Annotated in this window: 51 protein-coding genes (2 of these 51 cut by a window edge); 32 read left to right on the top strand and 19 right to left on the bottom strand. The window is 70.0% G+C overall.

The window, feature by feature from the left end; translation table 11 throughout:
• Nucleotides 1-523 carry the 5' portion of an HAD-IIB family hydrolase gene (locus CBM981_RS11380; protein ID WP_255376820.1) on the bottom strand. The gene continues 1,589 nt to the left of window position 1, outside the view, so only the first 523 of its 2,112 coding nucleotides appear in the window; it begins with the start codon at nucleotides 521-523; the stop codon falls past the left edge of the window.
• Between the two features lie 218 nt (nucleotides 524-741).
• On the opposite strand from CBM981_RS11380, the gene CBM981_RS11375 reads away from it, so the two are divergent.
• The 4 genes from CBM981_RS11375 (at nucleotide 742) to CBM981_RS11360 (ending at nucleotide 6,051) form a co-directional block, all read left to right on the top strand.
• Nucleotides 742-2,004: an MFS transporter gene (locus tag CBM981_RS11375; protein WP_087068500.1), complete on the top strand. Its 1,263-nt coding sequence runs from the start codon at nucleotides 742-744 to the stop codon at nucleotides 2,002-2,004.
• 30 nt (nucleotides 2,005-2,034) lie between these two features.
• A complete protein-coding gene (gene ppk1 / locus CBM981_RS11370; protein WP_087068499.1) occupies nucleotides 2,035-4,182 on the top strand; it encodes a polyphosphate kinase 1 in 2,148 nt (715 codons plus the stop codon).
• Nucleotides 4,183-4,376: 194 nt separating this feature from the next.
• The gene (locus CBM981_RS11365; protein WP_087068498.1) at nucleotides 4,377-5,333 is read left to right on the top strand and encodes a sigma-70 family RNA polymerase sigma factor; all 957 of its coding nucleotides are present in this window, start codon (nucleotides 4,377-4,379) and stop codon (nucleotides 5,331-5,333) included.
• A 46-nt stretch (nucleotides 5,334-5,379) separates the two neighbouring features.
• Complete coding sequence (locus tag CBM981_RS11360; RefSeq protein WP_087068497.1) at nucleotides 5,380-6,051, top strand: diacylglycerol/polyprenol kinase family protein; 672 nt, start codon at nucleotides 5,380-5,382, stop codon at nucleotides 6,049-6,051.
• A 60-nt stretch (nucleotides 6,052-6,111) separates the two neighbouring features.
• Here the strand turns inward: CBM981_RS11360 and CBM981_RS11355 are convergent, their stop codons facing one another.
• Nucleotides 6,112-6,435, bottom strand: a complete 324-nt coding sequence (locus tag CBM981_RS11355; protein WP_087068496.1) for a hypothetical protein — start codon at nucleotides 6,433-6,435, stop codon at nucleotides 6,112-6,114.
• 182 nt (nucleotides 6,436-6,617) lie between these two features.
• Nucleotides 6,618-7,700, bottom strand: coding sequence for a 3-deoxy-7-phosphoheptulonate synthase (locus CBM981_RS11350; protein ID WP_087068495.1), 1,083 nt, complete (start codon nucleotides 7,698-7,700; stop codon nucleotides 6,618-6,620).
• A gap of 125 nt (nucleotides 7,701-7,825) precedes the next feature.
• Here CBM981_RS11350 and acnB point away from each other — a divergent pair, with 125 nt between their 5' ends.
• From acnB to CBM981_RS11330, 4 genes are all read left to right on the top strand, one after another.
• Nucleotides 7,826-10,441: a bifunctional aconitate hydratase 2/2-methylisocitrate dehydratase gene (gene acnB / locus CBM981_RS11345; protein WP_087068494.1), complete on the top strand. Its 2,616-nt coding sequence runs from the start codon at nucleotides 7,826-7,828 to the stop codon at nucleotides 10,439-10,441.
• A gap of 13 nt (nucleotides 10,442-10,454) precedes the next feature.
• A complete protein-coding gene (locus CBM981_RS11340; RefSeq protein WP_087068493.1) occupies nucleotides 10,455-11,969 on the top strand; it encodes a ClC family H(+)/Cl(-) exchange transporter in 1,515 nt (504 codons plus the stop codon).
• A 144-nt stretch (nucleotides 11,970-12,113) separates the two neighbouring features.
• Entirely contained in the window at nucleotides 12,114-12,503 is a 390-nt protein-coding gene (locus tag CBM981_RS11335; protein WP_157665423.1) for a hypothetical protein, read from the top strand.
• A 113-nt stretch (nucleotides 12,504-12,616) separates the two neighbouring features.
• The gene (locus CBM981_RS11330; RefSeq protein ID WP_225867370.1) at nucleotides 12,617-14,254 is read left to right on the top strand and encodes a radical SAM protein; all 1,638 of its coding nucleotides are present in this window, start codon (nucleotides 12,617-12,619) and stop codon (nucleotides 14,252-14,254) included.
• Here the strand turns inward: CBM981_RS11330 and purU are convergent.
• Nucleotides 14,224-15,120, bottom strand: a complete 897-nt coding sequence (purU, locus tag CBM981_RS11325) for a formyltetrahydrofolate deformylase (protein ID WP_087068491.1) — start codon at nucleotides 15,118-15,120, stop codon at nucleotides 14,224-14,226. The two genes, CBM981_RS11330 and purU, sit on opposite strands and share 31 nt — an antisense overlap.
• Nucleotides 15,121-15,159: 39 nt before the next feature.
• Nucleotides 15,160-15,420 carry a sulfiredoxin gene (locus CBM981_RS11320; RefSeq protein WP_087068490.1) on the bottom strand — a complete coding sequence of 87 codons (261 nt, stop codon included), beginning with the start codon at nucleotides 15,418-15,420 and terminating at the stop codon, nucleotides 15,160-15,162.
• Nucleotides 15,421-15,587: 167 nt separating this feature from the next.
• On the opposite strand from CBM981_RS11320, the gene psbQ reads away from it, so the two are divergent.
• The 3 genes from psbQ to pstS all read left to right on the top strand — a co-directional run bounded on the left by psbQ (nucleotide 15,588) and on the right by pstS (nucleotide 18,386).
• Entirely contained in the window at nucleotides 15,588-16,109 is a 522-nt protein-coding gene (psbQ, locus tag CBM981_RS11315) for a photosystem II protein PsbQ (protein ID WP_225867369.1), read from the top strand.
• 28 nt (nucleotides 16,110-16,137) lie between these two features.
• Nucleotides 16,138-17,292: an FAD-binding oxidoreductase gene (locus CBM981_RS11310; RefSeq protein ID WP_087068489.1), complete on the top strand. Its 1,155-nt coding sequence runs from the start codon at nucleotides 16,138-16,140 to the stop codon at nucleotides 17,290-17,292.
• Between the two features lie 83 nt (nucleotides 17,293-17,375).
• Nucleotides 17,376-18,386, top strand: coding sequence for a phosphate ABC transporter substrate-binding protein PstS (gene pstS / locus CBM981_RS11305; protein WP_087068488.1), 1,011 nt, complete (start codon nucleotides 17,376-17,378; stop codon nucleotides 18,384-18,386).
• Between the two features lie 167 nt (nucleotides 18,387-18,553).
• Here the strand turns inward: pstS and dnaK are convergent, their stop codons facing one another.
• A complete protein-coding gene (gene dnaK / locus CBM981_RS11300) occupies nucleotides 18,554-20,467 on the bottom strand; it encodes a molecular chaperone DnaK (RefSeq protein ID WP_087068487.1) in 1,914 nt (637 codons plus the stop codon).
• A gap of 127 nt (nucleotides 20,468-20,594) precedes the next feature.
• Here dnaK and CBM981_RS11295 point away from each other — a divergent pair, with 127 nt between their 5' ends.
• The 4 genes from CBM981_RS11295 (at nucleotide 20,595) to CBM981_RS11280 (ending at nucleotide 22,954) form a co-directional block, all read left to right on the top strand.
• Nucleotides 20,595-21,482, top strand: coding sequence for a shikimate dehydrogenase (locus CBM981_RS11295; protein ID WP_087068486.1), 888 nt, complete (start codon nucleotides 20,595-20,597; stop codon nucleotides 21,480-21,482).
• A 28-nt stretch (nucleotides 21,483-21,510) separates the two neighbouring features.
• A complete protein-coding gene (locus CBM981_RS11290) occupies nucleotides 21,511-21,978 on the top strand; it encodes a Tic20 family protein (protein ID WP_087068485.1) in 468 nt (155 codons plus the stop codon).
• Nucleotides 21,979-22,118: 140 nt separating this feature from the next.
• Nucleotides 22,119-22,478, top strand: coding sequence for a 30S ribosomal protein S6 (rpsF, locus tag CBM981_RS11285; RefSeq protein WP_087068484.1), 360 nt, complete (start codon nucleotides 22,119-22,121; stop codon nucleotides 22,476-22,478).
• Nucleotides 22,479-22,567: 89 nt separating this feature from the next.
• On the top strand, nucleotides 22,568-22,954 hold the full coding sequence (locus CBM981_RS11280; RefSeq protein WP_087068483.1) for a hypothetical protein: 387 nt from the start codon (nucleotides 22,568-22,570) through the stop codon (nucleotides 22,952-22,954).
• Between the two features lie 27 nt (nucleotides 22,955-22,981).
• Here CBM981_RS11280 and CBM981_RS11275 read toward each other — a convergent pair whose 3' ends face one another.
• Both CBM981_RS11275 and CBM981_RS11270 read right to left on the bottom strand, forming a co-directional pair.
• Nucleotides 22,982-24,190, bottom strand: coding sequence for an argininosuccinate synthase (locus CBM981_RS11275; protein ID WP_087068482.1), 1,209 nt, complete (start codon nucleotides 24,188-24,190; stop codon nucleotides 22,982-22,984).
• A gap of 18 nt (nucleotides 24,191-24,208) precedes the next feature.
• Nucleotides 24,209-24,472 carry a hypothetical protein gene (locus CBM981_RS11270; protein ID WP_087068481.1) on the bottom strand — a complete coding sequence of 88 codons (264 nt, stop codon included), beginning with the start codon at nucleotides 24,470-24,472 and terminating at the stop codon, nucleotides 24,209-24,211.
• 226 nt (nucleotides 24,473-24,698) lie between these two features.
• On the opposite strand from CBM981_RS11270, the gene CBM981_RS11265 reads away from it, so the two are divergent.
• From CBM981_RS11265 to CBM981_RS11255, 3 genes are all read left to right on the top strand, one after another.
• Nucleotides 24,699-24,974: a DUF3134 family protein gene (locus CBM981_RS11265; protein WP_087068480.1), complete on the top strand. Its 276-nt coding sequence runs from the start codon at nucleotides 24,699-24,701 to the stop codon at nucleotides 24,972-24,974.
• Between the two features lie 82 nt (nucleotides 24,975-25,056).
• A complete protein-coding gene (gene mraY / locus CBM981_RS11260; protein WP_087068479.1) occupies nucleotides 25,057-26,169 on the top strand; it encodes a phospho-N-acetylmuramoyl-pentapeptide-transferase in 1,113 nt (370 codons plus the stop codon).
• A 41-nt stretch (nucleotides 26,170-26,210) separates the two neighbouring features.
• Nucleotides 26,211-26,486, top strand: a complete 276-nt coding sequence (locus tag CBM981_RS11255) for a hypothetical protein (protein WP_087068478.1) — start codon at nucleotides 26,211-26,213, stop codon at nucleotides 26,484-26,486.
• A 41-nt stretch (nucleotides 26,487-26,527) separates the two neighbouring features.
• On the opposite strand, the gene CBM981_RS11250 is transcribed toward CBM981_RS11255, so the two are convergent.
• Entirely contained in the window at nucleotides 26,528-26,689 is a 162-nt protein-coding gene (locus CBM981_RS11250) for a cytochrome B6 (protein WP_087068477.1), read from the bottom strand.
• Between the two features lie 115 nt (nucleotides 26,690-26,804).
• On the opposite strand from CBM981_RS11250, the gene purT reads away from it, so the two are divergent.
• Nucleotides 26,805-28,028 (top strand): formate-dependent phosphoribosylglycinamide formyltransferase, encoded by a 1,224-nt coding sequence (purT, locus tag CBM981_RS11245; RefSeq protein WP_225867368.1) that lies wholly within the window; start codon nucleotides 26,805-26,807, stop codon nucleotides 28,026-28,028.
• Between the two features lie 51 nt (nucleotides 28,029-28,079).
• A complete protein-coding gene (locus CBM981_RS11240) occupies nucleotides 28,080-29,177 on the top strand; it encodes an LCP family protein (RefSeq protein WP_087068476.1) in 1,098 nt (365 codons plus the stop codon).
• 3 nt (nucleotides 29,178-29,180) lie between these two features.
• Here CBM981_RS11240 and CBM981_RS11235 read toward each other — a convergent pair whose 3' ends face one another.
• The 3 genes from CBM981_RS11235 to uvrA form a co-directional block, all read right to left on the bottom strand.
• Nucleotides 29,181-30,707, bottom strand: coding sequence for an alpha/beta fold hydrolase (locus CBM981_RS11235; RefSeq protein ID WP_225867367.1), 1,527 nt, complete (start codon nucleotides 30,705-30,707; stop codon nucleotides 29,181-29,183).
• A 113-nt stretch (nucleotides 30,708-30,820) separates the two neighbouring features.
• Nucleotides 30,821-31,180, bottom strand: coding sequence for a hypothetical protein (locus CBM981_RS11230; RefSeq protein WP_087068475.1), 360 nt, complete (start codon nucleotides 31,178-31,180; stop codon nucleotides 30,821-30,823).
• 153 nt (nucleotides 31,181-31,333) lie between these two features.
• A complete protein-coding gene (gene uvrA, locus CBM981_RS11225; RefSeq protein WP_157665422.1) occupies nucleotides 31,334-34,312 on the bottom strand; it encodes an excinuclease ABC subunit UvrA in 2,979 nt (992 codons plus the stop codon).
• A gap of 134 nt (nucleotides 34,313-34,446) precedes the next feature.
• Here uvrA and CBM981_RS11220 point away from each other — a divergent pair, with 134 nt between their 5' ends.
• Nucleotides 34,447-34,950: a hemagglutinin gene (locus CBM981_RS11220; protein WP_087068474.1), complete on the top strand. Its 504-nt coding sequence runs from the start codon at nucleotides 34,447-34,449 to the stop codon at nucleotides 34,948-34,950.
• 61 nt (nucleotides 34,951-35,011) lie between these two features.
• Here the strand turns inward: CBM981_RS11220 and CBM981_RS11215 are convergent, their stop codons facing one another.
• The 4 genes from CBM981_RS11215 to recN form a co-directional block, all read right to left on the bottom strand.
• Nucleotides 35,012-35,524, bottom strand: coding sequence for a rhodanese-like domain-containing protein (locus CBM981_RS11215; protein ID WP_087068473.1), 513 nt, complete (start codon nucleotides 35,522-35,524; stop codon nucleotides 35,012-35,014).
• A gap of 49 nt (nucleotides 35,525-35,573) precedes the next feature.
• A complete protein-coding gene (locus CBM981_RS11210) occupies nucleotides 35,574-36,137 on the bottom strand; it encodes a glycine zipper family protein (protein WP_197686655.1) in 564 nt (187 codons plus the stop codon).
• Between the two features lie 24 nt (nucleotides 36,138-36,161).
• Nucleotides 36,162-37,139: an oxidoreductase gene (locus CBM981_RS11205; RefSeq protein ID WP_225867366.1), complete on the bottom strand. Its 978-nt coding sequence runs from the start codon at nucleotides 37,137-37,139 to the stop codon at nucleotides 36,162-36,164.
• 82 nt (nucleotides 37,140-37,221) lie between these two features.
• On the bottom strand, nucleotides 37,222-38,928 hold the full coding sequence (gene recN, locus CBM981_RS11200) for a DNA repair protein RecN (protein ID WP_087068471.1): 1,707 nt from the start codon (nucleotides 38,926-38,928) through the stop codon (nucleotides 37,222-37,224).
• A gap of 83 nt (nucleotides 38,929-39,011) precedes the next feature.
• Between recN and CBM981_RS11195 the strand changes: the two genes are divergently transcribed.
• The 7 genes from CBM981_RS11195 to purF all read left to right on the top strand — a co-directional run bounded on the left by CBM981_RS11195 (nucleotide 39,012) and on the right by purF (nucleotide 49,553).
• Nucleotides 39,012-41,174: an AarF/ABC1/UbiB kinase family protein gene (locus tag CBM981_RS11195; protein ID WP_225867365.1), complete on the top strand. Its 2,163-nt coding sequence runs from the start codon at nucleotides 39,012-39,014 to the stop codon at nucleotides 41,172-41,174.
• Between the two features lie 20 nt (nucleotides 41,175-41,194).
• Nucleotides 41,195-41,815, top strand: coding sequence for an alpha/beta hydrolase (locus CBM981_RS11190; RefSeq protein ID WP_087068470.1), 621 nt, complete (start codon nucleotides 41,195-41,197; stop codon nucleotides 41,813-41,815).
• Nucleotides 41,816-41,901: 86 nt separating this feature from the next.
• Nucleotides 41,902-42,960, top strand: a complete 1,059-nt coding sequence (gene thrC / locus CBM981_RS11185; protein ID WP_087069371.1) for a threonine synthase — start codon at nucleotides 41,902-41,904, stop codon at nucleotides 42,958-42,960.
• A 459-nt stretch (nucleotides 42,961-43,419) separates the two neighbouring features.
• A complete protein-coding gene (gene dnaN, locus CBM981_RS11180) occupies nucleotides 43,420-44,607 on the top strand; it encodes a DNA polymerase III subunit beta (RefSeq protein ID WP_087068469.1) in 1,188 nt (395 codons plus the stop codon).
• Between the two features lie 5 nt (nucleotides 44,608-44,612).
• A complete protein-coding gene (locus CBM981_RS11175) occupies nucleotides 44,613-45,518 on the top strand; it encodes an RNA methyltransferase (RefSeq protein ID WP_087068468.1) in 906 nt (301 codons plus the stop codon).
• Between the two features lie 62 nt (nucleotides 45,519-45,580).
• Nucleotides 45,581-47,992, top strand: a complete 2,412-nt coding sequence (purL, locus tag CBM981_RS11170) for a phosphoribosylformylglycinamidine synthase subunit PurL (protein ID WP_369801611.1) — start codon at nucleotides 45,581-45,583, stop codon at nucleotides 47,990-47,992.
• Nucleotides 47,993-48,041: 49 nt separating this feature from the next.
• A complete protein-coding gene (purF, locus tag CBM981_RS11165; RefSeq protein WP_087068467.1) occupies nucleotides 48,042-49,553 on the top strand; it encodes an amidophosphoribosyltransferase in 1,512 nt (503 codons plus the stop codon).
• A 24-nt stretch (nucleotides 49,554-49,577) separates the two neighbouring features.
• On the opposite strand, the gene CBM981_RS11160 is transcribed toward purF, so the two are convergent.
• From CBM981_RS11160 to queG, 3 genes are all read right to left on the bottom strand, one after another.
• Nucleotides 49,578-52,082, bottom strand: coding sequence for a DNA topoisomerase (ATP-hydrolyzing) subunit A (locus CBM981_RS11160; RefSeq protein WP_087068466.1), 2,505 nt, complete (start codon nucleotides 52,080-52,082; stop codon nucleotides 49,578-49,580).
• Between the two features lie 91 nt (nucleotides 52,083-52,173).
• Nucleotides 52,174-53,061, bottom strand: a complete 888-nt coding sequence (locus tag CBM981_RS11155; protein WP_087068465.1) for a tetratricopeptide repeat protein — start codon at nucleotides 53,059-53,061, stop codon at nucleotides 52,174-52,176.
• Nucleotides 53,062-53,086: 25 nt separating this feature from the next.
• Nucleotides 53,087-54,082, bottom strand: a complete 996-nt coding sequence (queG, locus tag CBM981_RS11150) for a tRNA epoxyqueuosine(34) reductase QueG (RefSeq protein ID WP_087068464.1) — start codon at nucleotides 54,080-54,082, stop codon at nucleotides 53,087-53,089.
• A gap of 44 nt (nucleotides 54,083-54,126) precedes the next feature.
• Between queG and CBM981_RS11145 the strand changes: the two genes are divergently transcribed.
• The 4 genes from CBM981_RS11145 to ftsY all read left to right on the top strand — a co-directional run.
• Complete coding sequence (locus tag CBM981_RS11145; protein WP_087068463.1) at nucleotides 54,127-54,795, top strand: HpsJ family protein; 669 nt, start codon at nucleotides 54,127-54,129, stop codon at nucleotides 54,793-54,795.
• Between the two features lie 70 nt (nucleotides 54,796-54,865).
• On the top strand, nucleotides 54,866-55,591 hold the full coding sequence (locus CBM981_RS11140) for a DUF502 domain-containing protein (RefSeq protein ID WP_087068462.1): 726 nt from the start codon (nucleotides 54,866-54,868) through the stop codon (nucleotides 55,589-55,591).
• Nucleotides 55,591-56,226: a transcription antitermination factor NusB gene (gene nusB, locus CBM981_RS11135; RefSeq protein ID WP_087068461.1), complete on the top strand. Its 636-nt coding sequence runs from the start codon at nucleotides 55,591-55,593 to the stop codon at nucleotides 56,224-56,226. Before CBM981_RS11140 ends, nusB begins: the two co-directional genes overlap by 1 nt.
• Nucleotides 56,226-56,780 carry the beginning of a signal recognition particle-docking protein FtsY gene (gene ftsY, locus CBM981_RS11130; RefSeq protein WP_087068460.1) on the top strand. Its footprint extends 999 nt past the window's final position, so the window shows 555 of its 1,554 coding nt (coding positions 1-555); the start codon lies at nucleotides 56,226-56,228; its stop codon lies beyond the right edge, outside the window. Before nusB ends, ftsY begins: the two co-directional genes overlap by 1 nt.

Below are 56,780 nucleotides of genomic sequence, written 5' to 3'. Positions count from 1 at the left end.
CGGCCTGGATGCGCCGGCTGATCCTGTAGCGGGTCTCGATGTCTTCGAGGGAGAGCCCCATGGAGAGGAGCCGGCGGTATTTGTCCCGTCCGAGGGAATGGCCGGTGTGCACCAGCGGCAGACCGGTGCGGTGGGAGAGCCGCACCCCCACGTAGCCGGCATCGGCGTAGTGGGTGTGGAGCAGGTGGGGGCGGCTGGGCTGGGCCTGGATCCAGCCGAAGAGGTTGTCGGCGAAGCTGTCGAGGTGGTCCCAGAGGTCTTCCTTGTGCAGATACTCCGGCGGACCGGCATCGATCCGCACGATCCGGGCCCCGGGGCCCAGCGGTTCCACGGGCCGGGCATAGGCGTCGCTCACGGCGGGATCGCAGACCCGCCGGGTCACCAGATCCACCTGGGCCACCTGGGGTTGACGGGCCAGGGCCTTGGCGAGCTCCACCACGTACTTGGTCTGGCCACCGGTGTCGGCATCCCGGCCGAGCTCCAGGTCGTGGCCGCGGATCAGACCATGAACGCTGATCAGCAACAGGTGAAGACCCTGCTGAGCGGGTGAAGCTGCAGGTGCAGGTGCAGGTGCGGGTGCGCGTGAGGGTGCGGCCGGAGTGGGCAAGGCGATGGCAGCAGGGCGCGAGGCTGGATCAAGCCTGCTGGAATCAGGCTGTGGCGGCAAGCCGGTGGCTCAGCGGTCGCAGCGACCGCTGAGCGGCGCCCATGGGAGGGTGAGATCCCCCCCTGCCCGCTTCTGTGGCCAGCTCGCAGCGCTCACGCTCCTCGACGCTCTTCTGCGCGTTTCTCACCCTGCTGAACGATCGCCTCAGTGAGTCGCTCATCTTCCCGCTGCTGCCCTTCCTGCTCGCCAGCTTCAGCAATGACGGCCGCATCATCGGCCTGCTCGCCGGCAGCTATGCCCTGGCGCAGTTCGGTTTCACACCGCTGATCGGAGCCCTCAGCGACCACTACGGACGCAAGCCGGTGATCGCCGGCTGCGTGGCCGGATCGGTGCTGGGCCTGGGGCTGTTCGCCCTCACCCTCTCGATCGACTGGGCGTCCGTGGCCTGGGTCAGCGGCAGCAGCCTGCCCCTGGGCCTGCTCTTCCTCGGCCGGCTGATCGATGGCGTGAGCGGCGGCACCGCCGCCACCGCCAGTGCGGTGCTGGCGGACATCACGCCGCCGGAACGCCGCGCCAAGGCGTTCGGCCTGATCGGCGTGGCCTTCGGGCTGGGGTTCATCCTCGGGCCCGCCATGGGGGGGCTGCTGGGGCGGATCAACGTGATGCTGCCGCTGCTGATCGCCGTGGCGATCGCCGTGCTCAACCTGCTGCTGGTGGTGGGGGTGCTGCCGGAAACCCACCCACCGCAGGCACGGTTGCCGCTGCCGCGCAAACGGGATCTGCAGCCCTTCAGTCCCCTGGCCCGGGTGTTGCGCGACCCGCGGGTGCGGCGCCTGTGCAGCGCCTTCTTTCTGTTCTTTCTGGGCTTCAGCGGCTTCACAGCCGTGCTGGTGCTCTACTTCAAGCAGGCCTTCGACTGGGGGCCCGGTCTGGCCGGCGCCGCCTTCCTGGTGGTGGGGGTGGTGGCCACGGTGGTGCAGGGGGGACTGATCGGTCCGTTGGTGAAACGCCTGGGCGAATGGAGGCTCAGCCTGGCGGGCCTGGGGTTCGTGATCGCCGGCTGCCTGCTGATCGCCGTGGCGGCACCGGCCACGGCGAAGGTGCTGGTGTTCAGCGGTGTGGCCCTGCTCGCCCTGGGCACCGGCCTGGTCACCCCCTGCCTGCGGGCCCTGGTGTCGCGGCGGCTGAACGACGCCGGCCAGGGCGCGGCCCTGGGCAGCCTGCAGGGGCTCCAGAGCCTGGCGGGATTCATCGGTCCACCCCTGGCGGGCCTGGTCTACGAAACGATCAGCTGGAAGAGCCCGTTCTGGCTGGGCATCACCCTGATGGCCGGGGTGGTGCTGCTGGTGGCCGGGGGGCTGCCTGGCCAGGCCGGGCCCCGGGCCGAGGTGACCTGAGACACCGACCGCGATTGCTACGTTGCTGGGATGGTTTCTGCCCAACCCGCGCCCACGGTTCCTCCCGAGCTCTACATCAACCGGGAGCTGAGCTGGATCGATTTCAACTACCGGGTGCTGGCCCAGGCCCTCGATGAGCGCACCCCCCTGCTGGAGCAGGCGAAGTTCAGTGCGATCTTCAGCAACAACCTCGATGAATTCTTCATGGTGAGGGTGGCCTCCCTGAAGTCCCAGGTGGAGGCGGGCGTGAGCAGCCTCAGCGACGACGGACTCACCCCCCAGCAGCAGCTGCAGGCCATCCAGACCAAGCTGCGGCCCCTGCTGGAACTCCAGCAGCAGCACTACCGCCACTCGCTGAAAAGCCACCTGGCCGAATACGGCCTGCTGCTGCTCGACTACGCCAACCTCAACGACGCCCAGCGGCACTGGGTGGATGAGTATTTCCGCAGCGCCATCTTTCCGGTGCTCACCCCCCTGGCGGTGGACCCGTCCCACCCCTTCCCCTTCATCAGCAACCTGAGCCTCAATGTGGCCGCGCTGGTGCGCGACCCCGACACGGGTCAGCAGGAGTTCGCCCGGGTCAAGGTGCCCCAGAAGAACCTGCCCCGGTTCGTGCAGATCCCCACGGAGCTGAGTGCGCGCCATCCCGCGCCCGTGTTCACCGCGGTGCCCCTCGAGCAGGTGGTGGCCTTCAACCTGTCCCTGCTGTTTCCCGGCATGAGTGTGGAGGGGCACTACTTCTTCCGGGTCACCCGCGATGCCGACCTCGAATTGCGGGATCTGGAGGCCGACGATCTGATGGAGGCCCTGGAGGAGGGCCTGCGCAAGCGGCGGCGCGGCGGCGAGGTGGTGCGGCTGGAGGTGGCCGACGAAATGCCGGACTCGGTGGTGGAGCTGCTGATGGAAGGCACCACGGTGGAACCGCAGGACGTGTACCGGATCAACGGGCCACTCGGCCTCGATGACCTGATGAGCCTGATGGCCGTGCCCCTGCCCCAGCTCAAGGCTCCCCCCTTCAAGGGACGCACCGCCCCCGTGCTGGCCAGGGCCCAGAAGAGCCTGCTGGAGGATGGCTCGATCAAGGCCGAGGAATTCGAGAGCATCTTTTCGGTGATCCGCCGCGGCGATGTGCTGCTGCAGCACCCCTACGACCTGTTCTCCACCTCCGTGGAGGAATTCCTCAGCCAGGCCGCCGACGACCCCTCGGTGCTGGCCATCAAGATGACCCTCTACCGCACCTCCAAGGACTCGGCGGTGGTGTCGGCACTGATCCGGGCCGCCGAGAACGGCAAGCAGGTGATGGCCCTGGTGGAACTGAAGGCCCGCTTCGACGAAGACAACAACATTCAGTGGGCCAGACGGCTGGAAGGATCGGGCGTGCACGTGGTGTATGGGGTGATCGGGTTGAAAACCCACACCAAGATCCTGCTGGTGGTGCGGAAGGAAAAAGAGCGTCTCAACAGCTACGTGCACATCGGCACTGGCAACTACAACGCCAAGACCTCAAGCCTTTACACCGACTTCGGGCTGCTCACGGCCCGACCTGACTTCGGTGCCGATCTGGTGGAGCTGTTCAACTACCTCACGGGCTTCTCCAAGCAGCAGAGCTTCCGCAAACTTCTGGTGGCCCCGGTAAGCCTGCGCAGCCGCATGGAATCCCTGATCCGGCGGGAGATCGAGCACGCCCGCGCCGGCCGGGAAGGACACATTCAGGCGAAGATGAATTCGCTCGTGGACCCGGCCATCATCGCCCTGCTCTACGAGGCTTCCCAGGCTGGAGTGACCATTGATCTGGTGGTGCGGGGCATGTGCAGCCTGCGGCCCGGGCTGCCCGGCATCAGTGAGCACATCCACGTGGTGAGTGTGATCGGCCATCTGCTGGAACACTCGCGCCTGTTCTGGTTCGGCAATGCCGGCGAACCGGAGCTCTATCTGGGCAGCGCCGACTGGATGACACGCAACCTGGACCGGCGCGTCGAGGCCGTGGCACCGGTGGAGGATCCCACCCTGCGCCAGCACCTGGAGGGTGTGCTGGCGCTCTACCTGAACGACGCAGGGGCATGGCACATGCGGGGCGATGGAAGCTTCGAACAGCAGCAGCACAGCGACGACGAAGGCCAGAGGGCCCAAGCGACCCTCATGCGCCAGTGGCGGGGCGGCCTGACGACGGTGCGCTGAACCACACGATGCAAACGGAGTGAAACACACAAAACGCAGCGATTGACACCAAAATCGCCTCGAATGTGGCTATCCAGAAAGTCTTCCAATTCATACCGTTGCTTCCTGGCCAGCAGTGCTACATTCCGCGCACATTCAAATTCGGAGGCACGGGTGTGGGGACGCCTATGCAGTCCGCCTCTGGCGTTACTCTCATGAACGTCAGGAAGGCCGCTTCATCGACAACAGCTTCCGGTTCCCGCAGCACGGGACCGCGTCACACAGGTCGCCTGAGCGCCGACTCCATTGGCTGGTATCTCAGCAACATTGGCCGTGTGCCACTTCTCACACCGGCCGAAGAAATCGAGCTAGCGCATCACGTGCAGGCTGGCAAGCGCCTGCAGGAGATGCCACTTGAGGAACTGACCCCGAAGCACAAGCGCCAGATCAGGATGGCCCAGCGGGCCCGCGACCGCATGATGGCGGCGAACCTCCGGCTGGTGGTGAGCGTGGCGAAGAAATACCAGAACCAGGGCCTGGAGCTGCTGGATCTCGTTCAGGAAGGAGCCATCGGCCTGGAGCGGGCGGTCGACAAATTCGACCCTGCCATGGGGTACAAATTCTCCACCTACGCCTACTGGTGGATCCGTCAGGGGATGACCCGGGCCATCGACAACAGCGCCCGCACCATTCGCCTGCCGATTCACATCAGTGAGAAGCTCTCCAAGATGCGGCGCATCACCCGGGAGCTCTCCCACCGCCTGGGCCGCCAGCCCAACCGGCTGGAGCTCTCCCATGCCATGGACATGCGCCCCGAGGAACTCGAGGAACTGATGGCCCAGAGCGCCCCCTGCGCCTCCCTCGATGCCCACGCCCGCGGCGATGAAGACCGCAGCACCCTCGGCGAGCTGATTGCCGATCCGGCCAGCAATGAGCACTTCGACTCCATGGACCGCCACATCCAGAAGGAGCATCTGGGTGCCTGGCTCTCCCAGCTGAACGAGCGGGAGCAGAAGATCATCAAGCTGCGCTTCGGCCTGGAGGGCTCAGAACCGCTCACCCTCGCCGAGATCGGCCGTCTGATCAACGTGTCCCGCGAACGGGTGCGTCAGCTGGAAGCCAAGGCGATCATGAAGCTGCGGCTGATGAGCAACTACCAGCAGGTCGCCTGATCCCGGTGCCTTGTCCGCTTGATCGCCTGACCATGCGGGGTTGAGGGTGCAGGGTTGGCAGCAGCAGCTGGCCGGTGTGCTGGCGGTGTCCGGTTGGCTCGCGGTTCTCTCCATCGCGGCCATCCAGCTGCGCCGCTGCTGGGATGCCGAGGCAAGCCCGAAGCGGCGGGAATGGAGCCGCAAGCTGGTGCACATCGGCACCGGCCTCGTGGTGCCCATGGCCTGGGCCATGGGCATTGCGCGCGACATCGCGATCCCGGCCGCCACTCTGGTGACCCTGCTGGCAGCGCTGAACCACCGCTTCAGGGTGCTGCCGGCCGTGGAGGATGTGGGCCGCCCCAGCTACGGCACCGTCGCCTATGGGGCCTCCATCACCCTGCTGCTCTGGATCTGGTGGCCCGAGCGGCCGGCCACCGTCGCGGCGGGCGTGCTGGTCATGGCCGTGGGCGACGGCCTGGCGGGACTCCTGGGCCCCGTGTGGATCTCACCGAGCTGGACCGTCTTCGGCCAGCGGCGCTCCCTGCTGGGCACGGCCGTGATGGCCAGCGCCAGCACGGTGGTGCTGGTGCTGCTGGCCTCGCTGGCCGCCGGCCCGGCATGGCCGGGGCTGGTGGGCATCGCCATCGCCGCCACCCTGCTGGAGCAGGTGGGTGTGGCCGGGGTGGACAACCTCACCGTTCCGCTGGGCGTGGCCTGGCTGTGGCAGGCCCTGGCCTGACGCCAGCAGCCCGCAGCGAGCGGAGGGAGACCCGGGCAGCAACCATGCGACGGATGCGACTCAGGCCGTGAGCAGGTCTTCGCAGCGGCGCTCCCAGTCAGCGGCTGTTCCGAGGCCGGCCACCATCAGGCGATCGCTGGGCTCCTCCCGCAGTCGCAGCTGCCACTGCCTGATCAGATCGGCCCGCTCCATCCAGGCCTGAAGCACGGTGTTGTGAAGGGCACCGCCGTCCCATGCGCGCTGCTGACCGATCGTCTGGGCCCAGCTCAGCAACTCATCGAGCTGAAGGGGCCGGAAGCCGGCAAACGCTGGCCCCCGTGACTGCTCCAGATAGAACACCTGCAGAGGATCACTCAGACCGCAGAACTGGAGGAGGTAGGTCACGGCTGACCTTCAGAGACGTCGCCAACAACCCTATGGAGACCGTCAAAGGAATCCGTTCAGCAGGAACAGTTCGTTGCAGGCGTAACACTTAGCACTCGAAGTTTCCGAGTGCCAGTTATCTTCAACGGGCCAGTCCGTTCGGCTGGCCACGGCGTGCTCCGGAGCCTTGCTCCGGGGTGGCGTCAGGCAAGCACCATCGGCACTGGCCCGCTCGCGGTGGCCCGAACCGCCGCCGCCAGTTGGGCAAGCACGGCTTCGGTGGTGTCGAGATCGATGCAGGCATCGGTGATGCTCTGGCCGTAGGTGAGCTGGGCCAGATCCGAGGGGATCGGCTGCTGGCCCGCCACCAGATGGCTTTCCAGCATCACCCCCATCACGTGCCGGCTGCCGCCAGCCACCTGGTCGGCCACCCGGGCCGCCACCTCGGTCTGGCGGCGGTAGTCCTTGTTGGAGTTGCCGTGGCTGCAATCCACCATCAGCCGTGACGGCAGGCCGGCGGCCTCGAGGGCCAGGGCGGCCGTCTCGATCGCCTCGGGGTGGTAGTTGGTGCCGCCCTTGCCGCCTCGCAGCACCAGATGACCATCGGGATTGCCCGTGGTGGTGATGATCGAGGCGTAGCCGTCCTGGTTGATGCCCAGGAAATGGTGGGAACGGGCGGCTGCTTCCACGGCGTTGATGGCGGTGGCGATCGTGCCGTCCGTGCCGTTCTTGAAGCCGATCGGCATCGACAGACCCGAGGCCATCTCGCGATGGGTCTGGCTTTCGGTGGTACGGGCGCCGATGGCCGTCCAGCTGATCAGATCGGCGATGTACTGGGGCACGATCGGATCGAGCAGCTCGGTGGCCGCCGGCAGTCCGAGTTCGGCCACGTGCAGGAGCAGCTCACGGGCCAGCCGCAGGCCGGTGTTGATGTCGTAGCTGCCGTCGAGGTGGGGGTCGTTGATCAGGCCTTTCCAACCCACGGTGGTGCGTGGCTTCTCGAAGTACACCCGCATCACCACTTCCAGCTCGGAGCGATGGCGCTGCTGCAGCGCAGCAATCCGGCCGGCGTACTCCTTCGCCGCCGACACGTCGTGCACCGAGCACGGACCGACGATCACCAGAAGCCGGTGGTCGCGCCCATGCAGGATCGCCTTGACCCGCTCCCGGGCCTGCTGAACGGTGGTGGCGGAACGCTCACCGATGGGCAGTTCCCGGTGCAGCAGGGCGGGCGCCACCAGGGGGCGGGTTTCCACCACATGGAGATCGCTGGTGGAGGCATGCATGGGAGGACGCTGCGCAGGAAGGACAAAGTGACCCTCCACCCTAGACAGGGGCCATTTGCAACAGCGCACACCAACAACCGGCAGCGCCGACCAGAACAATGGAAGGCAGATCGACCTTGTAGGGCATGGCCGCAGACACCTTTCTCTCCAGCTACCGCGTCGCCGCCGCCGAGCGGGAAGCCCAGGGAATCCCGGCCCTGCCCCTCACGGCCGAGCAGACCCAGGCCCTCACCGAGCTGCTGGAGGCGCCGCCGGCAGGCGAGGAAACCTTCCTGCTGCACCTGCTCAGCGAGCGGATTCCGCCGGGGGTGGATGAGGCGGCCTACGTGAAGGCCGGCTGGCTGAGCGGCGTGGCCAGGGGCACCGCCACCAGTCCCCTGCTGAGCCCGGTGGAGGCGGTGCGGCTGCTGGCCACCATGATCGGCGGCTACAACGTGGGCGCCCTGATCGAGCTGCTCTCCAGCGGCGACGCCACCATCGCCGCGGCCGCCGCCGAGGGTCTGAGCCGCACGCTGCTGGTCTACGACGCCTTCCACGACGTGCTGGAGCTGGCCGAGACCAACCCCTGGGCGAAGCAGGTGGTGGACAGCTGGGCCGCCGCGGAGTGGTTCACCGCCAAGCCGGAGCTGCCCGCCGAGATCACCGTGACGGTGTTCAAGGTGGAGGGAGAGACGAACACCGACGACCTCTCGCCGGCCACCCACGCCACCACCCGGCCGGACATCCCCCTGCACGCCACGGCGATGCTGGAGACCCGCATGCCCGGCGGCCTGGCGCTGATCGCCGAGCTCAAGGGCAAGGGCCACCCCGTGGCCTACGTGGGCGACGTGGTGGGCACCGGCAGCTCCCGCAAATCGGCGATCAACTCGGTGCTCTGGCACACCGGCACCGACATCCCCCACGTGCCCAACAAGCGCAGCGGCGGCGTGGTGCTGGGGGGCAAGATCGCGCCGATCTTCTTCAACACCGCCGAAGACTCCGGCGCCCTGCCGATCGAGTGCGACGTGAGCGCCCTCAACTCCGGCGACGTGATCACGATCCGCCCCTACGCCGGCACGATCGAGCGGGCCGCCGGCGAGCCGAAGGCCGGCGAGATCGTGGCCCGCTTCGAACTCAAGCCCAGCACCATCACCGATGAGGTGCGCGCCGGCGGCCGCATCCCGCTGATGATCGGCCGCGCCCTCACCGACAAGGTGCGCGTGCAGCTGGGCCTGCCCCCTTCCGATCTGTTCATCCGCCCGGTGGCCCCGGCCGACACCGGCAAGGGCTTCACCCTGGCCCAGAAGATGGTGGGCAGGGCCTGCGGCCTGGCGGGCGTGCGCCCCGGCACCAGCTGCGAGCCGCTGATGACCACCGTGGGCTCCCAGGACACCACCGGGCCCATGACCCGCGACGAGATGAAGGAGCTGGCCTGCCTGGGCTTCAGCGCCGATCTGGTGATGCAGAGCTTCTGCCACACCGCCGCCTACCCCAAGCCGGTGGACCTGAAGACCCACGCCGAACTGCCCGACTTCATCAGCTCCCGCGGCGGCGTGGCCCTGCGCCCCGGCGACGGCATCATCCACAGCTGGCTCAACCGCATGCTGCTGCCCGACACGGTGGGCACCGGCGGTGACAGCCACACCCGTTTCCCCCTGGGCATCTCCTTCCCGGCCGGCTCGGGCCTGGTGGCCTTCGCCGCCGCCATCGGTGCCATGCCGCTGGACATGCCGGAATCGGTGCTGGTGAAGTTCTCCGGCGCGCTGCAGCCGGGGGTGACCCTGCGGGATGTGGTGAACGCCATTCCCTACGTGGCGATCCAGCAGGGGCTGCTCACGGTGGCCAAGGAGGGCAAGAAGAACGTGTTCAACGGCCGGATCATGGAGATCGAGGGCCTGCCCGATCTGAAGCTGGAGCAGGCCTTTGAACTGACAGACGCGACCGCCGAGCGCTCCTGTGCCGGCAGCACCATCAAGCTCTCGGTGGACACGGTGAGCGAGTACCTGCGCAGCAACGTGGCCCTGCTCAGGAACATGATCGCCCGCGGCTACGGCGATGCCCGCACCCTGGCCCGCCGCATCAAGGCGATGGAGGCCTGGCTGGCCGATCCGCAACTGATGGAGGCCGACCCGGACGCGGAGTACGCCGCTGTGATCGAGATCGATCTCGATGCGATCACCGAGCCGATCCTGGCCTGCCCCAACGACCCCGACAACGTCAAGACGCTGAGCGAGGTGGCGGGTGCGCCGATCGATGAGGTGTTCATCGGCTCCTGCATGACCAACATCGGCCACTACCGCGCCGCCGCCAACGTGCTGCAGGGCCAGGGCGAGAACGCCGCCCGCCTGTGGGTGTGTCCCCCCACCCGCATGGACGAGGAGAAGCTCAAGGAAGAGGGCTACTACGCCATCTTCGAGGCGGCGGGGTCGCGCATGGAGATGCCCGGCTGCTCCCTGTGCATGGGCAACCAGGCCCGCGTGGAGGACAACACCACCGTGTTCTCCACCAGCACCCGCAACTTCAACAACCGCCTCGGCAACGGCGCCCAGGTGTACCTGGGCAGCGCCGAACTGGCGGCCGTGTGTGCCCAGCTGGGCCGCATCCCCAGCAAGGAGGAGTACCTGGCGATCGCGGCCGAGAAGATCGATCCCTACGGCGCGGAGCTCTACCGCTACCTCAACTTCGATCAGATCGAGGGCTTCGAGGATGCCGGCCGGGTGGTGAGCGCCGAGGAGGAGGCGAAGGTGCTGGCGGAGGTGTGAAGGGGGCGGCCCGATGCAGGGTCCGCTGCGACTGAAACCCCGGCCACCGGGCACCACCGCGCTGCGCCAGCCGCGGCTGGAGCCCGTACGCAGCACCTCGATCCGCCAGCTGCTGGAGCACCGCTGGCTGGTGGTGGTGCTGGCGCTGATCATCACCGGGCTGGGCGCCACCACCGCCGCCCTGCTGTTCCGCAGCGGCCTCGATGGGCTGGGCCGCTGGCGGATTCACATGCTGGAGCTGGGCCCCCGCTGGCTGGTGCTGCCGGCCATCGGCGGCGGCGGCGGCCTGGTGGCGGGGGCGCTGGTGCAGATCCTGGCCCCTGCGGCCCAGGGCTCAGGCATTCCCCAGGTGATGCAGTTCCTGCGCCGCCAGCCGATCCCGATGGGGTTCCAGGTGGCCACCGTCAAGCTGGTGGCCGGGATCGTGGCGATCGGCAGCGGGTTTCCCCTCGGCCCCTCCGGTCCGTCGGTGCAGATGGGCAGCTCGGTGGGCTGGGAGATGGCGCGGCTGCTGCGCGCGCCCAACGCCTTCCGCCGGCTGATCGTGGCCGCAGGCGGCGGGGCCGGCATCGCGGCGGTGTTCCGGGCACCGATCGGCGGCTTTCTCTACACGTTGGAGGAACTCCTGCAGGGGGCCAGGCCGGTGGTGATGCTGCTGGTGCTGGTCACCACCTTCTGGGCGGACACCTGGGCCGACCTGCTCGGGCTGGCCCGGCTGGTGAATCTCGAACCGGAGTCGAGCCTCGGCGGTTCCGCCAGCACCTTCCAGCTGCAGCGGCAGGTGATGACGTTCGTGGTGGTGCGGCCGATCGACCTGCTGTGGCTGTTCCTCCTGGGCGTGATCGTGGCCCTCGCCGCCGAGCTCTACTGCCGCTACGTGGTGACGCTGCAGCAGCTGCGCCTGCGCTGGCGCGTTCCCCTGGCCGGGGCGATGACCGCCACCGGCACCCTGCTGGGCCTGGTGGATGCCTGGCTGCCACCGGACTTCATCAACCGCGCCGGCATCCGCCAGGCGATCGCCGAGGGCAACGTGGATCTCGCCAAGGCGCTGGCGATCTTCCTGGTGGTGTTTCTCACCACCGGCATGGCGGCGGCGGCGGGCACGCCAGGCGGGCTGTTCGCTCCCATGCTCACCCTGGGCGGAGCTCTGGGTCTGGCCGCAGCCGCCGGGGTGGAGCAGCTGGGTCCCTCCGCCCCCAGCACCGCCGTGTTCGCCGGCATGGGGGCCTTCATGGCCGCCTGCGCCAGGGCGCCGATCAGCGCCACCTTCCTCACCTTCGCCGTCACCAAGGATCTGCTGATCCTCAGACCGGTGCTGGTGGCCTGTCTCGGCAGCCTGGTGATGGCCCGGCTGCTGCACCGCCAGTCGCTGTTCAAACGGCTGATGCTGCCGGCACCGGCCGGCACCGCCGGCTCGGCCTCCGGCACCGCCAGCCTGCGGCTCAGCTCCGTGCCGCTGCGCCCGCGCCCCGAGGAGAAACCGGGCGCAGAGACCGTGCACGGATCAACACATGCAACGGACACCTGATCGAGCTGGACACGCCGTTCTGCGCTCAATAGGTTCGGGGGAACACTGGAGCAGCCCATGCGCCATGCAGACCCCGGGTCCAGCACCTGCCAGCCGGCACCCAGGCGGCCAGGGCCAGGCTCCTCCGTACTGGCCGCCGCCATGGTGGTCAGCCTGGCCGGTGGGCTCGCCCTCGGCGGCTGCCAGAAGGCCAGCCAGACCATGCAGGACACGGTGAAGGAAGCCGCCAGCAGCGCCGGCCAGGCCGCCCTGGCGCCGGCGGTGAACCCGGTGCTCGACCTGCTGCGGCAGGGCGATGCCCAGCTCAACGGAGGCAATCTTCGGGCCGCGCTGGGCACGCTGGGCGGATTCCCGGCGTTGTGGCAGAAGGCGGCGCCCATGATTCAGCCGCTGGCGGGCGAGAAGTGGCCGGCCATCGACAGCGCTGCCCAGATGCTGATCCAGACGGTCGGCGGCAGCGCGCCGACCCAGGCGGAAGCGTCTTCAGCGGTCTCGGGCCTGATCGCGCCCCTCAAGGCCCTGGTGGGGCAATGAGGCCGCTGCCCACCGGGTGAGACGCTGGAGGGAGCCGATCGCCCCCTGCAGCCCTGCACCAGGAAACCCTGCTGTTCGAACCCGCCCAGCCCGCGGCTGGCGCCCTGCGGGCGGTGCTGGCTTTCCCCAGCACCTACAGCGTGGGGATCACCAGCCTGGGCTATCAGGTAGTGTGGGCCACATTGGCGCGGCGCGCCGACGTGGACGTGCGGCGCCTCTTCACCGACCAGGGCGATCCGCCCCATCGCCGCTGCGACCTCTTCGGGCTCTCCCTGAGCTGGGAGCTGGACGGCCCGGTGCTGCTGGATCTGCTGGAACAGCAGCGGATTCCGATCTGGGCCAGCCAGCGGGGTGACGAGGATCCGATCGTGTTCGGCGGCGGGCCGGTGCTCACCGCCAACCCGGAACCCCTGGCCCCGTTTCTCGATGCGGTGCTGCTGGGCGACGGCGAACTGCTGCTGCCCGCCTTCATCGACGCGCTGCAGAGCTGCCGGCAGGCCTGCCGGGATGAGCGGCTCGCCGCCCTGGCGCAGGTGCCGGGGGTCTACGTGCCGGCGCTCTACCGGCCCGACTACGGCAGCGACGGCAACCTGCTGGCGGTGACCCCGGTGAGCGGCGACCTGCCCACCAGCCTTGCCAAGCAGACCTGGCAGGGCAACACCCTCAGCCACTCCACCGTCGTCACCCCGGAAAGCGCCTGGCCGTCAATCCACATGGTGGAGGTGGTGCGCAGCTGTCCGGAGCTGTGCCGCTTCTGCCTGGCCAGCTACCTCACCCTTCCCTTCCGCACCCCCTCGCTCGACGACGGTCTGATCCCCGCCGTGGAGGCCGGCCTGGCGGTGACCCGGCGCCTCGGGCTGCTGGGGGCCTCGGTGACCCAGCACCCCCAGTTCGCCGACCTGCTCCAGTGGCTGGACCAGGACCGCTTCGCAGACACCCGCGTGAGCGTGAGTTCGGTGCGGGCGGCCACGGTGACCCCGGAGCTGGGCCGGATCCTGGCCCGGCGGGGCAGCCGATCGCTCACGATCGCGATCGAGAGCGGCAGTGCCCGCATGCGCGAGGTGGTGAACAAGAAACTCGCCACCGAGGAGATCTTCGCCGCCGCCCGCTACGCCAAGGAGGGTGGACTCACCGGCCTCAAGCTCTACGGCATGGCGGGGCTGCCCACGGAGGAGGAGGCCGACATCGAAGCCACCGCCTCCCTGCTGCTGGAGCTCAAGAAGGCCACCCCGGGCCTGCGGCTCAGCCTGGGGGTGAGCACCTTCGTGCCCAAGGCCCACACGCCGTTCCAGTGGCAGGGGGTGCGGCCGGAGGCCGAGAAGCGCCTGAAGCTGCTGGCCAAACGGCTCAGGCCCAAGGGGGTGGAGCTGCGCCCCGAGAGTTACGGCTGGAGCGTGATCCAGGCCCTGCTCTCCCGCAGTGACCGGCGGCTGGCCCCGGTGATCGCCGCCGCCCGGGGCCAGAACGAGAGTCTGGGGGGATGGAAACGGGCCTACCGGGCCGTGCTGGCCGGCGAGGTGGAACGGCCGGCCGGAATGCCGCCGCCACCCCCCTGGGAGGAGGTGATCCACGCCACCTGGAGTGCGGAGCGGGTGCTGCCCTGGGACCACCTGAAGGGACCGCTGAGCAAGGCGGTGCTGGCCGATCACGCCAGGCGCAGTCTGGTGGAGCCGGTCCCATCCGCCACGGGGGAGGATCGGGCGCCCGGAGGATCGGGCGCTCAGTCGAAGACCGCCGTGCGCCCGCGGTAGACCATCACCTGACGGCGCAGATGCAGGCGCACGGCCCTGGCGAGTGCCAGCCGTTCGGTGTCCCGGCCCTTGCGGATCAGGTCCTCCACCTCGTCGCGGTGGCTCACATGCACGGTGGCCTGCTCGATGATCGGGCCGGCATCCAGCTCCTCGGTCACGTAGTGGGCGGTGGCGCCGATCAGCTTGACCCCCCGCTCCCAGGCCCGGTGGTAGGGCTGGGCCCCCTGGAACGCCGGCAGGAAGGAGTGGTGGATGTTGATCACCCGGGGGCTGCTGCCCGTCCCACCGCCGGCAGGGAAAGGCTCCCGCTGGAACGCTTCGAGAAAACCGGCGCTCAGCACCTGCATGTACTTGGCCAGCACCACCAGTTCGATGCCGTGCTGCCGCAGCAGCTCCAGCTGGGCCTGTTCCGCCTCCCCCTTGGTGGCCGCCGACACGGGCACGTGGGCGTAGCGGGCACCGAAACCTTCGGCGAGCGGCTGGAGATCCGGGTGGTTGGACACCACCAGCGGCACCTGCATCGGCAGCTCGCCGGCGCGCACCCGCCAGAGCAGATCCACCAGGCAGTGGTCCTGGCGGCTCACGAAGATGGCGGCCCGGGGGATGGCGTCGGAGAAGTGCAGCTCCCCCTCGCCGCCCAGGCGCCGGGCCAGGGCCGAGACGGCCGGGGCGATGGCCTCGCGCGGCAGGCCGAAACCCTCCAGGGCCCATTCGATGCGGCTGAGGAACAGGCCGGCCCCGAGGTCGGTGTGGTGATCGGCGTGACGGATGTTGCCGCCGTTGGCCGCCACCCAGCCGGAGAGTTCACTGACCAGGGCGGGGCGATCCGGACAGATCAGCTGCAGGATGGCCGTGGGGGAAGACATCGGGCGCAGGCGGGGGGGCGCAGGTGAGCCGTGAAGGCATCAGAGCAGATGCATCCGTAGCACCTGCGGGGTGGCCCGCCGGATCCGGGCCCGGATCGTGGGCAGGCCCAGACGTTCATGGGCGGCCACCCGGTGGCAGCCGTTGAAGCCCCAGAAGCGGCCCTCCACCTCGAGCACGTCGATCGGCTCCCGCAGCCCCTCACGGGCGATCGAGGCCATGAGCGCGCTCACCTTGTCCTCGTCCAGGCGCCGCTGCAGGGGGCGGTGGATGGCAGCCAGCGGCAGAGTGTCCACACGCATGGTCCAGGCAGAGCCCCTGCTTGCAGCAGCCGTTCTAGGGGAGGGGCCCCAAGGGCCACCAGGCCCCGGTCAGCCCGAGCCCACCGCCCGTTGCGAGCCGCGACAGCGGCGGGTCAGGGTCCTGCATGGTGGATACAGTCGGGGTCTGCACTGACATGCTTTCCGCGATGGCCTCTGGTTCGCCAGTCCGATTCCGCTTCGCCGCCCTGCGTCGGGCCTGTGGCGGGACCCTGCGCCGGCTGGCCTCCCTCGGGCTGGCCCTGTTGCTCTGCGTGGGGCTCACGGCCTGCAGCGGCAGCCAGGCCAAGCCCCCCAGCCTCAGTGCCGAGGACATCGCGGCGATCGAACGGCAGGCCGAGGGCTTCCTCGCCGCCCGCGACCGGCTGCCCGAACTGGCCGCCCTGGTGAGGGACCGCGACTGGACCTTCACCCGCAATCTCCTGCGGGGCCCCATGCAGGAAGTGGGACGCCAGATGTCCTACATCAACCAGCGGCTGCTGCCCGCCGACCGGCCCGAAGCCGAACAGCTGGCCAGCCAGCTCAAGACCGCCATGGCGCAGCTCGATGAGGCGGCCCGCCTCCAGGACGGCGAGAAGCTGCGCAAGGCCTACATCCAGGTGGCCAGCGGCTTCGGTAAGTACGCTCAGATCCTCCCCGAGCAGGTGCAGGCCGATCTGAAGCAGGCCTGAGTCCCGGCCGGCTGACCGCCGGGAAGCCGTGAACGAGGCTGCAGCCTGCCTGGCCCCGGCCTCGTCCCGCCAGCCGGTGGCGGTCGTGGGAGCCGGCATCGTGGGTCTGTGCTGCGCCTGGCTGCTGCAGCGGCGGGGCCACCCGGTGCTGCTGGTGGATCCCGCCCTCGAGCCCTCCGGCTCCGCTGCACGGTCGCCTGATCCGGAGCGGCGCAGCGGCAGCACGGCCGCCCTCGGCGTGCTCATGGCCCAGGTGTTTCACCGCGGCCGCGGCCGTGCCTGGCGGCTGCGCCAGCGCAGCCTCGAGCTGTGGCACAGCTGGATCCCCCTGCTCGAGGCGCAGGGGCACCGCCTGGCCTACCGCCATGGCCTGCTGTGGCTGGCCGCGGACGCCGAGGAGCTGCTGCGCCAGCAGCGGCTGGTGGAGGAGCGCCAGGCCATGGGGCTGCCGCTGGAGCAGTGGGACAGGGAACGGCTCAGCGCGTTGGAGCCCTCCGTTCCCCCCGCTGCCTCCGGGGCCCTGTTCTCTCCCCGGGATGGACAACTGGATCCCGGCGACGCCATGGCCGCCCTGCTCGCCGACGCCCGCGCCGCCGGACTGCGGAGCCAGGCGCGCCGGGTCACGGCGATCCGCCGGCAGGGGGGCGCCGACGGCTGGCGCCTGGAGGGGGAAGGGGGCGAGGCGCTGGCCGTCACGCCCTGGCTGGTGCTCACGGCAGGAGTGGCGTGCACGGACTTGCTGCGGAACCTGGGGCATCAGCTGCCGATCACCCCCGTGCTCGGCCAGGCCCTGGAGCTCAGCCTGGTGGCGCCCCCGGCCTGGAGCTGGCCGGGGGTGGTGGTGTGGCGTGGAGTCAACCTGGTTCCCCGGCCCGACCGGCCTGGTGGACGGCACTTCTGGCTGGGAGCCAGCCTCGAGCCCGGGCACGTGGCGGATCCCGCCCGGCTGGCGGCACTGCGGCACTGGGGGGATGCCCAGCTCGACTGGCTGGCGTCGGCCAGGGTGGAGCAGCGGTGGCACGGCCATCGCGCCCGGCCGGTGGATCGGCCGGCCCCGGTGCTGGAGCAGCTGGAACCTGGGCTGCTCATCGCCAGTGGGCACTACCGCAATGGGGTGCTGCTGGCCCCGGCCAGTGCCGAATGGGTGGTGACACAGGTGGAGGGGGCACCCCAGCCTCGTTAAGAACGCGTTATGGCGGGAGGGCACCCCCGCTGCGTACGTTCGAGCCGGTGACGTCGTTACCTCCCTTCCCCGCCACCACAGACATGACGCTGCTTTCCGGCCTGCCCCGCCGCACCGCCGCTGCCCTCGCCCTGTCGGGCCTCTCCCTCTCCCTGGCCGCCTGCGGCGGCGGTGGCGGGAGCGGATCCGGGCTCACCGGCACCCTCAACGGAGCCGGAGCCTCCTTCCCGGCTGCCATCTACCAGCGCTGGTTCAAGGACATGAGCGGGGAGGGCATCAATGTGAATTACCAGTCGGTGGGCTCCGGAGCCGGTGTGCGCCAGTTCATCGCCGGCACCGTGGACTTCGGCGCCTCCGACGCGCCGATGAAGGCCGACGACATCGCCAAGGTGCCCCGGGGCGTGCTGCAGATCCCGATGACGGCCGGCGCGATCGCCGTGGCCTACAACAACCCCGGCTGCGAGCTCAAGCTCACCCAGAAGCAGCTGGCGGACATCTTCCTCGGCAAGATCACCAACTACAAGGAGCTCGGCTGCGACGACAAGACGATCACCATCGTGCACCGCTCCGACGGCTCCGGCACCACCTACAACTTCACCAAGCACCTGGCGGCGATCAGCCAGGACTGGAGCGCAGGCCCTGGGGCCGACAAGGCGGTGAACTGGCCCACCGGCGTCGGTGCCAAGGGTAACGAGGGCGTGGCGGCCCAGCTCAACCAGCTCGAGGGCGGCCTGGGCTACGTGGAGGTGGCCTACGTCCAGGGCAAACTCCAGGCTGCCGCCCTGCAGAACGGATCCGGTGACATCGTCAAACCCACCAACGCCACCGAGAGCGAGGCCCTCGCCGCCATCGACCTGGGCCCCGATCTGATCGGCGGCGATCCCAATCCCGCCAAGGGCTACCCGATCGTCACCTTCACCTGGATCCTGGCTTACGAGAGCGGCAACGGCGACAAGACCGATCTGCTCAAGAAGGTGTTCAACACGATGCTGTCGGAGCCGAATCAGGCCCTGGCTCCGGAGCTGGGCTACGTGACCATGCCTGCCGCCGTGGTGGAGAAGTCGATGGCCGCCGTGGCCCGGATCAGCCCCTGAACCCGGGTCCGATTGACCGGCGGAGACCCCGCGCCCCCCGCTGGGGGGCTTTTTTCATGGCCGGCCGCTACGGGTGAGGCAACTGCCCGGTGACGTGACAGCAAAAAAGCCCCCGGGATGGGGGCTGGGGCTCGAGGCTGGAGATCAGCCGCGAAGACGCCTGGACCTCACTTGCTCTCGGTGAATTCGGCGTCGATGACGTCGTCGCTGGAGGAGCCGCTGCCGGCCTCGGCACTGGCGCCGTTGCCACCCGCCGCGCCCGCGGCGGCCTCGGCACCGGCGGCCTGCTGGTACACAGCGGCACCGGCGGCGTAGAGGGCCTTCTGCAGGGCTTCAAGCTCGGTCTTCACCGTGGCGAAGTCCTCCTTCTCGACGGCCTCCTTGAGCGCCTTGCTGGAGCTCTCCACCTTCTCCCTGTCCTCGGCGCTCACCTTGTCGCCGAGTTCGCCCAGCTGCTTCTCGGCCTGGTAGATGGCGGTTTCGGCCTGGTTCTTGAGGTCGATGCGCTCGCGCTTCTCCTTGTCGGCCGCGGCATTGGCCTCGGCGTCCTTCACCATCTTGTCCACCTCGTTGTCGCTGAGGGTGGAGGCGCCGGTGATCGAGATGCTCTGCTCCTTGCCGCTGCCCTTGTCCTTGGCGGTCACGCTCAGGATGCCGTTGGCGTCGATGTCGAAGGTCACCTCGATCTGGGGCACGCCACGGGGAGCCGGGGGGATGCCGTCGAGGCGGAAGGTGCCGAGCGACTTGTTGTCGCTGGCCATCTCGCGCTCGCCCTGGAGCACGTGGATCTCCACGTTGGTCTGGCCATCCACCGCGGTGGAGTACACCTCCGACTTCTTGGTGGGGATGGTGGTGTTGCGGGGGATCATCTTGGTCATCACGCCGCCGAGGGTCTCCACACCCAGCGAGAGGGGGGTGACGTCCAGCAGCAGGATGTCCTTCACCTCACCGGCCAGCACACCGCCCTGGATGGCGGCACCCACGGCCACCACCTCATCGGGGTTCACGGTCTGGTTGGGGTCCTTGCCGGTGATGCGCTTCACCAGCTCCAGCACCGCCGGGATGCGGGTGGAACCGCCCACCATCACCACCTCATCGAGCTCCGAGGAGGAGAGCTTGGCGTCCTTGAGGGCCTGCTCCACCGGCACGCGGCAGCGGTCGATCAGCTTGCTGGCCAGCTCCTCGAACTTGGCCCGGGTGAGGGTGAGGTCGAGGTGCTTGGGCCCCTCCGGCGTGGCCGTGATGAAGGGCAGGTTGATCTCGCTCTGGGTGGCGCTGGAGAGCTCGATCTTGGCCTTCTCGGCCGCCTCGGTGAGGCGCTGCAGGGCCTGCTTGTCCTGACGCAGATCGATGCCTTCGTTGGCCTTGAAGCTGTCGGCCAGGTGATCCACGATCACCTTGTCGAAGTCGTCGCCGCCCAAGTGGGTGTCACCGGAGGTGGAGAGCACCTCGAACACGCCGTCGCCCACCTCCAGCACCGACACGTCGAAGGTGCCGCCGCCCAGGTCGAACACCAGGATGCGCTCGTTGCTCTTCTTGTCGAGGCCGTAGGCCAGGGCGGCCGCGGTGGGCTCGTTGATGATGCGCAGCACCTCGAGGCCGGCGATCTTGCCGGCGTCCTTGGTGGCCTGGCGCTGGGAGTCGTTGAAGTAGGCGGGCACGGTGATCACCGCCTGGGTCACCGTTTCACCGAGATACTTGCCGGCGTCCTCGGCCAGCTTGCGCAGCACCTGGGCACTCACCTCCTCCGGGGCGAACTGCTTGTTCAGCACCGGGCACTTCACCTTCACGTTGGAGCCGGCCTTCTCCACGCCGTAGCTCACTTCCTTCGATTCCTCGTTCACCTCGTCCACCCGGCGGCCGATGAAGCGTTTCACCGAATAGAAGGTGTTCTCGGGGTTCATCACCGCCTGGCGCTTGGCGATCTGGCCCACCAGCTGGTCCTGGTTCTTGGTGTAGGCCACCACCGAGGGGGTGGTGCGGAACCCTTCCGCGTTGGCGATCACCGTGGGCTTGCCGCCCTCCATCACGGCGACACAGCTGTTCGTGGTGCCGAGGTCAATACCGACGACCTTTCCCATGGGTTCCCACCTCCTCAGTGGTTCGAGTTGCGTCTCTGCATCTTCATCAGCGGGGACGGGGCCAGGCGAGGGGTGGTTCCCGAACAGGCGGTTACGGTTCCGGGGCTGTCCCGCCGCCCCGCCCGCGATGGCCCTGCCGATCTCCGCGTCCACGGCCCTGCTGGGAGTGCTGGGGGATCCGGTGCGGCACTCGCTGTCGCCGGCCATGCACAACGCCGCCCTGGCTGCCCTCGGGCTCGACTGGATCTACCTGGCCCTGCCCACCCCTGCCGCTGAGCTGGCCGCCGTGGTGCGGGCCCTGGAGGCCCTCGACTGCCGCGGCCTCAATGTGACCCTGCCGCACAAGCAGGCGGTGGCGACGCTCTGCGCTGACCTCTCTCCCCTCGCCGCCCGGGTGGGGGCCGTGAACACGCTGGTGCGGCGGCAGGCCGGGGGATGGCTCGGCACCAACACCGACGTGGAGGGCTTCCTGGCGCCCCTGCGGCAGGACGGCCATGCCTGGCAGGGCAGCCGGGCGGTGGTGCTGGGTTGCGGAGGCAGCGCCAGGGCCGTGGTGGCGGGCCTGGTGGACCTGGGCTGCGGGGCGATCGCGGTGGTGGGCCGGCAGCCCGCCAGCCTGGAGCGCTTCGTGGGCGGCTGCCGGGCCTGGGCCCCCCAGCTCTGCACCCATCCCTGGGAGCGGCTGGGCGAGCTGCTGCCCGCGTGCCAGCTGCTGGTGAACACCACGCCCGTGGGGATGGCCTCCCCCGCCGACCCCGGTGCGGCCCGCGCCTGCCCGCTGGACGCCCCCGACCTCGCCGCTCTGCCGCAGGAGTGCTGGGTGTACGACCTCATCTACACCCCGCGGCCCAGCCGGCTGCTGCGGGCGGCGGAGCCCCGGGGCTGCCGCACGATCGACGGGCTCGAGATGCTGGTGCAGCAGGGCGCCGCCGCCCTGCGGCTCTGGAGCGGAATCACAGACGTGCCCGTGGAGGCGATGCGGGCGGCGGCCGAGCGGCAGCTGGCGGCTGCCTAGCCTGCAGGGCCAAGACGTCACCCCTGCCATGCAAGGCGCCCCGCTCTGGCATCGACTGCTGGCAGCCCTGGCCTACCTCCTGCCCTGGGCCGATGCGGTGGGCTTCGGCCGGGGGTTGTTCGGCCTCTTCCCGGTGCTGCAGTGGCTCACCCTGCCGGCCCTGCCGGTGGCCCTGCTGCAGCAGGCCGTGCCGTTCGGGGGGTTCCTGCTCTTCCTGGTGCTGTTCCTGGCGGTGGTGCGCAACCCCCGGGTGCCCTACCTGATCCGCTTCAGCGTGCTGCAGGCGATCCTGATCGACATCCTGCTGGTGCTGGTGTCCCTGGTGTTCACCGTGCTGCTGGCCCCGATGGGAGGGGGCTTCGCTCTGCGCACCCTCAGCAACACCGTGTTCCTGGGGGCGATGGTGCTGGTGGTGTTCGGCATGGTGCAGAGCCTGCGGGGCGAGGAGGCCGACCTGCCGGCCGTGTCCGACGCCGTGCGGATGCAGCTCTACTGAGTGCCCGGAGGAGCGCCGGGCTGAGCGGCTGCGTCGCTGCGATAGGTTGGGCGATCCGTCGCTGATGGGCCAGGCAGAGGCCCGGACCATCGGCAACCGCCCTTTCCACGCCCCTGCGGGCCTCTTCGACAGGCGACTCCATGACGCAGCCTTACTACGAAACGATGTACATCCTTCGTCCGGACATTCCGGAGGAGGAGGTTGAGAGCCACATCACCAAGTACCGCGATCTGGTGACCGAATCCGGTGGCGAGGTGCTCGACTGCCAGATGCGCGGCAAGCGGCGGCTGGCCTACTCGATCGACAAGCATCGGGAGGGGATCTACGTGCAGCTCAACCACAACGGCGACGGCCAGCAGGTGGCACCTCTGGAGCGCGCCATGCGTCTCTCCGAGGACGTGATCCGCTACCTCACGGTCAAGCAGGACGGCCCGATGCCGGCCCCCCGCGCCGCTGTCGGCAGCACGAGCGACGCCGCTCCCCAGCCCGCCACGGTCTGAGCCTGCCGTCCCGGCGCCCCCAGGGGTTCCTCGCTGGAGCCCCGGGGGCGCACCTTGTCAACCGGGGCCAGGCAGCGTAGGTTCGCCCGATGTTCCAGCGTCCTGGCACCGACCCGCTCAGCGGCCACCACCCGGTGCAGCCGGGGCCGGTGGATCGCGATCCGCCTGCAGCACGACGGCTCGCGGTGCTGCAGGAGCTCAGGGCCGCCCACCGGGAGCTGGAGGATCTGCGCAGCCTGCTGGACACGCTGCCCGAGATCTTCGAGCGGAAGTTCGAGGAGCGGATGGCCCCCATCCTCACCCAACGCCAACGGTTGCTTGAGCAGAACGGCAAGCTCCGCCAGCAGGTGCTTCAACTGCAGGGCAGTGCGCCTGAAGCGCTCGAGCCCCACCGCCTGCCCGGCCGTGCCGGGCGCCCCTCCCTGGGCCAGGCCCTGCGCCACGCCTTCGGCCTCGAGGGTCGCCGACCGGCCTGAGCCCCGCCGGGCCCATGGGCACGCCGATCAGCCGCTCCGGTGGCTCGCTGCCCAGAGACGCGTGGGCAGGCCCCACACGTAGATGAAACCCTCGGCGGCCCGGTGATCGAACCGATCATCCGAACCGTAGGTGGCCATGTCCGGCACGTAGAGGCTGTTGGCGGCACTCTGGCGCCCCACCACCGTGGCGTTTCCCTTGTGCAGCCGCAGCCGCACCGAGCCGTTCACCGTGCGCTGGGTACGGTCGAAGAAGCCGTCCAGGGCGTCCTTCAGGGGGCCGAACCACAGCCCCTGGTAGACCAGATCGGCCCACTGCTGCTCGAGCTGGCGCTTGGTGCGCACCACGTCGGCGGCCAGGGTGAGGCTCTCCAGTTCCTGGTGGGCGCGGATCAGCAGCAGCAGCCCGGGGGTCTCATAGATCTCCCGGCTCTTGATCCCCACCACCCGGTTCTCGATCATGTCCAGCCGGCCGAAGCCATGCAGCCCCGCCAGCGCATTGGCCCGGCGGATCAGACTCACGGGATCGAGCGACTCGCCATCGATGGCCACGGGGTTGCCCTGCTCGAAGTCGATGGTGATGGTCTGCGGCTCCTCCGGGGCGTCCTGCACCGAGCGGGTCATGGCGTAGACCTCCTCGGGCGGCTCCACCGACGGATCTTCCAGGGGGCCGGCCTCGATCGAGCGGCCCAGCAGGTTGAGATCGATCGAATAGGGCGAGCCCTTGCTCACCGGGGAAGGAATGCCGCAGCGCTCGCCGTAGGCGATCGTCTCCTCGCGGCTCATGCCCCACTCCCGGGCGGGGGTGAGCACCTTGAGGTCGGGCGCGAGGGCGCCGATGGCCACATCGAAGCGCACCTGGTCGTTCCCCTTGCCCGTGCAGCCATGGGCCACGGCATCCGCCCCCACCTCGCGGGCGATCTCCACCAGGCGCCGGGCGATCAGAGGGCGCGCCAGGGCCGTGGAGAGGGGGTAACGCCCCTCGTAGAGCGCGTTGGCGCGGATGGCGGGGAAGGCGAACTCCGTGATGAAGGGCTCGATCAGATCCCCCACCAGCGACTGGGAAGCACCGGCATCCAGGGCCTTGCGGCGGATGGGCTCGAGCTCGTCACCCTGGCCGAGGTCGGCGGCGAAGGTGATCACCTCCTCCACGCCCCACTCGTTCATCAGATAGGGAATGCAGACGCTCGTGTCCACCCCACCGGAGTACGCCAGCACAGCCTTCTTGGCCCGGCCCATCGCCTGGTCTCCATGCGCTCAGTCGCTCGATTCTCCCCTGTGGCCCGCCGGACCTCCCGGCGGGGCCGCTCGCGGCTGCGGCAGAGGCCAGCGCAGCAGCACGAGCAGGGCCATCAGCACGGGCACTCCCAGCACCAGGGCCACCACCGCGCCCGGGTCGGGCCTCAGGGGCTGGGGCCAGCGATCACCGGCGGCCACAAGGGCGGCACTGAGGGCCAGGGCCAGGGCCCAGAGCCGCAACACCGAGCGGGCTTCGGCGGAAAAGGCGGCAGGACCGGCCATGGGAAGGTGGCTCACGCGCAGGGGACGCTAAGATCCCAGATTGGACTGTCGTTTGATCACGGTCTCCGCGCCTCCGCCCCACAGCTCAGCACGGCTGAGCGCGGTGCCGGGCGCCGCAGCTCCGGGCCGCACTTCCCGGAATCGCCGTTCCCGCGGGGCCTGGAGCCGGACCCCTGACAGCAGACCTGCCTCCATCGCCAGCCCAGCCCCCCGGACGTCGGATCGTATGAGCACACTCTCCCCCACTGGCATCAGCCGACTCGACAGCATCAACCCCTCCCTCACCCGCTACGGGCGCCAGGAGCCGGCACCGGTGCTCCCCCTGCGGGATGAGCCCGACCTGCTCAGCTGGCTGGAATCCAGCGGGCGCCTGGTGGCCGACGAGGAAACCGCCTCCACCGAGGTGAGCACGGTGGAAGAGGAGGAGCTCTCGGCGCTCATGGGCGAGAAGGAGGACTACAACCAGGCCGATGAGCAGCAGGACGAGGCCTGGGAAGACTGAGCCGCGGCCACGGCGCCGCGCCCTGGTGGCGCGGCGTGGCTGAGGCGTCAGGGAAACTGGGCCACGGTGCCGCCCTGCCCCGTTGACTCCCACCTCTCCCACAGCCTCCCCCCGACGCCTCTGGCCCAGCAACAGCCGCCTGGCGGCGCTGTTGCTGGGCGCTGTGCTGGTGGCGGCCTGCGCGGCCAGTGACCGCTTCGTGGCCAACTCCATGCTCACCCTGCCGCTGGTGGCATCAGCCCTGATCGCGGCCCTGGTGACGGGATGGGGAGTGCCCCGGCTGCGGCAGCTGAAGCTGGGCCAGGTGATCCGGGAGGACGGACCCCAGACACACCTGAGCAAGGGCGGCACACCGACGATGGGGGGGCTGCTGGTGGTGCCGGTGGGGGTGATCCTGGGGGGACTGATCAGCCCTTCGGATCCGCGGCTGCTGGCGGTGGCGGCCATCACCCTCGCCTACATGGCGATCGGCGCCATCGATGACTGGCGCAGCCTCACGCGCCGCACCAACACCGGCCTCACACCCCGGGGCAAGTTGCTGCTGCAGGCGCTCGCGGCCGTGCTGTTCCTGGCCTGGGCCCACCAGGGCCAGTGGCTGGGCAGCGGCGAGGCCGGCAGCGTGGCCCTGCCGCTCGGCTGGATGCTGCCGCTCGGGCTGGCGATCTGGCCCCTGGGACTGTTCGTCTTCCTGGCGGAGAGCAATGCCACCAACCTCACCGATGGCCTCGATGGGCTGGCCGCCGGCTGCGGTGCCGTGGTGTTCACAGGCCTGGGGCTGCAGCTGATGCTGCGCGGCCATGGGGGCGATCCGGCCCTGGCCGGCTTCTGCGTGGCCATGGCCGGCTGCTGGCTGGGGTTCCTGGCCCACAACCGCCACCCGGCACGGCTGTTCATGGGGGATACCGGCTCCCTGGCCATGGGGGCCGCCCTCACCGCCGTGGCCCTGCTCTCGAACAGCCTCTGGCCCCTGCTGCTGATGGGGGGGGTGTTTGTGGCGGAATCGCTCTCGGTGATCGCGCAGGTGTGGGTGTTCAAGGCCACGAAGGGAGAGGACGGCCAGGGCCGCCGCCTGTTCCGGATGGCCCCGCTGCACCATCACTTCGAGCTGGGCGGCCTCGGCGAGGAGCAGGTGGTGATCCGTTTCTGGGGCGCGAGCCTGCTACTGGTGGTGGCGGGGCTGCTGCTGCTGCCCTGATCACCCACCCGGCCCCGCTCCCGCATCGGTGCTTTCTCCCCATGGCCTACTTCACCTGGAAGGAAACCGGCCTCACCGCCGACTGCTCCAGCCTGGCGGCGATGGCGGCGCGGTTCGAGGAAGCCGCGGCCCTGATGCGCCAGATGGACCAGGAAGGGTTCCGGCTCGAACTGCGGGCCGCAGGCCAGAGAATCACCCACCCCGATCCCGCCGTGTTCGAGGCCTACGGGTTCATCAGCGAGGAGACGCCCGTGCGGCAGCTCACCCTCTGGAGCGGGGAGGACCCGCCTGCCGCCACGAACCCCATGGCGCCGTGACCCAGGAGTGAGCGGGCCCAGCCTGCATCACCCGGGGGCGTTCAGCGGCTGCGCAGGTAGCCCACCACCCACACCACCACAAAGGCCAGGGACGACACCCCCAGGTACACCAGCACCCCGTTCTGCAGGGTGGTGATGTCCCACCCGAACAGCAGACCATCGGCCGCATCACCGGCGGTGCGGAATCCGATCAGCCTGGCCATGGCCGGGTGCCCACGCAAACCGCTTCTCTAGCAGGCGCGGGGTTGGCTCGGGTGCGGCAGCCCTGGCGGCCGGACGTACGGGAGGATGACGGAGCCCCACCCTTCCGGCAGGCCGATGCCCGGCTCGATGCAGCGTTCCTTTCCCCGCACCGTGATGTTGCTGGGCAGCGGCGAGCTCGGCAAGGAAGTGGCGATGGCCGCCCAGCGCCTGGGTTGCCGGGTGGTGGCCGTGGATCGCTACGCCGGTGCGCCGGCCATGCAGGTGGCCGACGCGGCCGAGGTGGTGCCGATGACGGACTCGGAGGCCCTCAAGGCCGTGGTGCGCGCCCACCGGCCCGATCTGGTGATCCCCGAGATCGAGGCCCTGGCGGTGGACGCGCTGGCGGAGCTTGAGCGCGAGGGCATCACCGTGATTCCCACGGCCCGGGCCACGGCCGTGACGATGAACCGGGACCGGATCCGCGACCTGGCCGCCACCGAGCTGGGGCTGCGCACGGCCCGCTTCGCCTATGCGGAGAGTGCCGAGGAGCTGGCCGCCGCCGCTGCGGCGCTGGGCTGGCCGGTGGTGGTGAAACCGGTGATGAGCTCCTCCGGCAAGGGGCAGAGCGTGGTGCAGGGCCCGGAGCAGATCGGGGCGGCCTGGGCCGCGGCCCAGGCCGGTGCCAGGGGCTCCGGCAGCCGGGTCATCGTGGAGGAGTTCCTCCACTTCGAGCTGGAGATCACCCTGCTCACGGTGAAGCAGTGGAACGGCCCCACCCTCTTCTGTCCTCCCATCGGCCACATCCAGGAGCGGGGCGACTACCAGTGCAGCTGGCAACCGGCCGACCTGGGGGCGACCGAACTGGCCGAGGCCCAGGCCATCGCCCGCGCCGTCACCGACAACCTGGGGGGAGCCGGCCTGTTCGGCGTCGAGTTCTTTCTGTGCCGCCGCGGCAACGGAAGCGGCAGCGGCTCCGCCGACGGCTCGAGCCTGGAGGTGGTGTTCTCTGAACTCTCCCCCCGCCCCCACGACACGGGTCTGGTGACGCTGGTGGGTCAGAACCTCAGCGAGTTCGAACTGCATCTGCGCGCGGTGCTGGACCTGCCGATCCCAGGGATCCACAGCGTGGGCCCCGCCGCCAGCCGCGTGATCCTGGCCGAGGAGGCGCTCGAATCCGTGCGCTTCGAAGGGGTGGCGGAGGCCCTGCGTGAACCCGACACCCAGGTGCTGCTGTTCGGCAAGCCGGATGCGCGGCCCCATCGCCGCATGGGGGTGGCGCTGGCTCGGGGAGCCGATCTCGCCGCCGCCCGGAGCCGGGCCGACCATGCCGCTGCCCAGGTGCGGGTAGTGGCCGGCTGACCCTGGTGCGCAGGGGTTCTGGCCCTTATGGTGCGCCCGTCAGGAGCCCCCATGACCCAGGCCCAACCGGTTCCGCCACCTCAGGACGCACGCGATTCGGGCGGCTGGTCATCCCTGCGCCGCTCCCGGGCGGGCAGCGGCCGGAGCCGGGCGGGCTCCCGGGGGGTGACCGTGATCGGCCAGACCTCCGGGACTCTCGGCCGCAGGGACACGGCCCCGCCGCAGGCCGGGGACCAGAAGAAGCCTCCCAACCAGCGCCAGAGCCGGGGTCTCAGGCTGCCCGTGGTGCCCTTCAGCCTGGGCATCGCCTGCGGTTTCGCCCTGGCCGGGCCGGTTCCCCATCTGCTGGGCACCAGCCTGGCCGGCCTGGTCCAGGCTCCCAAGGAGAAGCTGGCCGACATGGTGAACCCGTTCGCCAGTGGCCAGCGCCAGGTGCTTGTGCTGGGCACCGACCGGGTGGCGGACAACACCGATGTGATGTTCACGGTGCAGGTGAAGAACGGGGCCACCCATCTCACCCAGGTGCCGCGCGACACCTTTGTGGAATCCGAACGGCTGGGGGTGGTGAAGGCCAACGCCCTGTTCGCCTTCGGCGGCGTGGACGCGGTGAAAGAGGAGATGGGCCGGCTGCTGGATGCACCGGTGGAGCGCTACGTGCGCATCAACCTGCGGGCCGTGGAACGGCTGGCCGATGCCCTCGGCGGCATCGAGGTGGATGTGCCCAAACGGATGTACTACGTGGACAACGCCCAGGGGCTCTACATCGATCTCTATCCCGGCCCCCAGCTGCTGAAGGGGGAAACCCTGGAGGGCTTCCTCCGCTTCCGTCACGATGAGATGGGCGACCTGGGCCGGATGGAGCGCCAGAAGCTGGTGCTCTCCCAGGTGTTCCGCAAACTGGTGAGCCCCATGATGCTCGCCGAGCTGCCCCGGTTGCTGAAGATCGCCGGGGAAGACATCCAGACCGATCTCTCCCCCATCGAGATGGGGCAGCTCCTCTCGGCGATGACCAACACCCAGCTCAGTTCCGCCCAGGTGCCGGGCCGGCTCTTCTGGTACAACGATCTGAGCTACTGGATGCCGGACAGCAACCGGCATTACCCGGCCACCAGCCTCGAAACCGGGCTCGACAGCACCGCCCAGCCCTGAGCCTCAGGATCGGGAGCCCGGACCAGCGGCGGCGGGGACCGGCACCGCAACCAGAGGAATCTCCGTGTTTCCCCAGCCCGCCGGCGCCAGCAGGGGCGGTGCGTTGAGCGAGGGCCGGGCGGCCTCACCGGCAGCGAAGACAGCCTGGGTCCAGGCCAACACCAGGCCCCGCAGCGGCCCGCCCTGGCCCTCGGCGGAAGCCCGCAGGTTGAAGTGGTCGCCACCATCGGCCACCACTATCTGATGGCCATAGCTGAAGGCGGTCTGGGGAATGTCCAGAGCCTCTGGATCCGGCGGCACCACCCAGTCGCGGCTGCCGGTGACCACCAGGGCGCGCGCCTGCATCGACTGAGCGGCGCCGTAGTCGAACAGCAGACGCATCGGCGGACTGACGGCCAGCACGCCCACCACGCGGGAATCCACCAGGCCAGCTCGGTCGGCCGAGGTGAGGAAACTGCACTGCAGCACCCAGCTGAGGTTGCGCTGCGGATCCTGCAGGTCGGCGCAGCGCTCCAGCAGCCGCGCGCTGCTCGGCTGGGTGCCCGCCAGCTGCAGGGCGGTGGTGGCCCCCCAGGAGTGACCCACCACCACCACCCTGTCGGCCTTGAGGTCGTCGATCACCGCGGAGACATCCAGGGGCCGGAGCCGCAGCTCCTCGGCTCCGGGAGGGGGCGTCTGACCCGACAGCATGGCCCGCTGCTGGTCGGCGTCGCTGCCCGGATGGTTGGGCAGCGCCACGCGGTAGCCGTGGCTGGCGAGATGGTTGGCCCAGCCCTCGAAACTCTCCGGACTGTCCCAGAGGCCATGGGAGATCACCACCACCTGGCCGTTGGCATCGCGCTCCGGCTCCACGAGCACCACCGCCAGCGGCTGGGGGCGGTGGGGCGTCGCCAGACGCACCACACTCCGCCGCACCGGCCTGCCGCCGGGGGCGCTGAGGGCAGGGTCGATGGAGACAGGCGGCTGGCCCTGGATCACAGCCCTGGCCTGCTTCTGCTGCAGGGCCATGCGTTGCAGGGCGGCGAGGGCACGGGGCAGATCCACGGTGACCGACTCGCCGGGAATGGCCCGCAGGAAGGTGTAGAGGCTGAGATCACCCGTGCTGCTGGCGCGGTTGAGCACCTCGGTGAGGTCGTTGCCGCTGAGATCCGGCGGCAACCCCTCCACCTGACCGAGCGCCGAGACCAGCAGGAGGATCTGCTGCAGCAGGGGGGTACCAGCAGCCTGGTTGATCACCAGGCGGGTCTCCACCGGCAGGGGGGTGTCGAAGATCTCCCTCAGGCGTCGCCCCACCACGCCGTTGGTGGCGCGGTTGAGTTCGGCCAGATCGCTGGTGCCCTGCCAGAGGCTTTCGGGGTTCTCCAGCTCGCTCAGCTTCACGGTGAAACCGAAATCGAGCAGGGGCAGCTGGAGGACAACCTTCTCGATGGCACGCGCCGGGGTGGCTCCCAGCAGCAGCGCAAGGGAAGCCAGGGCGGGAAGACAGCGGCGCAACATCGGTGGGGAGAGCGGCAGGCCGATCACGGACACCGATCAGGATGCTCCATCCCTCGATCCTCGGTGGCGAGGATCGGTGGACATCCTCATGGGCCGACATTGCGGGGCCGACTCGCCGGCGGTGACTTGCTGCGACCGACCGCGGGTCAGCAGGAGCCGAACAGGGCCGCTTCCAGCCGTTGAAACCAGCTGTGGGTTTCGTCGCGGCCGTGGCCACTGAGGGCCAGGGACACCGTCTCCCGCACCGGATCGCAGTTCACCGTGAGGGCCAGGGACAGCTGGCTGTGCTCAGCGTGATAGCAGGCGCTGCGCCCATCCTCCGCGTACAGGGTCTCGGGATCCCGGGTGAAGCCGAGCTCCCGCGTCAGGCAGGCGATGCCGGTGAGTGACGCCACCAGATCGGCGGAGGATCGGATTGCGGCGGTGTAGACCCAAGGCGCCGGATCAGGCTCTTGCAGCGGATCCAGGATGAGGCTGTTGGCCAGGGATGTCACCAGGGCACGCATCGGTGGTCCGAGTAACAGGGCTTCGGGGCCAGCGTAGAGCTGGAACGCTTTGGGTAGTGTTCAAAGCCTGCGTCGGCTCCATATCTGGCGCCAGGTCGAAGCCCGTGCCGGTTCATCAACGGGGCATCACAAGGAGCCTCCTCCGCCCCGTGCTCAGGCCGCGGCTTGCAGAGGTGGATGCTGGGCGAGCACCTGGCCCAGGTAGCGGCCCGTGTGGCTGCTGGGATGCTCCGCCACCTGCTCGGGTGTGCCGCACACCACGATCTCCCCACCCCGGTCACCCCCTTCGGGGCCGAGATCGATGATCCAGTCGGCGCAGCGGATCACATCGAGGTTGTGCTCGATCACCAGGATCGAGTTGCCCTTGTCCACCAGCCGCTGGATCACATCCATCAGCTTGTGCACGTCATAGAAGCTCAGGCCGGTGGTGGGCTCGTCGATCAGATAGAGCGTCTTGCCGGTGGCCCGTTTGGAGAGCTCGGTGGCCAGCTTCACCCGCTGGGCCTCACCCCCGGAGAGGGTGGGGGCCGGCTGGCCCAGCTTCACGTAGCCCAGGCCCACATCCACGAGGGTGCGCAGCCGGTCGGCCGCCTGGGGGATGGCGCTGAACACCTCGGCGGCCTGCTCCACCGTCATCTCCAGCACATCGGCGATCGTGTAGCCCTTGTAGGTCACCTGCAGGGTCTCGCGGTTGTAGCGGGCGCCCTTGCACACGTCGCACTGCACGTACACATCGGGCAGGAAGTTCATCTCGATCACGTTCACCCCCTGCCCGCTGCAGGCCTCGCAGCGGCCGCCCTTCACGTTGAAGCTGAACTGACCCACCTGGTAGCCCCGGGCCTTGGCCTCCACCGTGGCGGCGAACACCTGGCGGATCGGATCGAAGGCCCCGGTGTAGGTGGCGGGGTTGGAGCGGGGCGTACGGCCGATCGGCGACTGGTCGATCACGATCACCTTGTCGATCGCCTTGATCCCCCGCAGCTCCGCCAGTCCCGCGGGAAAGGGCACCTTCAGCCCCAGCTTGTGCTCGAGGGCCGGATGCAGCAGCTCATTCACCAGGGTGCTCTTGCCGCTGCCGCTCACCCCGGTGACGCACACCAGCCGTCCCAGGGGGATCTGCACGTCGAAGCCGGCGAGGTTGTTGCGCTCGCAGCCCACCAGGGAGATCGCGCGGGAGCCGCTGCTGCGCCGCTCGGGTGGGGTGGGAATGGCCCGCCGGCCGCTGAGGTAGGCGCCGGTGAGGGAGTCGGTGGCCTCCAGCAGGTTCTGCAGGGAGCCCTCCGCCACGATGTGGCCGCCGTGCACGCCGGCGCCCGGGCCGATGTCCACCAGGTGGTCGGCGGCCCGGATCGTGTCCTCGTCGTGCTCCACCACGATCAGGGTGTTGCCCAGATCCCGCAGCTTCAGCAGCGTGGCCAGCAGGCGGTCGTTGTCGCGCTGGTGCAGGCCGATGCTGGGTTCATCCAGCACGTAGAGCACGCCGGTGAGGCCGGCGCCGATCTGGGTGGCCAGGCGGATCCGCTGGGCCTCACCGCCGGAGAGGGTCATGGCCGGCCGATCGAGGCTGAGGTAGTCGAGCCCCACATCGAGCAGGAACTTGAGGCGCATGCGGATCTCCCGCAGCACCAGATCGCCGATCTGGATCTGGCGGGCGCTCAGCAGGGGGTCGGAGCCCTCGCTCTCGCCCACCCCCATCAGCTGCTCGATCCGCCGCAGGCTCTCGCCCACGCTGGTGCTGGTGAGTTCATGGATCCGGAACGGGCCCACCCGCACCGCCAGGGCCTCGGGCTTGAGCCGCAGCCCCTGGCAGCTGGCACAGGGCACCAGCTCCAGATACTTCTCCAGCTTCTGGCGGATCGCTTCACCGCTGGCGTCACGCAGCTGGCGCTCCAGGATCGGCAGGATCCCCTCGAACGGACGCACGTAGGTCTGGGACTTGCGGTAGCGGCTGTCGGCCTGGATCGGGATCGGCTCCTCCGAACCCTGCAGCAGCACCCGCTGCTGCTCCGCCGTGAGCTGGTTCCAGGGGGTCTTGATCTCGAAGCCGAAGGCCTCCCCCACCGAATAGAGCAGGGAGAAGTAGTAGGCGTTGTCCTTCTCGGCCCACGGGGCCACGGCCGCGTACACGGGCAGGGAGGGATCCGGAATCACCCGCTCCGGGGTGAACTTGCGCAGATGGCCGATGCCGTGGCAGTCGGCGCAGGCGCCATAGGGGCTGTTGAAGGAGAAGAGGCGCGGGGAAAGCTCCTCCATCACGGCGCCGTGCACGGGGCAGGCGAAGTTCTCGGAGTAGAGCCGCTCCTGGTCCACCCCCTGGGGCAGCTCCTCACCGGCCTTGGGCACCACCTCCACCAGGGCGAGCCCATCGCCGCGCTTGAGGGCGGTGCGCAGCGAATCGGTGAGCCGCTCCTGGATGCCCTCGCGGGCGATCAGACGGTCCACCACCACATCGATGTGGTGGGCATGGTTCTTGTCGAGCTCGATGTTGTCGGCCAGCTCGCGCACCTCGCCGTTGATGCGCACCCGGGCAAAACCCTCCGCCACCAGCCCGCCGAGCAGCTTCACGTGGGTGCCCTTCTTGCCCCGCACCACCGGCGCCAGCAGCTGGTAGCGCGTGCCCTCCGGCAGGGTGAGGATCTGGTCCACCATCTCATCGATCGACTGGGGCCGGATCGAGCGGTCGCACTCCGGGCAGTGGGGTTCCCCGGCCCGGCCGAAGAGCAGGCGCAGGTAGTCCTGGATCTCGGTGACCGTGCCGACGGTGGAACGGGGGTTGTGGCTGGTGGATTTCTGATCGATCGAGATCGCCGGCGACAGGCCCTCGATCGCATCCACATCGGGCTTGTCCACCTGCCCCAGGAACTGGCGGGCATAGGCCGACAGGCTCTCCACGTAGCGCCGCTGACCCTCGGCGAAGATGGTGTCGAAGGCCAGCGAACTCTTGCCGCTGCCGCTCACCCCGGTGAACACCACCAGGCGGTTGCGCGGGATGGTGAGATCGACGTCCTTGAGGTTGTGCTGGCGGGCGCCGCGCACCCGGATCACATCCTCGAGGGTTCCGCCCTGCAGAGCCTGCAGCGCCGCCTTCTCGTTCAGGGTGGCTGCCGGAACGGAACTCTTGGCGCGGGGCATGCGGCAGCCTGGAGAACGGTGGATTCTAGAAGTGACGCAGGCATCCCAGAGAGCGGAACGCCGGGAATGGAGCGCCGCTGCGGCAGCCGGCCGGCAGCGCGGCGCTAGACCGGAATCAGCGGGAGCTGCAGGCCATGCGGTTGAGCTTCATTCCGATCCACGTGTTCCGCGAGACGCCCCAAGTCACGTTCTTCGACGCCAGCGTGCCCCACAGCAACGGCAGCGACATCGTGGAACACAGCGGCGCGGCGGTGTCGCCGCCCGATGACAGCTCCGCCGAACCGTGCTTCGAGCAGTACTACCTGCACCGCTACCAGGTGGATCACAACCTGGTGCTGCAGGGCCAGCGCACCTTCACGCTGCTCAATCCCAGCTGGCCCCAGCCCCATCATGTGGTGCATCTGGTCCGCGCCATGGGAGCACTGCGGATCCCGATCGGCACGTACCACCGTTCGGTGTCGGGGGAGGAGGGCAGCCTGGTGCTGAACCAGGCCGAACGCAACGACGGCTTCAGCTACGCCACGGAATTCGTGCCGGTGAGCCTGCGCGACCGCCCCGATCTGCAGGCCGCCCGGCAGACCCCTCCCTGGGTGTGGTGCTGGCGCCATGGCCATATCTGCCGTCAGCATGAGGCCTGAAGGCTGAGACGTGGGGCCTGGGGCGGGGCCGCGGCGAACGGGCGCCCCTAAACGGGCGCCCCTAGTTGACCGCCGCCTCGTAGGCCTCGGGCAGCAGATTCCAACCTGGGCTGAAGACGTGGGCGCGACGGGTGGGCCGCCCCTGGTGCTCCAGTGGCAGGCCGGCATGGGCCCAGGCCAACAGGCTTCCCGCCAGGTTGCGGGTGCGGAACCCCTCGCGGATCAACCGGCGGCCGTAGAGCCCGCTACGCAGGCCGATGGTGCAGTAGGGCACCACCAGGCTGGAGCGATAGCGCTCCTTCTGCCGCTCGAACACCTCCACGCTGATGGCCCCGGGCAGAATCGACACCGCCCGCTCACGCAGCTCACGCACGTCCACCAGCACCAGCTGCGGGTGCTGCAGGGTCTGGCGCTGCAGTTCGGCCACGGTGATGTCGGGAACGTCGGCGAACCGAGCTCGGCGGAAGTCGGCATAGAGACGCTCCACCAGCTCGGCCCGCTGGGCATCGCTGGTCGAACGGCCGCTGGGGCCCCCACAGCCGAGCAGCGCCACCAGTGTCAGCGCCGACCCCATGCCCAGCGGGACGCGGCGGACGCTACGTCTGAGCCGGCGGCAGGAGGAATCAGCTGACGGTGTAGCCACGGCCCTCCATGCAGGCTGTGACCGCGCGGTTGAAGGCCCGGCGCCGGTACTGCAGCAGCTGCTGCCGCTCAGCTTCGGCAATCTGCTGCTGGCGGGCCCAGTCGTCGTTGGCCTGTTGCTGCGCGCGGCGTTGATCCACACCGCGGGCTGTTCCGCTGAGCAGGCCCTGGGTCGCACCTGCGGCCGCACCCCGCCCGGTGTTGCCCACGATCGCCCCCACAGCAGTGCCAGCGACGGCACCACGAACGGTGGATCGCGCCGTGCCGGGCCCCTGCCGCTGAACCTGGGGTGGCGATGCCAGCGCCCCACTGGATGCAGGGGCGGGCTGGGTGGGATCAAAACCGGTCTGGTCGATGGCCCAGAGCCGGCATTCCAGACCATCCTGACGCTGCTGTTCAGGGCTCTGACCGGCGGCCGGATAGATGAAGAGATCCTGGGCGTTGGCCACCGTCGTGGGGCCGAAGGTCACCAGGGCGCCCAGGAGTGCAGCGCCGATGAGGGCGCTGGAGCGGGCACCGGCTCGGGCGATCTGCAGCGGGATCAAGGAAGGCGGACGGGACTGTGACCCTCAGGCTAGGTGGGGGGAGAGGACAGGCTGTGCTGCCGATGCCGGACGGCCCGTGGAGCGTTCAAGGGCTGCCGCGCAGAGCTCCTCACTGCTCTGCCAGAGGCGCTGGCGCTGCTCCGGATCCCGGGCCGGGGGGGCCACCGGCACGGCCTTCGGCCAGCCCCGCATGCCGCCCCACTGATCCGGACCGTAGTGGCCCCCGGGGCTGGCCGAAGGCGCCGTGGCGGCATAGAGCTGGGGCAGGGCACCCATCGCTGCGCTCTGGAACAGGGGGCCCATCAGCCGGTAGGCGATGGGCTCGAACCAGGAGCCGCTGGCCGCCACCGAGGCGGGCTGAAGGTTGGTGCGGGCCACGCCTGGATGGGCCGCCAGGGAGAGCACGCCGGCCTGCTCGGCATCGAGCCGCTGCTGCAGCTCGAGCGCGAACATCACATTGGCCAGCTTGCTCTGGCCGTAGGCCTGCCAGCGGTCGTAGCGGCGCTCTCCCTGCAGATCGTCGAAGGCGATGCGGCCGAAGTACTGGGCGCCGGAGGTCACGGTGACCACGCGCGCTCCCGGCCGGGCACGCAGCAGCGGCAGCAACGCCTGGGTGAGGGCGAAATGGCCCAGGTGATTGATGCCGAACTGCAGCTCGAAGCCATCGCGGGTGAGGGCGCGGGGCAGGCCCATCACACCGGCATTGTTCACCAGCAGATCGAGGCGCCCGTAGCGCTCCTCCACGGTGCGGGCAGCGCGCACCACCGCCGCCAGATCGGCGAGGTCGAGATCGAGCAGATCCACGGCGCCGCCGGCGGCCACGGAGGGGAGCAGGGCCTGGCGGGCCTGCTCGGCCCTGGCCCGGGAACGGCAGCCGAGCAGCACGGTGGCCCCCCGCGCCACCAGGGCCCGGGCCGTCTCGAAGCCGAGCCCGCTGCTGGCCCCGGTCACGAGGGCAAGGCGACCGGACTGGTCGGGGATGTCGGCGGCGGTCCAGGGCACGGGGGCCACAGCGGCAAACCCGAATGTAAAGAACATCAACGGGATCGGTGGGCACCGCCGCTCCGGTGCGACGCGGCGCGGCTCAGCCGGACTCCGCGGCTCGCTTCTCCAGCAGGCTGGCCGCATAGCTGCGCGCCTCGCCGTGGTCGCCCCCGGCCAGCTCCGCCAGCTCGGCCTGGCGCGCCCGAGTGTCCCGCAGTTGGGACACTCGCGTGTGGGTCATGCCGGCCACCACCTGCTTGGACACCTGGAAATGGTGGTCCGCCGCAGCCGCCACAAGGGGTTGGTGGGTCACGCAGAACACCTGGCGCCGGGCGGCGAGGCGCCGCAGCAGGGTGGCCATCGCCCCGCTCACCCGGCCGCTCACGCCGGAGTCGATCTCATCGAACAGCAGGGTCACGTGCGGGTCGGCCGCCGCCAGGCAGGTCTTCAGCGCCAGCAGGAAGCGACTCATCTCCCCGCCGGAAGCCACCTCCGCCAGGGGCGCCAGGGGCTGGCCGGGGTTGGCCGAGAAGAGGAACTCCACGGCGTCGGCGCCCTCCTCGCCCGGCTCGGCTGGAGCGATCCGCACCTGGAAGCGCACGTTGGCCAGCCCCATCGGCCGCAGGGCGTCGAGCATCCGGGCGTCGAGGCGGCCGGCCGCCTCGCGGCGCAGGGCCGTCAGGGCCGCGTTCGCCGCGTCCCGCTGCCGCCGCGCCTCCTCCTCCCGCTGCTCCAGTTCCTGCACGGAAGCCTGCAGCCCGCCGGGAGCCAGCTGCTGGCGGAGCTGGTCGCGCAGGGCGATCAGCTCCGCCAGATCGCGGCCGTGGCGTCGCTCCAGCAGCTTGAGCTGCTGCATCCGCGCCTGCAGGGCCGCCAGGGTCTCGGGGTCGCTCTCCAGGCCGGCGCCGTAGCGGTCGAGGTCGCGCACCAGGTCCTGCAGCAGCGCCAGCACCTCCGCCGCCCGCTCCTGCAGGGCCGCCACCGAGCCATCGCAGTGCCGCATGGCCTGCCACTCCGGCTCGCAGGCCGCCAGGTGATCGAGCACGGAGGGAGCCCCCTCGGCCCCCTCCACCAGCCGGCCCAGCAGCACGGCCACGCCCTCCTGCAACCGCACGCCATGGGCGAGCCGGTCCTGCTCCTGCTGCAGCCGCAGCCGCTCCTGGGGATCGTCGAGGCCAGCCGCCTCCAGCTCCGCCAGGCACTCCTCCTGGTCGGCCCGTTGCCGCTGGAGCTGATCCAGGGCCGCCCGGGCCTGCTGCAGGGCGGCGGCGGCCTGCTTCCACGCCCCCCAGGCGCGGGCCGCGCAGGCCAGGGCTTCCTCCAGGGCCTCACCACCGGAGCGATCCAGCCAGCGCCGCTGCTGGCCGGCCCGGGCCAGGTGCTGGGTCTGGCCCTGCACGGTGAGATCCAGCAACAGGGGGCGCAACTCCAGCAGCTGGGTCCGGTTGATGCTGACGCCGTTGAGGCGGTGGCGGCTGGTGAGGCGTCCCTCGCTCAGGCGCCAGTCCCGGGCCAGCACCAGGGTGCCCTCCTCGAGCGGAGCATCCTCGAGCTGCTGGTCGACGAGCCAGCGCTCCAGCGGCGGCGAGAGCGTGAAGCTGGCCTCGATGCGGCCGCTGCCGGCACCCTGGCGCAGCAGCCGCGCCGCAGCCCCGCCGGGAAAGCCGCCCAGAAGGGCGTCGAGGGCGTCCAGAAGAATCGATTTCCCCGCGCCGGTCTCACCGGTGAGCACGGTGAAGCCGGAGCTGAACGTGAGCTCCAGCCGCTCGATCAGGACGATGTTCTCGAGGCGCAGGGCCGTGAGCACGCAGCCTCCGGCGGTCGCGCCGACCGTAGCGGCTGTCTGTTTGCTTTAGAAGGGGATCTCCCACCTGCGGCACATCGCAAGCCATGGTGAGCCGTCCGCCTGAATCCGCTTCCACCACCGCGCTTGAGCAGGCCGCTGCAGCGATGCGCCAGGCCGTGCAGGGCGAGGCGGCCATCGCGCCGGCGCGCGGGGCAGCCCCGGCCGACTCCACCCCGACCGATTCAACCGCAGCCGACCCAACTGCGACCGGCTCAGCCGCGGCTGAATCGGTCGCTCTCGACGCGAGCGCCAACGCCACGCGCACCACCGAAGCACCCGCCACCGCTTCCCCGGGCCAGCCGCCGGCTGGTGCCGGCCGGAACGAACTCAGCGACTTCATCGAAGCCTCCGGGCTGCTGAGCTACGACCCGGTGGCGATCCGACGGATCTATGCCGGCCACCCCCAGCGGCTGATCCGCCGGCTCTGGCAGACGCTGATGCCGATCAGCCTCTACCTGATCGGGGTTGGGTTCGACTGGCTGCTCGGGCAGCTCAGCACACCCGCCCGGGCCCGGGCCCGGGCGAAGGAGGCCGCCGATCTGATCGCCTCCCTGGGTCCGGCCTTCATCAAGGCCGGCCAGGCCCTCTCCACCCGGCCCGACATCGTGCCGCCCCTGCTGCTCGAGGAGCTGGCCCAGCTGCAGGACCAGCTGCCCGGCTTCGATCCGGCCCTGGCCATGGCCTGCATCGAGGAGGATCTCGGCGCGCCGGTGGCGGCGATCTTCGCGGAGCTGGATCGGGAGCCGATCTCGGCGGCCTCCCTGGGCCAGGTGCACCGCGGCAGGCTGCGCAGCGGCGAAGCGGTGGCCGTGAAGGTGCAGCGCCCCGGCCTGCGGGAGCAGATCACCCTGGATCTGTACATCGTGCGGAACATCGCCAGCTGGATCAACCGCAACGTGGGGCTGATCCGCAGCGATCTGGTGGCCCTGATCGATGAGCTGGGCCAGCGGGTGTTCGAGGAGATGGATTACTTCAACGAGGCGAGCAATGCCGAGCGCTTCGCGGCGCTGCACCGGCACAATCCGCGCATCGCCGTGCCCCGCATCCACCACCAGGCCACCAGCCGCCGGGTGCTCACGATGGAGTGGATGGACGGGGTGAAGCTCACCAACCTCGAGGCCGTGCGGGCCATCGGCATCGACCCCGACGACATGGTGGAGGTGGGGGTGAACTGCAGCCTGCAGCAGCTGCTCGAGCACGGCTTCTTCCATGCCGATCCCCATCCCGGCAACCTGCTGGCCCTGCCGGATGGCCGTCTCGCCTATCTCGACTTCGGCATGATGAGTTCGGTGAGCCGTGAGGCCCGCACCGGCCTGATCCAGGCGGTGGTGCACCTGGTGAACCGCAACTTCTCGCGCCTGTCCAGGGATTTCGTGAGCCTGGGTTTTCTGGCGGAGGACGTGGACCTCGAACCGATCGTTCCGGCCTTCGAGAGCGTCTTCGGCCAGGCCCTGGAGATGGGCGTGAGCCGGATGGACTTCAAGGCCGTCACGGACGACCTCTCCGGGGTGATGTACCGGTTCCCCTTCCAGGTGCCGCCCTATTACGCCCTGATCATCCGCTCGCTGGTGACGCTCGAGGGCATCGCCCTGAGCGTGGACCCGGACTTCAAGATCCTCGGCGCGGCCTACCCCTACTTCGCCCGGCGGCTGATGGAGGACCCCGATCCGAGCCTGCGGGAGAGCCTCAAGGAGATGCTCTTCGATGGCGAGATCTTCCGCTGGCAGCGGCTCGACAACCTCATCGCCAGCGCCTCCCAGGGTTCGGATCTCGATCTCGAGAGCCTGCTGGATCAGGTGCTCGATTTCCTCTTCTCCCCCAACGGCGGCATGCTGCGCCAGCAGCTGGTGGACGCCCTGGTGGAGAAGCTCGATGGGCTGGCCTGGGAAACCACCCTGCGGCTCGGCAAGCGCCTGCCCGAACGGCTGCAGCCGCCTGGACTGCGCCAGCGCGCGCTGCTGCGCAGCAGCGAACCCCTGCTCGACCTCGCCCCGCTCCAGCAGCTGGTGGCGATCCTGCAGGCCCTGCCGGGCTTTGAACCCCAGCTGCTGCTGAGCCGCCTGCCGCGGGTGCTCGGCGAGCCCGAGCTGCGGCGCATGGGCCTCGACCTGGCCAAGGGCCTGGCGGAACGGGGCGTGGTGCGGCTGCTGCGGGATGTGATGGTGCCACCGGGATCCCTGCCCCGGACGGCTGTGGCCCCCGGCTGAAATGCCCCTAGGGTGAGCCGATGGCATCACGCTCCCTCTGCAACCGGGTGCTGGCGGCACTGATGGGCCTCGGCCTCAGCCTGGGTTCCCCCGCCGCCATCGCCGCCGAAAACCTGGTGTTCGTGAGCGGGGCATTCCGGCGCTCGCTCTCCGTCGCCGATCTCGAGCACCTGGCCACCACCGGGGAGTCCCGCGGCCTGCTCACCGACGTGCTCCGCTTCAGCAATCAGGACCCGAAGACCGTCGCCTCGCTGCTGAATCAGTCGATCAGCCTGCCGATCACGCTGGTGAGCCGGCTGCTCAACACCCGCATCGGTGAGGCGGTGCTGCAGCGCCTCGCCCAGGTGGCCTACCCGCTCAAAGCCCGCAACCAGGGCATCCCGGCGTTGCGCTCCGCCCTGATCGTGGGCCTGGCCAACGGCAATGGATCCCTCTCGGCGATCGGCTTTCTGCGGGCCTATCCCACCCAGGAGCTGGAAGTGAACATCCCGGCCCTGCTGGCCGTGATGCAGAAGGCCAGCTCGATCACCGAGCTGGTGCGGTTCTTCTCGGAATCCCCCCTCGATGGGCTGCGGGGCAGCAACGGCGAGGCAGCCCCGAAGCCCCCCGCCGCCGGCACGGCGCCCGCTGCCGAGCCGTAGATTCGCTCTAGCCACCCCCTGCCCCCTTGCCCCTGCTCCAATCCCTGCGACGCCTGGGCTTGGGGCCTGGCTTCGGCGGTCCTGTGATGCAGGACTGGCCGGGTCTGATCGAGGCGTACCGGTCGTGGCTTCCCGTGACGGCCAACACGCCGGTGATCACCCTGCGGGAGGGGGCGACACCCCTGATCCCGAGCCCCGCCATCGCCGCGCGGATCGGCAATGGGGTGAAGGTGTTCCTCAAGTACGACGGCCTCAACCCCACCGGCTCCTTCAAGGACCGGGGCATGACCATGGCCATCTCCAAGGCCCGGGAGGAGGGCTCCGAGGCCGTGATCTGCGCCAGCACCGGCAACACCTCGGCGGCCGCGGCGGCCTACGCCCGGCGCGGCGGCATGCGGGCCTTCGTGCTGATTCCCGATGGCTATGTGGCCCAGGGCAAGCTGGCCCAGGCCCTGCTCTACGGCGCCGAGGTGATCGCCATCCAGGGCAATTTCGACCGGGCCCTGGCGATCGTGCAGGAGGTGGCCAACCAGTACCCGGTCACCCTGGTGAACTCGGTGAACCCCTACCGCCTGCAGGGCCAGAAGACCGCGGCCTTCGAGGTGGTGGATGCCCTCGGGGAGGCACCGGACTGGCTCTGCATCCCGGTCGGCAACGCCGGCAACATCACCGCCTACTGGATGGGCTTCAACGAGTACCGCCAGGCCGGCCGCAGCTCGCGGCTGCCGCGCATGCTGGGTTTCCAGGCCGCGGGTTCAGCTCCCCTGGTGCTGGGCCACACGGTGGAGCAGCCCGACACCATCGCCACGGCCATCCGCATCGGCAACCCCGTGAACCGCGACAACGCCCTGAAGGTGGAAGCGGAGAGCGGCGGGGGCTTCATGGCCGTGACCGATGCGGAGATCATCGAGGCCTACAAGCTGCTGGGCAGTGAGGAGGGGGTGTTCTGTGAGCCGGCCAGCGCCGCTTCGGTGGCCGGCCTGCTCAAGCGCCGGGCGGAGGTGCCGGCAGGGGCCACGGTGGTGTGTGTGCTCACCGGCAATGGCCTGAAGGACCCGGCCACGGCCATCGAACACAACGACGCCCATTTCCACACCGGCCTGGAGGCCGACACGGCCAAGGTGGCCGCCGTGATGGGCTTCTGAGCCGGAGGTCACCGCCTCCTCCCCCTGCAGCCCCCTCGCCCCCGGCCTCTGCCGGGGGCTTTTTCATGGCGTTGCGCCGAGGACGATCACGCAGGTGTCTGCCGGAAACCTCCGCAAAACCCTGGGCCATCCGGTGGGAATCTCCAGCACAACCAGCCCCTCTGCCACGACGACCTTTTTCCTCAGGACCGGGAAACGGAGGAAAACGCCCGGCTCTCCCCATCGGGCGGATCGGGTTCCTCAGGCTGGAGCGGCGCAGATCCCGACAGGGAGAGGCCTGCTCGGCCGTTTTCCTCAGTTTCCTCAGGCTCTACGGCTACGGATTGCTTTCTCTTCTTCTGTTTCTTTTGATCCGGGACAGGAGGGCCGGATGCCGCCGGATCACCGCCGTTGCGCATTGGGCCGGGCTGTGGAAGCGTGGAAGCCCCCAATCCGTTCCCTCCGACGGCACCGCTCGCCATGAAGCTGGTCTGCTCTCAGACAGAACTCAGCGCCAGCCTCCAACTGGTCAGCCGTGCCGTGGCGTCACGCCCCACCCACCCGGTGCTCGCGAACGTGCTGCTCACAGCCGACGCCGGTACCGGCCGGCTCAGCCTCACCGGTTTCGACCTCAGCCTTGGCATCCAGACGAGTCTGGCCGCCACCGTGGAGTCCAGCGGCGCCATCACGTTGCCGGCCAGGCTGTTCGGCGAGATCGTGTCGCGCCTGTCCGCGGAAGGGCCGATCACCATTCAGTGCCCGGACAATGCCGAACAGGTGGATCTGATCAGCCTCTCCGGCAACTACCAGATGCGGGGCATGCCGGCCGAAGACTTCCCCGACCTGCCCCTGGTGCAGAGCGGTCAGCCGATCCGGCTCGACGCCGAGGCCCTGGTCAAAGGGCTGCGGGCCACCCTGTTCGCCAGCAGCGGCGATGAGGCCAAGCAGCTGCTCACCGGCGTGCACCTGCGCCTGGATGCCGGGGCCCTCGAGTGCGCGGCCACCGACGGCCATCGCCTCGCCGTGCTCAAGCTCGCCCATGGCACGGGACCTGCCGAGCCCGACTCGGCGGGCGCTTCCGAGGCCGATTCCGAAGCGGGGGAGGGGGCCGGTGAGCCCTTCGCCGTCACCGTGCCGGCCCGGTCGCTGCGGGAACTGGAACGGCTGCTCTCGAGCCGGCAGTCCGACGAGCCCCTCAGCCTGTTCTGCGAGCGGGGTCAGGTGGTGTTCCTCTGGGCGGACCAGGTGCTCACCAGCCGCAGCCTTGACGGCACCTACCCCAACTACCCCCAGCTCATCCCCGACAGCTTCGGCCGCAGCATCAGTGCCGACCGCCGGGCCCTGGTCGCCGCCCTGGAGCGCGTGGCGGTGCTGGCGGACCAGCACAACAACGTGGTGAAGATCACCGCCGATCCGGCCAGCGGCACCCTCCAGGTGCAGGCGGATGCCCAGGACGTGGGCCGGGGCTCGGAGTCGGTTCCGGCCACGATCGAGGGCGACCCCCTGCAGATCGCGTTCAACGTGCGCTACCTGCTCGACGGCCTCAAGGCGATGGCCTCCGAGCAGGTGGTGCTGCACTGCAATGCCCCCACCACCCCGGCCGTGCTGCGCCCCAGCGACGCCTCCGGATTCACCTACCTGGTGATGCCGGTGCAGATCCGCAGCTGACCACCGTGGGGCTCCCCGAGCAACTCCTGCTGAGCGATCTGCTGCGGCGCCGGGTGCGCTGCCAGAAGGGCCTGGAACGCGGTGCCGGCGTGATGGTGTGGATGCACCCGCCGGTGCATCGGGTGCTGGGCTGGGTCACCAGGCCCTCGGCCTTCGGCACCCGCCGGCTGGTGTGGCGGCTGGATCAGCTGCGCGGGCTGCTGGAGCTGGAGGCCCTGGTGAAGGGGGATCCCGCCGAGACCGACCAGGAGACCATCGAACGCCTGCCCACCTTGATCGAGGCCTCCCTGCTGGACGTCCGGCGCCAGCCGATCGGCACGCTCGCCGATGCCGCCATCGAGCTGGCCACCGGCAGGATCCGCCACTACCTGGTGAGCCGCAGCGACCCCCGGCTGCCGGGCAGCAGCCGTTGGCGCCTCAGCCCGGATCGGATCGTGGACCAGCAGCCCGGCCAGGTGTTCACGGCCCTGGAGGGTCTCGACGACCTGCCCCTGGCCAGGGCCAGCGTGCGTCAGGAGTTCCTGCGGCGCTCCCGCCGCTGGCGTGACCAGATGCAGGAGGAGACCAGCCGCCTGCGGGAGCAGTTCCAGCAGGCCGGCGGCCGCTTCGAGGAGCGGGTGGAGGGCTGGCTCGAGGAACCGCCCTGGGAAGGCCCCGACGGGGACCCGCCGCCGCGGCAGCGATGGGATGACGGCGACGACGACTTCGATCCCATGCCAGCCGCGGAGCCTGGCCTGGACCCCGAACCCTGGGAGGAGCCCTGGGAGGCGTTCCAGCGCTCCCCAGACCACCAGGATCCCGACGACGACGGGTGGGACCAGGACGCAGCCGAGGCGCCACCGGAGCCCGGCGACCGGGAGCCTCGCCTGCGGCGGGCGGCCCCGGCCGGCAGCGATGATCCCTGGATCTGAGCTGCTGGCCGGGTCGCCGGCGGCGGCTCAGCCACACTGGACGCTGCTGAACCCTCCTGGCTGTGGTGGCAGGCCTCAACAACGCGGTTCCCGACGACGACGTGAGCGCCGCCCTGCGCAAGGAAGGCCTGAGCCAGGCCGACTACGACGAGATCTGCCGCCGCCTCGGCCGCGCCCCCAACCGGGCGGAACTGGGGATGTTCGGGGTGATGTGGTCGGAGCACTGCTGCTACCGCAATTCGCGCCCCCTGCTGAGCCAGTTCCCCACCAGCGGCCCGCGCATCCTGGTGGGCCCCGGCGAGAACGCCGGCGTGGTGGACCTGGGCGAGGGCCAGCGCCTCGCCTTCAAGATCGAGAGCCACAACCACCCCTCGGCGGTGGAGCCCTTCCAGGGGGCGGCCACGGGCGTGGGCGGCATCCTGCGCGACATCTTCACCATGGGCGCCCGGCCGATCGCCCTGCTCAACGCCCTGCGCTTCGGGCCCCTCGACGACGAGCGCAACGTGGGCCTGATGGAGGGGGTGGTGGCCGGCATCGCCCACTACGGCAACTGCGTGGGTGTGCCCACCGTGGGCGGCGAGGTGGCCTTCGACCCCAGCTACTCCGGCAACCCGCTGGTGAACGCCATGGCCCTGGGGCTGATGGAGACCGAGCAGATCGTCTGCTCCGGCGCCGAGGGGGTGGGCTATCCGGTGGTGTACGTGGGCAGCACCACCGGCCGCGACGGCATGGGCGGCGCCAGCTTCGCCAGCGCCGAGCTCACCGAGGCCTCCCTGGATGACCGCCCCGCCGTGCAGGTGGGCGATCCCTTCCTCGAAAAGGGCCTGATCGAGGCCTGCCTCGAGGCCTTTCAGAGCGGCGACGTGGTGGCCGCCCAGGACATGGGCGCCGCCGGCCTCACCTGCAGCTGCTCGGAGATGGCCGCCAAGGGGGGCCTCGGCATCGAGCTGGATCTCGACCGGGTGCCCGCCCGTGAGGCCGGCATGACCCCCTACGAATTCCTGCTCAGCGAGTCCCAGGAGCGGATGCTGTTCGTGGTGAAGCCCGGCCGGGAGCAGGCGCTGATGGTGCGCTTCACCCGCTGGGGCCTGCAGGCCGCCGTGGTGGGCCGCGTGCTGGAGGAGAACGTGGTGCGGGTGCTGCAGAACGGTGTGGTGGCGGCCGAGGTGCCCGCCAGCGCCCTGGCGGACGACACCCCGATCAACCAGCACACGCTGCTGAGCGAGCCCCCCGCCGCGATCCAGGCCCACTGGCGCTGGAACGAGGAGGATCTGCCCGCCGCCGGGCCTGCGGGCATCACCCCGGCCACGGGTGAGCGGGCCGGCCAGCCCACCAGCTGGAACGAGGTGCTGCTGGCCCTGCTGGATGACCCCACCATCGCCTCCAAGCGCTGGGTGTACCGCCAGTACGACCACCAGGTGCAGGCCAACACCGTGGTGCCGCCGGGAGGGGCGGATGCGGCGGTGGTGCGGCTGCGGCCCCAGCAGGGGGAGGGGTCCCTCACGGCGGTTCACCGCGGCGTGGCGGCGGTGGTGGACTGCCCCAACCGCTGGGTGGCCCTGGATCCCGAGCGGGGAGGCATGGCGGCGGTGGCCGAGGCCGCCCGCAACCTGAGCTGCGTCGGCGCCGAGCCCCTGGCGATCACGGACAACCTCAACTTCCCCTCGCCTGAGACCCCCACCGGCTACTGGCAGCTGGCGATGGCCTGCCGCGGCCTGTCGGAGGCCTGCCGGGCACTCGGCACTCCGGTCACGGGCGGCAACGTCTCCCTCTACAACGAGACCCGGCTGCCGGACGGCTCCATGCAGCCCATCCACCCCACCCCGGTGGTGGGGATGGTGGGCCTGGTGCAGGACATCCGGCAGGTGTGCGGCCTGGCCTGGCGCCAGAGCGGCGATGCCATCTGGCTGCTGGGCCTGCCGCTGGCACCCGCTGTCCCCGGTCCGGAATCTTCCGCCCCGGACGATCGCGTCGGCCTGGCCGGGAGCAGCTATCTGGCCTGCCTGCACGGCCTCACCACCGGCCGGCCGCCCCGCACCGACCTGCAGCTCGAAGGGCGGGTGCAGGCCTTTCTGCGCCAGGCGATCACGGCCGGCCTGGTGGGCAGCGCCCACGACCTCAGCGATGGCGGCCTGGCGGTGGCCCTGGCCGAGTGCTGCATCGCCTCCGGGCTGGGGGCCGCTGTCGAGCTGGCGCCCGCGGCTGGCCGGATCGACCGGCTGCTGTTCGCCGAGGGGGGCGCCCGCCTGCTGGTGAGTGTGGCCGCGCCCCAGGCCGCGGCCTGGGAGCAGGCCCTCGCCGACGCCGGCCCGGCCGTGCCGGCCCAGCGGCTGGGTGCCGTGAGCGCCGAGCCCCTCCTGACCATCGCCCACGGCGGTGGGAACCTGCTCCGCCTGCCGGTTGCGGATCTGCGGGAGCGGTTCGAGCAGGCCATCCCGCGCCGCATGGGGGTGGATCTCCCCCCCACGGTCTGACCGCAGCCCTGGTGCAGAATGATGGTCCGATGTCTGTGGTGATGGGCTTGTGCTGGTAGTGCATCCGGAGCCCGCCCACGCGCCCTCGTCCACTCCTTCAACGTCGCTGGAGCGGCCCGACAAGCCCGAGGAGGCCTGCGGGGTCTACGCGGTGCTGGCGCCCGGCCAGCAGGTGGCCAACCTCACCTATTTCGGCCTCTACGCCCTGCAGCACCGGGGCCAGGAGTCGGCCGGCATCGCCGTGTTCGATTCCGAGCAGCACGTGCGGCTCCACAAGGACATGGGCCTGGTGAGCCAGGTGTTCGACCAGGAGGTGCTGGAGCGGATGCCGGGCGACCTGGCCATCGGCCACAACCGCTACTCCACCACCGGCAGCAGCAAGGTGTGCAATGCCCAGCCCGTGGTGCTCAACACCCGGCTCGGTCCCTTCGCCCTGGCCCACAACGGCAACCTGGTGAATGCGGCCCAGCTGCGGCAAGACCTTGGCGCCATCGCCAGCGAGCTCACCTCCACCACCGATTCGGAGCTGATCGCCTTCGCGCTGCAGCGCGCCGTCGATGCCGGCGGCGACTGGGAGGCCGCCATCCGGGAGGCCGCCGGGCTGTGCCGGGGAGCCTTCAGCCTGGTGATCGGCACCCCGGGTGCCCTGTTCGCCCTGCGGGATGGCCACGGCATCCGCCCCCTGGTGTTCGGCCACCTGGGGGAACCGGGCCAGGCCCAGTGGGTGGTGAGCAGCGAGACCTGTGGCCTCGACATCATCGGTGCCACCTACGAAGACGACGTGCAGCCCGGGGAGATCATCCGCTTCGTGCAGGGAGAACCCTCGCCCCTGCGCAGCCGCTGGTGCGACGAACCGGCCAAGTTGTGCGTGTTCGAGATGATCTACTTCGCCCGCCCCGACAGCCGCTTCTTCGGCGAGTCGCTCTACAGCTACCGGGTGCGGATCGGTGAGGTGCTGGCCCGCGAAACTCCGGTGGAGGCCGACATCGTGATCGGCGTGCCCGACTCCGGCATCCCGGCCGCCATCGGTTTCTCCCAGGTGAGCGGCATCCACTACGCCGACGGCCTGATCAAGAACCGCTACGTGGGCCGCACCTTCATCCAGCCCACCCAGGCGATGCGGGAGGCGGGCATCCGCGTGAAGCTCAACCCCCTGCCGGATGTGCTGGCCGGCCAGCGGGTGGTGGTGATCGACGACTCGATCGTGCGCGGCACCACCAGCCGCAAGCTCGTGGCGGCCCTGCGGGAGGCGGGGGCCCGGGAGGTGCACATGCGGATCAGTTCCCCCGCCGTCACCCATCCCTGCTTCTACGGCATCGATACCGACAGCCAGGACCATCTGATCGCCGCCCGGCTCACCCTGGAGGAGATCACGGCCCACCTCGGTGTGGATTCCCTCGCCTACCTCAGCAAGGAGGGCATGGTGGAGGCCGCCCAGGCCAATTCCTCCCACTTCTGCACAGCCTGCTTCGATGGCCAGTACCCCATCGACATGGATGAGGACGTGCGCTCCAGCAAGCTGATGCTCGAGCCCGCCGGCATTGCCGCGAGCGTGCGCTGAGGCGTCGCCCTCAGCTCACTCACCTCAGCTCAGCAGCGGCACCAGATCCCGCACGCTTTCGCCCGATCGCAGGTCGAGGCAGAGGCCGCTGCCATTGGCATCTTCCGGGGCCAGGCTCTCGCTGCTCAGGCGGGCACTGCGGTTATCACCGACCAGCACCGCCACCAGGGGATGCTGGCCACTGCTGAGGGCCACCAGGGCATCCCCCCGCTGGCTGAACCGGATGCCGATCTGGCCCAGATCCCCCCGCTGGCAGCGCCGCAGGCTCTGCACCGCCAGCTTCTTGACCAACCCCTGACGACTGGCCACCAGCACGGACCCTGAGGCGGGCACACAGGCTGCCCCCACGATCTGTTCATCGGGCAACAGGCGCATCAGCACCGGACCCTGGGCCGTGCGTCCCATCAGCGGAACCTGCTCTTCATTCACCTCCAGCCGCAGCATCCGGCCCGTGCTGCTCGCCACCACCAGCTCCTCGCCGTCGCGGCAGGGCACCACCCGCTGCAGGGTCACCCCTTCCTTGAGCTTGAGCACGGTGGTGGCCCTGCCCGAGAGGTCGCGCAGGTCGTCCAGGGGCAGGCGCTTGAAGCGGCCGTCGCTGCTGAGGAGTCCGATGCTCATGCCTGGGTCGCCGCCCTCCCGCAGCGGCAGCACCTGCATCACCGTGGCTCCCTCGAGGCTGTCGGGCAGGAACCGTTCCAGGGCGCCGGGCTGCTGGCCGGCGAACTCCCAGCGCAGCACGGCCGCGCGGCCGTCGCCGGTGAACGCCAGCACCTGGGGCTGGCTGGCCACGGTGAGCAGCAGCTGGGCGGGGGCCGCATGCTCGCCCAGCGGTGCGGCCTCCTCCAGATGGAGCCGGCCCAGCACCTGGGGCGTCACGATCTTCACGGCCCGGTCGGCCTGGATCAGCAGGCGACTGTCGCTGGCCAGGGCGTCCAGGGCCTGCTGGCGCTGCAGTTCCGCGTTGGGACGGGAGGCGGCGGCCCGCTGGGCCACCAGGTCGTCGCCTCCCTCCACCAGCCTTGTGCGGCGCGGGGTGCCGTAGCGCTTCTTGAGGGCCCGGAACTCGGCCACCATCGCCTCCAGCAGGCTGGCACGGTCGTCCAGCAGGTGGCGCAGCCGGGTGCGTTCCGTGCGCAGCTCCTCGGATTCCTGCCGCAGACTCTCCTGCTCCAGCCCGGTGAGGCGGCGCAGGGGCATGGCCAGCACCGCATCGGCCTGGCGCTCGCTCAGGTCGAGGTGCACCTGAAGGCTCGCCCTGGCACTGGCGGCATCGGCCGCCGCCGTGATCATCGCGATCACCTCCTGCAGGGCATCGAGGGCCTTGATCAGCCCCTCCACCACCTCCAGGCGGTCCTCGCAGCGCCGCAGGGCGTGGCGGGTGCGCCGGATCAGGGTGAGTTCCCGGTAGTCGAGGAACTCCTGCAGCAGGCGCCGCAGGCTCAGCTGCACCGGCTGACCCTTCACCAGGGCCAGCAGGATGGCGCCGAAATTGCTCTGCAGGGCGGTGCGGCGCTGCAGCTCGCCCAGCACCGTGTCGGCGTTGGCGTCCCGCCGCAGCTCCACCACCACCCGCATGCCCTCGCGGTCGGATTCGTCGCGGATGTCGGCGATGCCGCCGATCTTGCCGTCGTTCACCTGCTCGGCCAGTTTCTCGATCCAGCCCGCCTTGCTGAGCTGATAGGGCAGCTCGGTGATCACCACGGCGCTGCGCCGGTGGCGGCCCTTGCCGGGCTGCACCTCCTCGATGTGGGCCACCCCCCGCATCGGGATGCTGCCGCGGCCCAGCCGGTAGGTGTCCCGCACCCCGCTGCTCAGCAACACCTCGCCGCCGGTGGGGAAGTCGGGACCGGGCACCAGGGCGAACAGCTTCTCGTCGCTGAGGTCAGGCTTGCGGATCAGGGCGATCAGGGCGTCCACCACTTCGCCCAGGTTGTGGGGAGGGATGTTGGTGGCCATGCCCACCGCAATGCCGGTGCAGCCGTTCAGCAGCAGGAACGGCAACTGGGCGGGCAGCACGGTGGGCTCCTGCTGGGAGCCGTCGAAGTTGGGGGCGAAGTCGACGGTGTCGTTGCCGATCTCGTCGAGCAGGGCCTCATGGGAGATCGGGGCCAGACGCGTCTCGGTGTAACGCATGGCGGCCGGTGGATCGTCGTCCACCGAGCCGAAGTTGCCGTGGCCGTCCAGCAGCGGATGGCGGCTGGCGAAGGTCTGCACCAGCCGCACCAGCGCGTCGTACACGGCCTGATCACCGTGGGGGTGGTACTTGCCGAGCACATCCCCCACGACGCGGGCACACTTGCGGTAGGGACGGTCCGGCGTGAGGCCCAGCTCGTGCATCGCAAACAGGATGCGGCGCTGCACCGGTTTGAGGCCATCGCGGGCGTCGGGAAGGGCCCGTCCCACGATCACGCTCATCGCGTACTCGAGGTAGGAGCGCTGCATCTCCTGATGCAGGGCGATCGGCTGGATCCGGCCCTCGCCGCCCGGATCGCCGCCGTTGCGTTCGTTGCCGCGCTCCTCGGCCATCCGGTGCTCGGGTCTGGGGGCGAGAGGTGCGGCTCAGCCTACCGATGGGCTTTTCGAAAGCGCCTTCCGCTGCCGGCCGGCCTGGTCGGGCTTACAGCTCGGTGTCTCCCTCCGGACTGGCGTTGGCCAGGGCGCGGTCCACGTAGGGCTTCAGCTCGGCCAGCTCCAGCAGCTCCTGGGTGGTGGTGCGCAGTTTCGGTCCCCACAGCTGTTCCTTCTGGTAGCTGGCCAGCACGTAGTTGGGTTCGGCATCCAGGGCCCGGCTGGCCCGCTCGAGGGCCTCGGCCCGGGCTTCCCCGCCGCGGTTGAACAGGCTGGCCGCCAGCGCCAGGTTGGGTTCCGCGGCATCGGGTTTGATCTTGAGCACCCGTCGCCAGCGGACGATCGCCTCACTCGTCTTGCCCTGCTCGTAGAGCACCAGGGCCTGGTTGTTGATCGCCTCCCAGAAGTCACGCCGCAGCTCGCTGGCCCGCTCGAAGGCCTTCAGGGCCAGGGAGGGCTGGCTCAGCAGGATGTGGGCGTTACCCAGATCGAAATAGGCGCTGGCGTTGCGGCGGTCGAGCCGGAGGCCCTGCTGCAGCAGGTCGATCGCCTGTTCGGCGCGACCGTCGCGCAGGGCCAGCGACCCCTCCGCGAACCAGATGCCGGCATTGCCCGGATCCAGTTCCTTGGCCTTGGCCAGGGAGCCGGCCGCGGCCTTGAGCTGGCTGCTGCGCAGCTGGGCTTCGGCCAGCAGCATCCAGCCCCGCGGGTCTGCCGGCAGGAGCTGCACCGTCAGGGCCGCCAGCCGGGCGGCATCCTCCGCCTGGCCGAGCCGCAGCAGCCGGGCGGCGGCCTGGGCAATCCCCAAGCCCGCCCCCTGGAGCTCCTCGCTCTGGGGGACGTAGACGTAGGGCACAAGGGCGTTGGCCGGTAACGTCTGGCTGAGGCTCAGTCCCAGGGCGACGAGTGGAAAGGCGCGCAGCCAGCGCGAAGCCATCGAAACGGATCGGTTCCCTTCCACACTAGGGAGTGGGCTTCGATCCGGTTCCGCCCGCGTGACGGTGCAGGGCCCGGAGGTTGCGGCGCCACATCCAGGGCTTGATGCGCCGCAGCGCCGAAGCGCGCAGGCGCAGATCCCAGGTGGCGTCATCCCAGTGGAGGGCTTCGAGCGGCGGCAGATCCAGCATCCAGCTCCTGGGGGCCATGGCCGGATCGGTTGAACTCTCCAGCGGACCCCGGTTCCAGGGACAGACGTCCTGGCAGATGTCGCAGCCCGCCACCCAGCCCTGCAGGTGACGGCTGATCGATGCGGGCAAGGCGGGTTCCCGGCTCTCGATCGTGTGGAAGGCGATGCAGCGGCGGCTGTCCACCACGAAGGGTTCCCGGATCGCCTCGGTGGGGCAGGCGGCCAGGCAGAGGCTGCAGCTGCCGCAGAGGGGTTGCGCCGGTGGATCCGCCGGCAGCGGAACGGTGGTGAGCAGGTGGCCCAGCAGCAGCCACGACCCCCGCTGCCGGTGGATCAGGTTGCCGTGCTTGCCGATCCATCCCAGCCCCGCCTCCTCGGCCCAGGCCTTGTCCATCAGGGGGGCGCTGTCCACGCAGGCCCGCCAGCGGCAGCCCGGCACCTGGCTTTCCAGCCAGCGCCCCAGCTGGCGCAGCCGCCCATCGATCACCCGGTGGTAGTCCCGTCCCCAGCCGTACCGCGCCACTTTCGGGGCACCGTTCCGCCGTTCCACCGCCACGAAGTAGTTGAGGCCCACCGCCAGCAGGCTGCGCACCCCGGGCAGCAGCGCCTCCACCTGCCGCCGGCGCGGGTCGGCCATCCAGGCCATGTCCGCCTGGTAGCTGTGGGCCAGCCAGCGCTCCAGCGCCGCGCTGCGCAGCCGCAGTCGCGCACTGCCCGGCACGGCCGCCACTCCCACCGGATCAAACCCCAGGGCCCGGGCCCTCTGTTTCAGGCTGGCTGCGAGCCCGGGGGCGTCGTCCAGCTCGGCCGTCACGGGGGCGGCTTCGGTCATGACCCGTACACTTGCCCCTCACCCCAGTTTGCCGCGCACAGCCTGTGAGTTCAGCCACCTCCGGCCGTCTGGCCTTTCTCTCCCGCTGGATCGGCCTCACCCTGGTGGTGCTGATGGCCCTGCAGGTCATGGCCCTGGTGGCCGCCTGGAACTGGTCGCTGGAGCCATTCCGCCAGGTGTTCGTGGATCGGCTGGTGGCGGATGCGCCGCTGGCGCTCGTGGGTCTGCTGCTGATGCTGATCGCCAGCCGCCTGGAGGCCCCGGCGGGCCGGACCCCGCTGCGCTGGGTCACCGGCGCTCTCGCTGCCGTGCTGGCCATCACCATGGTCGTGGCGGTGCCCCTCTCCATCGACGCCGAGGCTGCCCTCGCTGCCCAGATGCAGCAGTCCGAGGCCTCCATCGCCCAGCAGACCTCCCAGTTGCAGATGCAGAACCAGCAGCTGCAGGATCCCGCCTTCGTGGACCAGCTGATCGCCGAAGCCGAGAAGGAGGGGCGGATTCCCGCCGGTGCCACGGCGGAGCTCAAGCGGCAGAAGGCGCAGGAATTCATTGATGCCCAGCTCAAGCCCCAGCTCGCCCAGGCGCAGCAACAGCTCGATCAGGCGCGCCTGGGTCGGGATCTCTCCATCCAGCAGCGCCGGTTCGGCGGCACTGGCCGCGCGGCCGTGCTCGCCATCGCCTTTGCCCTGCTGGCCCTGGCCGCCCTTGTCTGACAGACGCCGCTGGGACGCGGCTGGCTAAGTTGCCTGCTGGTAGCTGTCGGCCGGATCGCCGGGTTTCGCCTTGGTTCAATCCAGTCCCAGACCAGATCTGCCCCTGGGCAACCGCCTCCAGCAGGATCTCAAGAACGACCTGATCGCCGGGCTGCTGGTGGTGATCCCGCTGGCCACCACCATCTGGCTCGCCACCACGGTGAGCCGGTTCGTGCTGGCCTTCCTCACCTCCATCCCCAAGCAGTTCAATCCGTTCAACACCCTCAACCCGGTGTTGCAGGAGCTGATCAACCTGGGCGTGGGGCTGCTGGTGCCCCTGCTCGCCATCCTGTTGATCGGCCTGATGGCCCGCAACATCGTCGGCCGCTGGCTGCTGGAGTTCGGCGAGGGCACCCTGCTGCGCATCCCGCTGGCGGGGTCGGTGTACAAGACCCTCAAGCAGCTGCTGGAGACCTTCCTCCAGGGCAACTCCTCCCGCTTCCGCCGGGTGGTGCTGGTGGAATACCCCCGCGAGGGCCTCTTCGCCCTGGGTTTCGTCACCGGTGTGCTGGGCACCGCCCTGCAGGCCGGCTTCTCCGAGCCCATGCTCAGCGTCTTCATCCCCACCGCGCCCAATCCCACCACCGGCTGGTACGCCGTGGTGCCCGAGCGCTCGGTTCGCGACCTCAACCTCTCGGTGGAGGACGCCTTCCGCACGATCATTTCCGCCGGCATCGTCAACCCCGACGAGCGCGAGACCCCCAACCGCAGCTTTTCCAGCCTGCTGGCCCAGCTGCGCGCCCCCCAGATGTCCTGATGCAGAGCCGCACCCTTTCCCGCGAACTGGCCCTGCTGATGCTGGGCCAGATCAGTGACCGAGGCGACGCTGCTGTCTCCAGGGGCGAACTGGCCCTAGACCAGCTCCTGAACCGGGCCCTGGCCAGCCTCAGCCAGCACGTGCGTGAAGCCCTCGACCGCTCGGCCGAGGACCTGCAGACAGCGCAGCAGCATCTGCTGGACAGCGAACTGCAGGAGCAGGGAGCGTCGCAGCTGCCGCGGGTGCGCCAGCACCTGCAGGAGGGTCTGGCCTCGGCCGAACAGGCCCTCAACCGACTCTCGGCCGGTCTCGAGCTGCCTCGTCTGCTGCTCCTCGCCGATCAGGAGGAGGTGCGCCGTGGTGCCCTGGAGCGGGCGGCCTCGGTGTTGCGCCAGCGGGAGGAGATCGATCGCCGCCTCGATGCGGTGATGGAGGGCTGGCGGCTCACCCGTCTGCCCCGCATCGACCGGGACATCCTGCGGCTGGCTGCCGTTGATCTCGCCGATTTCGATACCCCAGCGCCCGTGGCCTGCAATGAGGCCGTCGATCTGGCCAACCGCTACAGCGACGAGCGGGGCCGCCGCATGATCAATGGCGTCCTGCGGCGCTACACCGACGCGGTGATGTCCTCCTGATGGTGTTCGACTGGTTCAGGCGCAAGCTCGCCGCTCCGGATGCCCCGGAGCCCGACCGTTCCCCGCAGCCCGACGCTCCCCCGGAGCGTGAGGCTGTCTCCGAGCCCGACGCTGCCCCGGAGCGCGACGTTGTCTCGGAGCGCGATTCTGCCCCGGAGTGCGTCAGTGTCTCGGAGCCCGACAGTGCCCCGGAGCCGGACCCGCCTGCCGCAGTTCCTGCCGCCGCGGAGCAGGATCAGGACGCCCTCGCCTGGGCCCGCGAGGCCTACGCGCGGCTGAAGGCCCAGCAGGAGGCCGCCAGGGCTGCGGCACCACCGGACCAGCCGATCGAGCCGGAGCCGCCCGCCGCCGCGCCGCCCGCCCCTGAATCCGAGGCCGCACCCCAGCCTGCCCCCAGCTCTGTGGCAGGCCCCTCTCTGCTGGAGCAGGCCGCTGCCCAGCGGGCCGAGCGCCAGCAGGCGATCACGGCCGCGGCCACCCCAGCAACGCCGGCCCCCGCCGCGCCCCTGGAAGCCCCGGCGCAGGCGTCCGAACCCCAGCTGGGCGCCTTCGAT

The organism is Cyanobium sp. NIES-981 (assembly GCF_900088535.1).
In the GTDB taxonomy this organism is placed as follows: Bacteria; Cyanobacteriota; Cyanobacteriia; order PCC-6307; family Cyanobiaceae; genus NIES-981.
This window is presented reverse-complemented; position numbering and strand designations above follow the sequence as displayed.

Bases quoted from the DNA above. Each gene is read 5' to 3' on its own strand.
- CBM981_RS11155 (WP_087068465.1), bottom strand. From the start codon at position 53,061: ATGGCTTCGCGCTGGCTGCGCGCCTTTCCACTCGTCGCCCTGGGACTG.
- pstS (WP_087068488.1), top strand. From the start codon at position 17,376: ATGACGCTGCTTTCCGGCCTGCCCCGCCGCACCGCCGCTGCCCTCGCC.
- CBM981_RS11290 (WP_087068485.1), top strand. From the start codon at position 21,511: ATGCAAGGCGCCCCGCTCTGGCATCGACTGCTGGCAGCCCTGGCCTAC.
- CBM981_RS11280 (WP_087068483.1), top strand. From the start codon at position 22,568: ATGTTCCAGCGTCCTGGCACCGACCCGCTCAGCGGCCACCACCCGGTG.
- CBM981_RS11160 (WP_087068466.1), bottom strand. From the start codon at position 52,082: ATGGCCGAGGAGCGCGGCAACGAACGCAACGGCGGCGATCCGGGCGGC.
- acnB (WP_087068494.1), top strand. From the start codon at position 7,826: ATGGCCGCAGACACCTTTCTCTCCAGCTACCGCGTCGCCGCCGCCGAG.
- psbQ (WP_225867369.1), top strand. From the start codon at position 15,588: ATGGCCTCTGGTTCGCCAGTCCGATTCCGCTTCGCCGCCCTGCGTCGG.
- CBM981_RS11275 (WP_087068482.1), bottom strand. From the start codon at position 24,190: ATGGGCCGGGCCAAGAAGGCTGTGCTGGCGTACTCCGGTGGGGTGGAC.
- queG (WP_087068464.1), bottom strand. From the start codon at position 54,082: ATGACCGAAGCCGCCCCCGTGACGGCCGAGCTGGACGACGCCCCCGGG.
- dnaN (WP_087068469.1), top strand. From the start codon at position 43,420: ATGAAGCTGGTCTGCTCTCAGACAGAACTCAGCGCCAGCCTCCAACTG.
- CBM981_RS11215 (WP_087068473.1), bottom strand. From the start codon at position 35,524: ATGGGGTCGGCGCTGACACTGGTGGCGCTGCTCGGCTGTGGGGGCCCC.
- thrC (WP_087069371.1), top strand. From the start codon at position 41,902: ATGCAGGACTGGCCGGGTCTGATCGAGGCGTACCGGTCGTGGCTTCCC.
- dnaK (WP_087068487.1), bottom strand. From the start codon at position 20,467: ATGGGAAAGGTCGTCGGTATTGACCTCGGCACCACGAACAGCTGTGTC.
- CBM981_RS11190 (WP_087068470.1), top strand. From the start codon at position 41,195: ATGGCATCACGCTCCCTCTGCAACCGGGTGCTGGCGGCACTGATGGGC.
- CBM981_RS11270 (WP_087068481.1), bottom strand. From the start codon at position 24,472: ATGGCCGGTCCTGCCGCCTTTTCCGCCGAAGCCCGCTCGGTGTTGCGG.
- CBM981_RS11265 (WP_087068480.1), top strand. From the start codon at position 24,699: ATGAGCACACTCTCCCCCACTGGCATCAGCCGACTCGACAGCATCAAC.
- CBM981_RS11230 (WP_087068475.1), bottom strand. From the start codon at position 31,180: ATGCGTGCCCTGGTGACATCCCTGGCCAACAGCCTCATCCTGGATCCG.
- CBM981_RS11365 (WP_087068498.1), top strand. From the start codon at position 4,377: ATGAACGTCAGGAAGGCCGCTTCATCGACAACAGCTTCCGGTTCCCGC.
- CBM981_RS11240 (WP_087068476.1), top strand. From the start codon at position 28,080: ATGACCCAGGCCCAACCGGTTCCGCCACCTCAGGACGCACGCGATTCG.
- ppk1 (WP_087068499.1), top strand. From the start codon at position 2,035: ATGGTTTCTGCCCAACCCGCGCCCACGGTTCCTCCCGAGCTCTACATC.
- CBM981_RS11220 (WP_087068474.1), top strand. From the start codon at position 34,447: ATGCGGTTGAGCTTCATTCCGATCCACGTGTTCCGCGAGACGCCCCAA.
- CBM981_RS11350 (WP_087068495.1), bottom strand. From the start codon at position 7,700: ATGCATGCCTCCACCAGCGATCTCCATGTGGTGGAAACCCGCCCCCTG.
- CBM981_RS11195 (WP_225867365.1), top strand. From the start codon at position 39,012: ATGGTGAGCCGTCCGCCTGAATCCGCTTCCACCACCGCGCTTGAGCAG.
- CBM981_RS11255 (WP_087068478.1), top strand. From the start codon at position 26,211: ATGGCCTACTTCACCTGGAAGGAAACCGGCCTCACCGCCGACTGCTCC.
- nusB (WP_087068461.1), top strand. From the start codon at position 55,591: ATGCAGAGCCGCACCCTTTCCCGCGAACTGGCCCTGCTGATGCTGGGC.
- CBM981_RS11320 (WP_087068490.1), bottom strand. From the start codon at position 15,420: ATGCGTGTGGACACTCTGCCGCTGGCTGCCATCCACCGCCCCCTGCAG.
- uvrA (WP_157665422.1), bottom strand. From the start codon at position 34,312: ATGCCCCGCGCCAAGAGTTCCGTTCCGGCAGCCACCCTGAACGAGAAG.
- rpsF (WP_087068484.1), top strand. From the start codon at position 22,119: ATGACGCAGCCTTACTACGAAACGATGTACATCCTTCGTCCGGACATT.
- CBM981_RS11340 (WP_087068493.1), top strand. From the start codon at position 10,455: ATGCAGGGTCCGCTGCGACTGAAACCCCGGCCACCGGGCACCACCGCG.
- CBM981_RS11250 (WP_087068477.1), bottom strand. From the start codon at position 26,689: ATGGCCAGGCTGATCGGATTCCGCACCGCCGGTGATGCGGCCGATGGT.
- purU (WP_087068491.1), bottom strand. From the start codon at position 15,120: ATGTCTTCCCCCACGGCCATCCTGCAGCTGATCTGTCCGGATCGCCCC.
- purT (WP_225867368.1), top strand. From the start codon at position 26,805: ATGCCCGGCTCGATGCAGCGTTCCTTTCCCCGCACCGTGATGTTGCTG.
- CBM981_RS11295 (WP_087068486.1), top strand. From the start codon at position 20,595: ATGGCCCTGCCGATCTCCGCGTCCACGGCCCTGCTGGGAGTGCTGGGG.